This is a genomic window from Lyngbya sp. CCY1209, from assembly GCF_055795065.1.
In genome coordinates, this window is the sequence record NZ_JAYFER010000395.1 from 1 (window position 1) to 52,570 (window position 52,570).

The 52,570-nt window shown below is 58.3% G+C and carries 66 protein-coding genes and 1 CRISPR repeat array (1 of these 67 cut by a window edge); of the genes, 17 read left to right on the top strand and 49 right to left on the bottom strand.

The annotated features are described in order from the left end of the window. Positions 1-96: 96 nt before the first annotated feature. The gene (locus AC0QHF_RS11440) at positions 97-846 is read right to left on the bottom strand and encodes a C39 family peptidase (protein WP_324704339.1); all 750 of its coding nucleotides are present in this window, start codon (positions 844-846) and stop codon (positions 97-99) included. A 124-nt stretch (positions 847-970) separates the two neighbouring features. Here AC0QHF_RS11440 and AC0QHF_RS11445 point away from each other — a divergent pair, with 124 nt between their 5' ends. Further along, on the top strand, positions 971-1,186 hold the full coding sequence (locus tag AC0QHF_RS11445; RefSeq protein ID WP_324704340.1) for a hypothetical protein: 216 nt from the start codon (positions 971-973) through the stop codon (positions 1,184-1,186). 99 nt (positions 1,187-1,285) lie between these two features. Here the strand turns inward: AC0QHF_RS11445 and AC0QHF_RS11450 are convergent, their stop codons facing one another. Next, positions 1,286-1,639 (bottom strand): hypothetical protein, encoded by a 354-nt coding sequence (locus tag AC0QHF_RS11450; protein WP_324704341.1) that lies wholly within the window; start codon positions 1,637-1,639, stop codon positions 1,286-1,288. A gap of 68 nt (positions 1,640-1,707) precedes the next feature. Between AC0QHF_RS11450 and AC0QHF_RS11455 the strand changes: the two genes are divergently transcribed. Continuing rightward, the gene (locus tag AC0QHF_RS11455; protein ID WP_324704342.1) at positions 1,708-1,938 is read left to right on the top strand and encodes a hypothetical protein; all 231 of its coding nucleotides are present in this window, start codon (positions 1,708-1,710) and stop codon (positions 1,936-1,938) included. On the opposite strand, the gene AC0QHF_RS11460 is transcribed toward AC0QHF_RS11455, so the two are convergent. From AC0QHF_RS11460 to AC0QHF_RS11540, 17 genes are all read right to left on the bottom strand, one after another. Continuing rightward, a complete protein-coding gene (locus tag AC0QHF_RS11460) occupies positions 1,935-2,216 on the bottom strand; it encodes a hypothetical protein (RefSeq protein WP_324704343.1) in 282 nt (93 codons plus the stop codon). The genes AC0QHF_RS11455 and AC0QHF_RS11460 overlap by 4 nt on opposite strands. An 82-nt stretch (positions 2,217-2,298) precedes the next feature. Continuing rightward, entirely contained in the window at positions 2,299-2,697 is a 399-nt protein-coding gene (locus AC0QHF_RS11465; RefSeq protein WP_324704344.1) for an ASCH domain-containing protein, read from the bottom strand. Further along, a complete protein-coding gene (locus AC0QHF_RS11470) occupies positions 2,690-2,869 on the bottom strand; it encodes a hypothetical protein (protein WP_324704345.1) in 180 nt (59 codons plus the stop codon). Before AC0QHF_RS11470 ends, AC0QHF_RS11465 begins: the two co-directional genes overlap by 8 nt. Before the next feature lie 72 nt (positions 2,870-2,941). After that, entirely contained in the window at positions 2,942-3,160 is a 219-nt protein-coding gene (locus tag AC0QHF_RS11475; RefSeq protein ID WP_324704346.1) for a hypothetical protein, read from the bottom strand. Positions 3,161-3,235: 75 nt separating this feature from the next. Continuing rightward, on the bottom strand, positions 3,236-4,696 hold the full coding sequence (locus AC0QHF_RS11480; protein WP_324704347.1) for a siphovirus Gp157 family protein: 1,461 nt from the start codon (positions 4,694-4,696) through the stop codon (positions 3,236-3,238). An 86-nt stretch (positions 4,697-4,782) separates the two neighbouring features. After that, positions 4,783-5,481, bottom strand: coding sequence for a hypothetical protein (locus AC0QHF_RS11485; RefSeq protein WP_324704348.1), 699 nt, complete (start codon positions 5,479-5,481; stop codon positions 4,783-4,785). A 167-nt stretch (positions 5,482-5,648) separates the two neighbouring features. Beyond that, positions 5,649-6,299 (bottom strand): hypothetical protein, encoded by a 651-nt coding sequence (locus AC0QHF_RS11490; RefSeq protein WP_324704349.1) that lies wholly within the window; start codon positions 6,297-6,299, stop codon positions 5,649-5,651. Between the two features lie 115 nt (positions 6,300-6,414). Next, positions 6,415-7,227 (bottom strand): hypothetical protein, encoded by an 813-nt coding sequence (locus AC0QHF_RS11495; RefSeq protein ID WP_324704350.1) that lies wholly within the window; start codon positions 7,225-7,227, stop codon positions 6,415-6,417. Positions 7,228-7,348: 121 nt separating this feature from the next. Then, a complete protein-coding gene (locus tag AC0QHF_RS11500; protein WP_324704351.1) occupies positions 7,349-9,634 on the bottom strand; it encodes a hypothetical protein in 2,286 nt (761 codons plus the stop codon). A gap of 82 nt (positions 9,635-9,716) precedes the next feature. After that, on the bottom strand, positions 9,717-10,247 hold the full coding sequence (locus AC0QHF_RS11505) for a hypothetical protein (RefSeq protein WP_324704352.1): 531 nt from the start codon (positions 10,245-10,247) through the stop codon (positions 9,717-9,719). A gap of 114 nt (positions 10,248-10,361) precedes the next feature. Then, complete coding sequence (locus AC0QHF_RS11510; RefSeq protein WP_324704353.1) at positions 10,362-11,144, bottom strand: DUF4326 domain-containing protein; 783 nt, start codon at positions 11,142-11,144, stop codon at positions 10,362-10,364. A gap of 108 nt (positions 11,145-11,252) precedes the next feature. Further along, entirely contained in the window at positions 11,253-11,717 is a 465-nt protein-coding gene (locus tag AC0QHF_RS11515; protein ID WP_324704354.1) for a macro domain-containing protein, read from the bottom strand. Positions 11,718-12,031: 314 nt separating this feature from the next. After that, complete coding sequence (locus tag AC0QHF_RS11520; protein ID WP_324704355.1) at positions 12,032-12,478, bottom strand: hypothetical protein; 447 nt, start codon at positions 12,476-12,478, stop codon at positions 12,032-12,034. A gap of 153 nt (positions 12,479-12,631) precedes the next feature. After that, positions 12,632-12,988 carry a hypothetical protein gene (locus AC0QHF_RS11525; protein WP_324704356.1) on the bottom strand — a complete coding sequence of 119 codons (357 nt, stop codon included), beginning with the start codon at positions 12,986-12,988 and terminating at the stop codon, positions 12,632-12,634. Beyond that, entirely contained in the window at positions 12,960-13,166 is a 207-nt protein-coding gene (locus AC0QHF_RS11530) for a hypothetical protein (RefSeq protein WP_324704357.1), read from the bottom strand. Before AC0QHF_RS11530 ends, AC0QHF_RS11525 begins: the two co-directional genes overlap by 29 nt. 155 nt (positions 13,167-13,321) lie before the next feature. Next, the gene (locus AC0QHF_RS11535; protein WP_324704358.1) at positions 13,322-13,594 is read right to left on the bottom strand and encodes a hypothetical protein; all 273 of its coding nucleotides are present in this window, start codon (positions 13,592-13,594) and stop codon (positions 13,322-13,324) included. 83 nt (positions 13,595-13,677) lie between these two features. Continuing rightward, positions 13,678-13,920 carry a hypothetical protein gene (locus AC0QHF_RS11540; protein ID WP_324704359.1) on the bottom strand — a complete coding sequence of 81 codons (243 nt, stop codon included), beginning with the start codon at positions 13,918-13,920 and terminating at the stop codon, positions 13,678-13,680. Positions 13,921-14,035: 115 nt separating this feature from the next. Here AC0QHF_RS11540 and AC0QHF_RS11545 point away from each other — a divergent pair, with 115 nt between their 5' ends. After that, on the top strand, positions 14,036-14,185 hold the full coding sequence (locus tag AC0QHF_RS11545) for a hypothetical protein (RefSeq protein WP_324704360.1): 150 nt from the start codon (positions 14,036-14,038) through the stop codon (positions 14,183-14,185). Between the two features lie 234 nt (positions 14,186-14,419). On the opposite strand, the gene AC0QHF_RS11550 is transcribed toward AC0QHF_RS11545, so the two are convergent. The 4 genes from AC0QHF_RS11550 to AC0QHF_RS11565 all read right to left on the bottom strand — a co-directional run bounded on the left by AC0QHF_RS11550 (position 14,420) and on the right by AC0QHF_RS11565 (position 16,174). Continuing rightward, complete coding sequence (locus tag AC0QHF_RS11550) at positions 14,420-14,980, bottom strand: SLOG family protein (protein ID WP_324704361.1); 561 nt, start codon at positions 14,978-14,980, stop codon at positions 14,420-14,422. Between the two features lie 84 nt (positions 14,981-15,064). After that, on the bottom strand, positions 15,065-15,298 hold the full coding sequence (locus AC0QHF_RS11555; protein ID WP_324704362.1) for a hypothetical protein: 234 nt from the start codon (positions 15,296-15,298) through the stop codon (positions 15,065-15,067). Positions 15,299-15,414: 116 nt separating this feature from the next. After that, a complete protein-coding gene (locus AC0QHF_RS11560) occupies positions 15,415-15,678 on the bottom strand; it encodes a hypothetical protein (RefSeq protein ID WP_324704363.1) in 264 nt (87 codons plus the stop codon). Positions 15,679-15,763: 85 nt separating this feature from the next. Continuing rightward, complete coding sequence (locus tag AC0QHF_RS11565) at positions 15,764-16,174, bottom strand: hypothetical protein (protein WP_324704364.1); 411 nt, start codon at positions 16,172-16,174, stop codon at positions 15,764-15,766. A 183-nt stretch (positions 16,175-16,357) separates the two neighbouring features. On the opposite strand from AC0QHF_RS11565, the gene AC0QHF_RS11570 reads away from it, so the two are divergent. After that, entirely contained in the window at positions 16,358-17,452 is a 1,095-nt protein-coding gene (locus tag AC0QHF_RS11570) for a hypothetical protein (protein ID WP_324704365.1), read from the top strand. A gap of 27 nt (positions 17,453-17,479) precedes the next feature. On the opposite strand, the gene AC0QHF_RS11575 is transcribed toward AC0QHF_RS11570, so the two are convergent. Beyond that, positions 17,480-17,731: a hypothetical protein gene (locus AC0QHF_RS11575; RefSeq protein ID WP_324704366.1), complete on the bottom strand. Its 252-nt coding sequence runs from the start codon at positions 17,729-17,731 to the stop codon at positions 17,480-17,482. Positions 17,732-17,758: 27 nt separating this feature from the next. On the opposite strand from AC0QHF_RS11575, the gene AC0QHF_RS11580 reads away from it, so the two are divergent. The 3 genes from AC0QHF_RS11580 to AC0QHF_RS11590 all read left to right on the top strand — a co-directional run bounded on the left by AC0QHF_RS11580 (position 17,759) and on the right by AC0QHF_RS11590 (position 23,135). Continuing rightward, a complete protein-coding gene (locus AC0QHF_RS11580) occupies positions 17,759-18,412 on the top strand; it encodes a hypothetical protein (protein WP_324704367.1) in 654 nt (217 codons plus the stop codon). Between the two features lies 1 nt (position 18,413). Then, complete coding sequence (locus AC0QHF_RS11585; protein ID WP_324704368.1) at positions 18,414-19,625, top strand: hypothetical protein; 1,212 nt, start codon at positions 18,414-18,416, stop codon at positions 19,623-19,625. A 303-nt stretch (positions 19,626-19,928) separates the two neighbouring features. Next, positions 19,929-23,135, top strand: a complete 3,207-nt coding sequence (locus AC0QHF_RS11590) for an ADP-ribosylation factor GTPase-activating family protein (RefSeq protein ID WP_324704369.1) — start codon at positions 19,929-19,931, stop codon at positions 23,133-23,135. A gap of 3 nt (positions 23,136-23,138) precedes the next feature. On the opposite strand, the gene AC0QHF_RS11595 is transcribed toward AC0QHF_RS11590, so the two are convergent. Together AC0QHF_RS11595 and AC0QHF_RS11600 are read right to left on the bottom strand one after the other, a co-directional pair. Beyond that, a complete protein-coding gene (locus tag AC0QHF_RS11595) occupies positions 23,139-23,339 on the bottom strand; it encodes a hypothetical protein (protein WP_324704370.1) in 201 nt (66 codons plus the stop codon). Positions 23,340-23,437: 98 nt separating this feature from the next. Further along, positions 23,438-24,028, bottom strand: a complete 591-nt coding sequence (locus tag AC0QHF_RS11600; protein WP_324704371.1) for a hypothetical protein — start codon at positions 24,026-24,028, stop codon at positions 23,438-23,440. A 132-nt stretch (positions 24,029-24,160) separates the two neighbouring features. Here AC0QHF_RS11600 and AC0QHF_RS11605 point away from each other — a divergent pair, with 132 nt between their 5' ends. Next, the gene (locus tag AC0QHF_RS11605; RefSeq protein WP_324704372.1) at positions 24,161-24,481 is read left to right on the top strand and encodes a hypothetical protein; all 321 of its coding nucleotides are present in this window, start codon (positions 24,161-24,163) and stop codon (positions 24,479-24,481) included. 20 nt (positions 24,482-24,501) lie between these two features. On the opposite strand, the gene AC0QHF_RS11610 is transcribed toward AC0QHF_RS11605, so the two are convergent. Continuing rightward, entirely contained in the window at positions 24,502-24,861 is a 360-nt protein-coding gene (locus tag AC0QHF_RS11610; protein ID WP_324704373.1) for an HU family DNA-binding protein, read from the bottom strand. A 5-nt stretch (positions 24,862-24,866) separates the two neighbouring features. On the opposite strand from AC0QHF_RS11610, the gene AC0QHF_RS11615 reads away from it, so the two are divergent. From AC0QHF_RS11615 to AC0QHF_RS11630, 4 genes are all read left to right on the top strand, one after another. Then, complete coding sequence (locus AC0QHF_RS11615; protein ID WP_324704374.1) at positions 24,867-25,118, top strand: hypothetical protein; 252 nt, start codon at positions 24,867-24,869, stop codon at positions 25,116-25,118. Next, positions 25,115-25,636, top strand: a complete 522-nt coding sequence (locus tag AC0QHF_RS11620; protein WP_324704375.1) for a hypothetical protein — start codon at positions 25,115-25,117, stop codon at positions 25,634-25,636. The genes AC0QHF_RS11615 and AC0QHF_RS11620 overlap by 4 nt, the downstream gene beginning before the upstream one ends. A 156-nt stretch (positions 25,637-25,792) precedes the next feature. Next, positions 25,793-26,029, top strand: a complete 237-nt coding sequence (locus AC0QHF_RS11625) for a DnaJ-like cysteine-rich domain-containing protein (protein ID WP_324704376.1) — start codon at positions 25,793-25,795, stop codon at positions 26,027-26,029. A 37-nt stretch (positions 26,030-26,066) separates the two neighbouring features. Continuing rightward, positions 26,067-26,426 carry a DUF6009 family protein gene (locus AC0QHF_RS11630; protein ID WP_324704377.1) on the top strand — a complete coding sequence of 120 codons (360 nt, stop codon included), beginning with the start codon at positions 26,067-26,069 and terminating at the stop codon, positions 26,424-26,426. A 14-nt stretch (positions 26,427-26,440) separates the two neighbouring features. On the opposite strand, the gene AC0QHF_RS11635 is transcribed toward AC0QHF_RS11630, so the two are convergent. The 7 genes from AC0QHF_RS11635 to AC0QHF_RS11665 form a co-directional block, all read right to left on the bottom strand. Then, positions 26,441-26,761 (bottom strand): DUF6794 domain-containing protein, encoded by a 321-nt coding sequence (locus tag AC0QHF_RS11635; RefSeq protein ID WP_324704378.1) that lies wholly within the window; start codon positions 26,759-26,761, stop codon positions 26,441-26,443. A gap of 226 nt (positions 26,762-26,987) precedes the next feature. Next, positions 26,988-27,563 carry a hypothetical protein gene (locus AC0QHF_RS11640; RefSeq protein ID WP_324704379.1) on the bottom strand — a complete coding sequence of 192 codons (576 nt, stop codon included), beginning with the start codon at positions 27,561-27,563 and terminating at the stop codon, positions 26,988-26,990. A gap of 26 nt (positions 27,564-27,589) precedes the next feature. Further along, positions 27,590-28,015 (bottom strand): hypothetical protein, encoded by a 426-nt coding sequence (locus AC0QHF_RS11645; protein WP_324704380.1) that lies wholly within the window; start codon positions 28,013-28,015, stop codon positions 27,590-27,592. Positions 28,016-28,320: 305 nt separating this feature from the next. Continuing rightward, positions 28,321-28,542, bottom strand: coding sequence for a hypothetical protein (locus AC0QHF_RS11650; RefSeq protein ID WP_324704381.1), 222 nt, complete (start codon positions 28,540-28,542; stop codon positions 28,321-28,323). A 43-nt stretch (positions 28,543-28,585) separates the two neighbouring features. Further along, complete coding sequence (locus AC0QHF_RS11655) at positions 28,586-29,170, bottom strand: hypothetical protein (protein WP_324704382.1); 585 nt, start codon at positions 29,168-29,170, stop codon at positions 28,586-28,588. Further along, positions 29,163-29,684: a hypothetical protein gene (locus AC0QHF_RS11660; protein WP_324704383.1), complete on the bottom strand. Its 522-nt coding sequence runs from the start codon at positions 29,682-29,684 to the stop codon at positions 29,163-29,165. Before AC0QHF_RS11660 ends, AC0QHF_RS11655 begins: the two co-directional genes overlap by 8 nt. Before the next feature lie 86 nt (positions 29,685-29,770). After that, positions 29,771-30,730, bottom strand: a complete 960-nt coding sequence (locus AC0QHF_RS11665; protein ID WP_324704384.1) for an HNH endonuclease — start codon at positions 30,728-30,730, stop codon at positions 29,771-29,773. Between the two features lie 32 nt (positions 30,731-30,762). On the opposite strand from AC0QHF_RS11665, the gene AC0QHF_RS11670 reads away from it, so the two are divergent. Next, a complete protein-coding gene (locus tag AC0QHF_RS11670) occupies positions 30,763-31,002 on the top strand; it encodes a hypothetical protein (RefSeq protein WP_324704385.1) in 240 nt (79 codons plus the stop codon). A 50-nt stretch (positions 31,003-31,052) separates the two neighbouring features. On the opposite strand, the gene AC0QHF_RS11675 is transcribed toward AC0QHF_RS11670, so the two are convergent. The 9 genes from AC0QHF_RS11675 to AC0QHF_RS11715 all read right to left on the bottom strand — a co-directional run bounded on the left by AC0QHF_RS11675 (position 31,053) and on the right by AC0QHF_RS11715 (position 45,456). After that, entirely contained in the window at positions 31,053-33,869 is a 2,817-nt protein-coding gene (locus AC0QHF_RS11675; RefSeq protein WP_324704386.1) for a helicase-related protein, read from the bottom strand. A gap of 80 nt (positions 33,870-33,949) precedes the next feature. After that, positions 33,950-35,563: direct repeats of the CRISPR family, unit length 36 nt; unit sequence GTGTTCAACGCCTAATGGCGATCAAAGGATTCTTAC. A 271-nt stretch (positions 35,564-35,834) separates the two neighbouring features. Further along, positions 35,835-36,128, bottom strand: coding sequence for a CRISPR-associated endonuclease Cas2 (gene cas2, locus AC0QHF_RS11680; protein ID WP_324704387.1), 294 nt, complete (start codon positions 36,126-36,128; stop codon positions 35,835-35,837). Between the two features lie 12 nt (positions 36,129-36,140). Beyond that, positions 36,141-37,787: a type I-MYXAN CRISPR-associated endonuclease Cas4/Cas1 gene (locus tag AC0QHF_RS11685; protein WP_324704388.1), complete on the bottom strand. Its 1,647-nt coding sequence runs from the start codon at positions 37,785-37,787 to the stop codon at positions 36,141-36,143. Positions 37,788-37,895: 108 nt separating this feature from the next. Next, a complete protein-coding gene (gene cas5 / locus AC0QHF_RS11690; RefSeq protein ID WP_324704389.1) occupies positions 37,896-38,576 on the bottom strand; it encodes a CRISPR-associated protein Cas5 in 681 nt (226 codons plus the stop codon). Beyond that, positions 38,576-39,439 (bottom strand): type I-B CRISPR-associated protein Cas7/Cst2/DevR, encoded by an 864-nt coding sequence (cas7i, locus tag AC0QHF_RS11695; RefSeq protein WP_324704390.1) that lies wholly within the window; start codon positions 39,437-39,439, stop codon positions 38,576-38,578. The genes cas5 and cas7i overlap by 1 nt, the downstream gene beginning before the upstream one ends. A gap of 59 nt (positions 39,440-39,498) precedes the next feature. Then, complete coding sequence (gene cas8a1, locus AC0QHF_RS11700) at positions 39,499-41,001, bottom strand: type I-MYXAN CRISPR-associated Cas8a1/Cmx1 (RefSeq protein WP_324704391.1); 1,503 nt, start codon at positions 40,999-41,001, stop codon at positions 39,499-39,501. Between the two features lie 591 nt (positions 41,002-41,592). Next, positions 41,593-43,842 carry a CRISPR-associated helicase Cas3' gene (gene cas3 / locus AC0QHF_RS11705; RefSeq protein ID WP_324704392.1) on the bottom strand — a complete coding sequence of 750 codons (2,250 nt, stop codon included), beginning with the start codon at positions 43,840-43,842 and terminating at the stop codon, positions 41,593-41,595. A gap of 1 nt (position 43,843) precedes the next feature. Next, complete coding sequence (gene cas6 / locus AC0QHF_RS11710) at positions 43,844-44,470, bottom strand: type I-MYXAN CRISPR-associated protein Cas6/Cmx6 (protein ID WP_324704393.1); 627 nt, start codon at positions 44,468-44,470, stop codon at positions 43,844-43,846. Beyond that, positions 44,467-45,456, bottom strand: coding sequence for a helix-turn-helix transcriptional regulator (locus AC0QHF_RS11715; RefSeq protein ID WP_324704394.1), 990 nt, complete (start codon positions 45,454-45,456; stop codon positions 44,467-44,469). Before AC0QHF_RS11715 ends, cas6 begins: the two co-directional genes overlap by 4 nt. Positions 45,457-46,166: 710 nt before the next feature. Here AC0QHF_RS11715 and AC0QHF_RS11720 point away from each other — a divergent pair. Continuing rightward, positions 46,167-46,406 carry a hypothetical protein gene (locus AC0QHF_RS11720; protein ID WP_324704395.1) on the top strand — a complete coding sequence of 80 codons (240 nt, stop codon included), beginning with the start codon at positions 46,167-46,169 and terminating at the stop codon, positions 46,404-46,406. Between the two features lie 197 nt (positions 46,407-46,603). Here AC0QHF_RS11720 and AC0QHF_RS11725 read toward each other — a convergent pair whose 3' ends face one another. The 6 genes from AC0QHF_RS11725 to AC0QHF_RS11750 form a co-directional block, all read right to left on the bottom strand. Beyond that, positions 46,604-47,515 carry a hypothetical protein gene (locus tag AC0QHF_RS11725; RefSeq protein WP_324704396.1) on the bottom strand — a complete coding sequence of 304 codons (912 nt, stop codon included), beginning with the start codon at positions 47,513-47,515 and terminating at the stop codon, positions 46,604-46,606. 318 nt (positions 47,516-47,833) lie between these two features. Then, on the bottom strand, positions 47,834-48,397 hold the full coding sequence (locus tag AC0QHF_RS11730) for a hypothetical protein (protein WP_324704397.1): 564 nt from the start codon (positions 48,395-48,397) through the stop codon (positions 47,834-47,836). A 159-nt stretch (positions 48,398-48,556) separates the two neighbouring features. After that, on the bottom strand, positions 48,557-48,841 hold the full coding sequence (locus AC0QHF_RS11735; RefSeq protein WP_324704398.1) for a hypothetical protein: 285 nt from the start codon (positions 48,839-48,841) through the stop codon (positions 48,557-48,559). Then, positions 48,828-49,748 (bottom strand): 3'-5' exonuclease, encoded by a 921-nt coding sequence (locus tag AC0QHF_RS11740; protein WP_324704399.1) that lies wholly within the window; start codon positions 49,746-49,748, stop codon positions 48,828-48,830. Before AC0QHF_RS11740 ends, AC0QHF_RS11735 begins: the two co-directional genes overlap by 14 nt. Before the next feature lie 46 nt (positions 49,749-49,794). Next, the gene (locus tag AC0QHF_RS11745) at positions 49,795-50,019 is read right to left on the bottom strand and encodes a hypothetical protein (RefSeq protein ID WP_324704400.1); all 225 of its coding nucleotides are present in this window, start codon (positions 50,017-50,019) and stop codon (positions 49,795-49,797) included. A 139-nt stretch (positions 50,020-50,158) separates the two neighbouring features. After that, complete coding sequence (locus AC0QHF_RS11750; protein WP_324704401.1) at positions 50,159-50,563, bottom strand: helix-turn-helix transcriptional regulator; 405 nt, start codon at positions 50,561-50,563, stop codon at positions 50,159-50,161. Between the two features lie 320 nt (positions 50,564-50,883). Here AC0QHF_RS11750 and AC0QHF_RS11755 point away from each other — a divergent pair, with 320 nt between their 5' ends. The 3 genes in view from AC0QHF_RS11755 to AC0QHF_RS11765 are tightly spaced (at most 14 nt apart) and all read left to right on the top strand, a layout consistent with a single transcriptional unit that may run on beyond the window. Next, a complete protein-coding gene (locus AC0QHF_RS11755) occupies positions 50,884-52,056 on the top strand; it encodes a helix-turn-helix domain-containing protein (RefSeq protein WP_324704402.1) in 1,173 nt (390 codons plus the stop codon). Continuing rightward, positions 52,047-52,484, top strand: coding sequence for a hypothetical protein (locus tag AC0QHF_RS11760; protein WP_324704403.1), 438 nt, complete (start codon positions 52,047-52,049; stop codon positions 52,482-52,484). The genes AC0QHF_RS11755 and AC0QHF_RS11760 overlap by 10 nt, the downstream gene beginning before the upstream one ends. Before the next feature lie 14 nt (positions 52,485-52,498). Then, a protein-coding gene (locus AC0QHF_RS11765; protein ID WP_324704404.1) for a hypothetical protein crosses the window boundary here: on the top strand, positions 52,499-52,570 show its 5' end (the start). The gene runs 1,329 nt beyond the window's last position; 72 of the gene's 1,401 nt are visible here — the first part of the coding sequence; the start codon lies at positions 52,499-52,501; the stop codon falls past the right edge of the window.

A 52,570-nucleotide genomic window follows, 5' to 3' on the forward strand; every position in this document is an offset into this window, starting at 1 on the left:
GAGAGGAGAGAGGAGAGAGAAATTCTGGGGTTTCCTGATTTCTCCCCTGTGTAACTATGCCAGCGCACAGTGCTATATTATCGAGGTTGGCGGGGTTCAGCGGCTCAGGTAGTGGGTCCACAGGTTGCCGTCCGGCATACACAGGCGGCGGATCAGAGAATAGGAGTAATGGAGGAACGCGCCGGACAGGTCGGTGCGATAGCCGCTGGCAAACCACTCCCCATAGGGGTCGTGGACGATCAACCCGTATTCGTCGTACCCCACCACGACGATGATATGCCCGAAGTCGGTAAAGTACCCGTGGATGATATTCGGATTTCCGGCGGCGACCCACGCCCTGATGCGATCGATATTCCCCGCCTCGAAGAAGCGATCGCGCACCCCGTAATCCCGGGCAATCTGGGCTAGGTCGTAGGGCGAATGGCGGCTGTACCCGTTGGCGATCGCGTATTCGTACAGTTCATCCTCGAATTGACCGGCGCGGGTGCGGCGCTCGGCGCCCAGGTACTCCAGACACATGGCCAGGGACGTGACGTTGCAGGCACCGGTGGGGTTGAACCGATTGTCGAGCTGGGATTTGTAGGGGACGTCGAGGGTGACGGACGGCGGCAGCGACAGCTCCCCCTCGCCTTCTACCAATTCGCAGTGGGGCGGATAGACGTAGAGTTGTCGGTAATCAGCCACCGGCTCGACCAGGTGCAGGCGCCAGTGGGAGTGGGCGACTTCACAGGCGTAAATATCTTTGCAATCCCCCTGCGAAAAATTCCACTTCTCCCCCTCGGATAATTCGCCCGATTGGAGCGGCGACAGCTTCAATACCGTCGAATGCAGTGCGACCACTTTCATTTGCGTTTCTTCCCCCCCGGATTGTACAATCCGACCGTTATAACCCACCGCGACCCCGAGCCGCACCCCTAGAACAAATGGGTTAAACTGGATTGCTGAGGGCGACGGACGGAGGGGGGAACCGATGAAGTGGACGGTACTGATTTACGACCGGCGGACGGAGTGCTGGAGTCCGCACCTGCCACCGACGGAGGAGGAAAAGCACTGGTACTCTATGTTCGAGACGGCGCACCAGAGGGCGCAGCCCATGTCCTTGGCAGAAGCCGAGCGCATCGCCCTGGAACACGACCGATTCTGTTCTCACTACAAACCGCTGATTACGACCGTTTGGAAACGATGACGGACGAACTGACCCAACTGGTGGATGCTCGACGAGCGGCTCGATTACCGGGCGGGGGGGTCGATACCCCCCGCGTGACGGGCTGCGGAAACGGGAACTCTATTTCACCTCGGCGATCGACACGAATTCGACATTCAAATCCGAATTGCCGGTCAGTTGTTTTTCGAGCCGTTCGCTCAAATTTTCGTAGTAGTAATAGAAATCCGAATTGTACCGCTCGATATCGTGCCGCCCCTCCACGGTATCTTTCACCTTCAGGCGGACGGTCACGAACAGTTCGACCTCCATTGTCTCCAATCCAGGGTGCATGGTTTTGACCTCCAATTGTTGCAGTCTTTTCAAATTTTTATCGCACCGTTCGAGCATTTCGTCGCAGTTGGCGATGAGTTGCCCGATCGACGCCACATCGGCGGCGGTGTCCCGCTCGAAATCGAACGTTTGTTTTTCTGTCAAAGGGTGAACTCCCAACTCCGATATCCGCACCCGGTCACGGGTTCCGCATCGCTTCGATTTCGGATGAGATGATGCGCCACCGAGTACAATGGAAGGCGGACGAAAGAGACGAAAGAATGGGAGGCGATCGCGTGGAAAAAAGTCAGAAGAAGCGGTGGGTTTCTCCGCAGAAAATCGACCGGTGCCGGGGCTGTGGCGTGCGGCTCACCGACGCCAATTCCGACTCGCAGAACCGCTACTGCTACGACTGCCGGAGTCGGTATGCCCCGATGGAAAATCCCGCCACCGACGGGCTCTAACGGTTCCGCCCCGCGACGGACAGCAGCGCCGTTGCCAGCAGCCGGAGGACGCGATCGCGGCGGTAAGCCCGATAGATGCGATCGATTTCTTTCCGACAGCCCCGGCGGGTGGGGAAGCGGCGGGGGACGGCGACGCGGGGGATGCCGTCCCGGAAGTAGCCGATCTTGTAGTCGAAGGAGCCCGTCGGCACGGGTGTCAGCCGGATGCCGCCGTCCATCAGTTGCCGGACGGATTTTCGCCCCGCCCGCTTGGGCGATACGCTCGAACGTACCCTCATTCATCAACTCCCGTAAGCTGCGATCGATGGGGGAGCCGGTCGCCCGACTCCCCTCAATCCGCACCGCGTAGCCCCCGGAGGGTCAGGTCGGGTCGAACATCAACTCGGTTTCGGGCACGTCGAGCGTCCAGATTTTCAGGTGTCCCCGGCAGAAGATGGGCTGGCGTAAGAGGCGGGGACTTTCCAGCTTCCAGTGGTAGTGTCCCGCCATCGCCCAGGGGTCGTCCATAAAGCCCTCGAAGCGGCAATCGACCACCCGCACCGACCCGAGTATCTGCCCGAGTGGCAGTTGCATCGGCATCCGACGTTCGGCGCCGACGCGGCGGATGAACGCGAACCCGTCGCGGTCGATAGACCGTCCGGCGTGGACGAACAGTTCGCCCCGGTAGGACGTTTGCCAGCGCCGGTTTTCGACGGACTTGCCGCAGAAGATGGCGGACGCCCACGGTTGCTTCAGGGTGATGACGTTGATTTCAACCATTCTTCAGGTGCCCCATCGTCCGGTTTATTTCTCCCTCCGCCTCCGCCGTCAGTTCCGGGAATCGGTCGCGCAGGTTTCGCATCACCGCGTCGGTTTGTTGATTGAGAATCGACTGCCAGATGGCGGCTTTGATGGCGCTCCGTTGTGCGTCGGTCATCGTCTGTCGCGTCATGGTTTTTCTCCAGAATGATTGTACCGTTTTCGGGGGGAGAACCGTCCCCCCAATGGGAATCGAGGGATGCGATTACCCCTCCAAAATCTGTCGGTTAATCAACCCCTCGAACCGCTCGATAAATTCGTCGCCGACTTCCTGGGTCAGGTTATACTTCGTTCCATTTGCCATGAGAACAAAGGTCGCACTTCCCTTCTCCCCAATCAGCCGATCCACGGACGCAATGTAATTTACGTTCAGCCAGCGGTAGGAGCCGGGATGACATTGGCTTTCAACTCGGATAAAGTTCATGTTTTACCTCCATGAATACTCCTCGACCCGCACGGCGTAGCGGCGGACTCCCGTGGGGGAACCCGCCATTGCCGATTACCGCTTCACCTTCCAACCCGTGCGCGGGTGCAGGTTTTCTTTCAGTTCCGCCACGCCGTCGATGTCGTGGCCGTCCTTGATGAGTTGCTTGAGCGCCGACTTCTTCACCTTCAGCGTCACCACCTCCTCGACGGCATCCGGCGCGACCCGCCGCACGTCCTCGGGCTCGGCGAGTACCTCCACCGCCTCGGTCTTGTGGAATGACAGGACGCGATCGCGCCCCTCGTTGCGGATGCCGAGCTTGCCCTGCTCAAAAAGCCACAGGGCGTAGCGGTCGATGCGGTTGATGGCGGAACGGACGCGGACGAGCGGCGTCTCGAATTCCTTCACCAATGCGTCGAATTTCGCTTTCTGGCCCTTCTCCTCCGCCTTCAGGCGATCGCGGACGTAGCAGATGGCATCGAGTCGCTGCTGGAACAGGCGGACGATGTGGCTCTCGTAGGCTTCATCCTCCGGGTCGAGGGCGATGAGTTCGTCGATGATTTCGTGCATTTTCAGCCGCACGGTTTCATCATCCTCGGGTGCGTCGGGGTCATCCTCGGGCGGGCGGGAGCCATTGCTGCTGCCATTGCCATTGCGGCCGGATGCCATGCCCACCAACTTCGAGGTATCGAGGCTCAGGTTTGCAATTCCCTCGGGGGTGAGGTCGTCATCGTCGGCCGTCATCGGGGCGGGCGTCACCGGGGCATCGGGTGCCACCTCCAGCTTCGACGTCAGCACCGACACCTTCTTGCCGCCGTCGTCCCAGATGACCCGCACCTTCCCCGCCGGGGTCGCCGTCGATGCGGTCACACCGTACCGGGGTTCGGCGCCGGGATACTTGCGGTAGAGGATGGCGGTTCCCTCCGGCCAGTCCCATTGCTCGGGTTGCTCCGACTGTGCGGGTTGCTCGGGTTGCTCCGACGGTGCGGCTTGCTCGGGTTGGGCGGGCGCGTCCACCGCCGCGATTTGCCGCAGGTAGTTGCGCTCGTCTTCGGTCAAGTCCCGGTTCCAGAACTGCTTCGCCCGTGGGTCGCCGAACCGCCGGATGAACGATTCTTTGCACTCGGTCAACTGCTGGCGGTTGTTGCACAGCATGAACTTGTCCTTCCAGGCGTAGAGGTTGGGGACGGCATCGGGTGCGGCGATCGCCTCCTTCAGGTTGGGGCGCCACTCCTTCGGCACCGCCTTCCACACCGCCGCCCAGCCGTCATCGCCGTGGGCGGACGCGATTTCATCCATTACGTCGGCGGGTTCGGTGCTGCTGAGGAGTTTCTTGCTCCAGGCCACCGCGTCGAGGAGTTCGGGCGCTTGTTCGAGGGCCTTCAGCCGCGCCTTCACGTCTTCGGTCAGCAGCTCCCACGCTTCCTTCACCCGGCTTTCGGGGTGGGCGCTCAGGAGGGTCTGGTAGCCGTCGCGGGTCGTACACAGCCGCATCTTCTTGGCCAGTTCTCGGATGTTTGCGAGGGTAGAAGTCATGTGTTTTGTTTCACTCCAATTGATGGACTCCTACCCCCGCACGGCGTAGCCGCAGACCGCCCCCCGAAGCGATCGCCGAGTCAGACCTACGGCATCGGCACCACGTCCCCGGCTTCTGCGGACTTCATCCCCTCGGGCAGGGCGTTGGATGTCACTTCGGATGTCTTCGCCGCCATCAGCGTCGCCACCTCGTGGGGCGACAGATTATCGAGACACAGCATCCGCTGGGTGCCGTCCAGGTCGATCATGCGGGTGAGGTTGGATGAGTCCGCCAAGACCGCCGCCGCCTGTTCCAGCGGCGCCCAGTCTGTGCGCTCCACCCACGACCACTTGAGGGAGTAATACGACGTGGGTTTGAGCACGCCGGTTTCGTCCGGTTTCTGGCCCGTGTGGCGGACGAATTCGGGGACGAAAATGCCCGTGGCGGGCTCGACGCCCCGCGCCTGGACGGACGCCACCAGCCGGTTGAAATCACTCAGGGAACGGCTCTTGATGTACGTCACCATCACGACCCCCTGGGGCAGTTCGCCAGACTCGGCGACGAACCAGATTTGCCCCCACAGGGCGTTTTGGGTCTGCCCCAAATCTCCGAAGAATTTCGAGAACTTGAGGATGGTCATCGACACCTTGGAGCCGTATTCCTCATCGCCAATCATCCACTTGCCCGACTGGCAATTATTGCGGGCAGCCAGCGGCATCTCGGGGATGAGAATTTCGTTTTCATTCTTGCGCCCGAAGACGTTCAGTTCGACCGATTCGCCGTTCGCTTGCGCTTTTGTCGCCATGACTTTCACCTCTGATTTCGATTCATTTTTTCGTTGCGGGGGAGTCGATTTCCCCCTCCATTTGTACGGCGTAGCATCCTTTGCTTTTCTGTTGTGTTCTCCCAAAAAAATCCCCGCGATGGGGGAGGTGGGAAAGTGGAGGATGCTCACCGGCGATGCCGTCTCGGTCAGCGGTTTCGGTGCGCTTCGATAATCCGCCGCAGTTCGGCTTTCTTCATCTTGTACCAACCCTTGGGTCGCGGGGTCATGCCCTTGGCGATATGCCGCAGTTGGTCGAGGGTCAGGTCATCCAACTCAATCGCGGCACTGCCGACGCTCTGGAACCGGCGGGTGGGTTTGGGCGGTGCATCGGGGTCGTCGGAGTCGGGGTCGTCGTCGGGGTCTGCGGGGTCGTCGGCTTCTACGGCTTGCACCTCCACCTCGTCCGCATTCACGTCAACGCCCTCGTCTGTTTCACCGTCAGCCGCACCGTCTGTTTCACCACCGGGGAGGTCGGGTTCGTCCGGGTCGTCCGCCGCTGTTTCGTCCGCGTCCGCCTCGGGCAGGTGGGCGATGGTGTGCCCCTCGAACAGGCTGAGGACGACCGCCCGGTAGGCGTCGAGTTCCTCGGGACACACTTCGCGGACGGTGGCGATCGCCTGCTGCATCAACGCCGCGGCGCTCTCCATCTTCGACTCGCAGCTCCCGATCCGCTGCATGAAAGCTTGGATCTGCCGCTGTTGTTCTTGCAACTGTTCGATTTGCCCTTGAATGGCGTCGAACTGGCTCTGCTGTCGGGCCAACAAGTCGTTCAATAACATCGCAATTTTCTCCTGCATCAATCTCCGAAGTTCGCACGGCGTAGCCAGAAAAAAAGCGACCGCCCCCCGGAGGAAGCGAGTCGCGTCATTCACTGTACCTATGTTGGGGATTTTCCCCTCGACCCGAACGGCGTCAGCGGTTCCCCCGGTCCGTCTCGAACAGGGTCGCGATCGCCGACACGATATCCCGGAAGGCGCGGGTGGGGACGGTCAGCTTCAGGGTCGCCTCGGTGCCGTAGTAGTTGAAGTCGAGGTCGCACCGCCAGGGACAGTCGCGGGGGAATCGCCACGCCAGCTCCAGTTTGGGGACGCCGCAGTATTGGGTGTCCGACGTTTCCACCAGGTACAGCCCGTCCGCGTAACCCGCCCGCTCGACGGTCGCCTCGTTGCTGGCAATTTTCTGCTGCCGCGCCGCCTGGATTTTCACCGTCATCGCCCGCTTGTCTTCGATGCACCCGTCCACCATCCGCTGGATTTGCTTGGCGACGGACAGCGGGTCGCGACCGATGGCGTAGGTGGCGGTCTTCTGCGGCCCCTCGTCGTCGCGGCGGCGGTAGCTCCAGAAGCGGACGGTTTCGGTCGCCGGGGAGTAATGGTCGGTGAATTGGCTCACCACCTCGACGGTTCGCCCGCCCGACTGGATGTTGTCGTAACGGACGACGGGCAGGGTGATGAAACTGCCGTACCACTGGCAGACGACCCGCCGCTTCCGCCCGTCCACCTCGAACCGCAGTTCGCAGTCCGTGCCATCGATGTGGGCTTTCGCCACCAACCAGTGCGATCGCTCCGACAGTTCGGATGTCCAGGTGCAGCCGTACAGTTCCGCCAGGTGGGTCAGCACCGGCGATACCGCCGCCGTCAGCCGCTCGGTCCGCTGCCGTTCCTCCAACTCCATCCGCTCGGCGAAAGTCAGTTGGGATTGGGTTCGTTCCGTTTCTGCGCTCATCTTTGATGGCTCCGAATTCTTCTCGACCCGCACGGCGTAGCCCCTCACGGCATCCGGAAGCAGGGGAGGCTCCCACCCGCAGGCGGAAGCGTTCCCCTAGAACGTCGGTTCCCCTAGAACGTCAGTCCAACCGCCCGATGAGTTTCACCTCGACGGACGAGCCGGTGTTGCCGTAGTCGTAGAGTCGGCAGCGGTAATCGCCCGAGCCGAGTTTGTCGCCCTTGCACTGGTCGGGGAACTCACCGATGGGCGTCTCGCCCACGAACAGCTTCTGTCCCCGCACCGTCAGCGTCGCCACCTGCCCGGTCAGCGGATGCCCTGCGTACACGCTGCGGTTCTTCCCGGCGAACCAGACCGTCTCCACCGGACGCCGGATGCGATCGCCGATGATGTCCGGGAACAGGTTGAACACCAGGCTGGCTTTCTCCACGCGATCGCCCCACACGCCGCGATTGTCCCTGTCCGCTTCGTACCGCTTCGGGTTGTGCTGGAGCTGCCACAGGGCGGTGCAGGCCTCGAAGCGGTCGCCCTCCCCTTCGGGACACTTGCACCGCAGGGTTTCCACCAGGATGCCGATGGCTTCCGACAGCCGCCTCGGACTCTCGCCGTACTTCTCTTTGATGGCGCGGATCTTCGCGTGGTACTCGTCGAGCACCGCCAGCGCCCACCCGTCCCACCGCGGCGATCGCTCCGACGGAAACAGGTACCGCCAGTGCTTGTTGGGCGAAACGTAGGGCTGGCACTCGCTCCAGGCCTTCGATACCGCGTCGGCGAGGACGTGGTAGCCCGCTTGTTCTAGGGGAAAGCGCCCGGGTTCGGTGAGGAAGAGTTGGTCGTTGCGCTTCTGGTCGAACAGGGCGACGGGGTGGGCTTTCTGCCAGACGGCGCACTCTTTCTCCAGGGTCGGGTAGATGTCCGCGAAGCGGGTGGCGGACTTGGGCGAATCCACTTCAATCTGGAGGGCGTCGAACAATCGGTCGAGCAGCCGGTGCCGGTCGGGTCGCTTGCTGGCTTCCACCACCCCGATCCACGTCGCCACCAACCCGATGGAGTCCGACGCCTGGGCGTTGACGATCGCTTCGATGCTGCCGGTGTAGGGAACCTTTTCCCGCTTCACCACGGGCGGATGCTTCGGCTCCTCGCCGGCCCAGCGCACTTCCGCCGCGATGTGGGGGATATCCTCGGCGCGGGAGAATACCAGCGCGTCCCCGTCGAAATCGCATTGGTGGTTGGTCATGGCGATGTCCGGGTGGATGGCGCAGCAGCCGTTGAGGGTGTCGGGTCGGTGTACGTTCCGATACTTGCGGATGCCGTCCGAGTTGACGATGGGGTACCGCGTCACCACCAACACCTGACCCTCGGCGACGCCGTTGATGCTCACCTCGTCCGGCGCCAGGGTGCGGTCGGGTTGTGCCATCGCCGATTGGTGGCGGTGCGCCCCCCCGTAGGCCAGCCGCTTCCACTCCCGCCGCAGTTGCTTGAGCGCCCACTCCAGGCATTTGCGGTGGGTCGAGAGCCGTCCGTATTTGTCCCCCGCCAGCAGTTGTGCCATCCGATCCGGTGGCGTCCCGGCGATTTCCGCCCGTTTGATGCCGCGATCGCACATCTGGGCGATCAGGTTCCGCTGATCGGATTGCAGTGCCTTGAGGCGATCGCATTCGAGCAAAACGCCGGGGAGTAAGTCCGCCGCGATCGCCTCTTTGCTGAACCAAATGTTGAACTGCCAGGAGTTGGAACAATCACTGATGCGGCTGTTCATCTTGTTGCCGATTGCCACCCGGGGCAGGTGGTATTCGCCGCATTCGATGTCATTGCCCTTGATGCTGCTCCTGTCCAACACGATGTCCCAGGTCAAGCCGTCTATCGGCGCGAGAGTTCCTTTGGCCAGGAAACTCTTTCCCGGTCCGTTGAATGTCAGCAGGTTGGTGTCATCCGGCAGCCAATCCTGGAGCCACACCATGCGGAACTGGAAGGCGCGATCGCCCCGGCCGTCGATGGCTCCCAACAATCGCGGGTGGATGAACCCCCGGCAGTCGTCGGTTCCCCAGCCCCGATATTCGGACGCTGTGAAGTCCACCACCTTGATTCGCACGGACTCGTACAGGTGGGCGGCGAAGGTCTGGGAAGTCAACAGGGAGCCGTACCGGGCGCAGTCGGGTTTGTCGGCAAACAATGCTTGGACTTGTGGCAACCTGACGTCATTCACCTTCATGAAGTAGGCGGTGGTGCCGCTGCTGAATGCCAGTGCCCACCCTTTCATCCGCAGTTTCACCGACTCGTTGGGGATGAGTTTGATGCCCCGGAGGTCTTTGTGGATGCCGGGGAATATCGTGCTGAGAATGTTGCGGGGAAATTCTTCGTTCGTCCACTCGGAAATGGCGGACTCGAATACTCGAATTTTATCCATAATGAAGCGAGGGGGAGCCATGAGACTCCCCGACAATATGGGCAATTAATGTGGGTTGAATGGCGGTTTATTTACCCGGTGATTACCCGGCGAGAACGCCGAAGTCCAGGTCGAGGGTCGAGGCGACTTCGAGGATGATGGGTTCCTCCTCGCGCCGGATGTGGGGCGCGTCGATGCGGCACAGCCCGACCGCCTTCTCGCCGTTTTCGTACTGTTGAACGTCCCGACTTTCCCACGGGAAATAGATGATGCCTTTGTGTGACGCGGCGTTCACCCGCTGCAACTCGCGGTAGGTGTCGTTCGGGTCGGGGACGAACAGTTTGCAACTGCCGTGAATCCACATCGAAACCCGCTTGCACTGCTGGCGTGCCGCAATATTTCCGAGGGTGTGAATCGCCCACTCGGTCGCTTCGATATCATCCGCGTCTCGGGGGAATTCCTCCGCCGCCAGGATGAGCAGCCATTCGCGGTACGCTTTCATCCGGGTTTTCCCGTAGAACGGATTGCCCAGCGGATTCGGGCGGGAACAGTCGAACCGGTACACCGGCTGGGTGAGTTTCTGTCCTTTGAATCGCGGCAGTTGGCTTGCCAGTTTGATGTCGATGGGGTACATTGTTCCTACTTCTCCGAAAACGAAATGTGCGACGAAACAACCCCCACAGATGGCCGTCTGCGGGGGCGTTTGATTGGATGGAATGGTTGGGATTTCTCCTCAATTGGAACGGCGTCAGCCGTCTGTTTCTCGGTTGCAGGCGAGTTCCCGTTCGAGTCCGCCGTTTGCCAGCCACAGCAGCGCCGCCTTCACCACGTCGCCGTGGCATCGTGCGGGTTTGCAGTAGCAGCACAGTTCGACCGGCACGTTCTCCTTCGCCACCTCCAGGATCGTGCGGAGCATATAGAGGATCTGCCGATCGCCCGCCAGGATGCGCCCTTTCAGGTGGCGGTGGTATTTGGCGACCACCTCATCCCGGGAGCCGTCCTCGCCGATGCGGTACGGATTCTGCAGGGGGGACGCAGCCAGCCCCAGGCGTCGGTTCTCACGGCCGATGTAGATTTTCCCCTCGCCCGTCCAGCCGTCCACCTTGCCGTTGACGACGGTAATCTTCTCGTGCAGGGGGGCGAACTTCGCGTAGGCGCGATACAGGCAATTCACGAACGGCGATCGCAGCCCCTCCCCTTCCCAGCGTCCGGGTTCTCCGTTGCGGTGGCGGACGATGTGGGTACACCGCCGCAGCCACGCCAACCCACCCCGGTCGGCGATCGCATCTTTGAGCCTCGGGTGCTGGTGCAGTTTGGCGGTGAGAATCTCCACCATCAGTTGTTGGTCTTTATCGAAGTCGAGGCTTTTCAAATCCTGGTAGGCTTCCTCCGCGTCCGCGTACCAGTTCCCCCGCAGTTCGACGGGGTACTTGTGTTTGATGCTGCCCTTCTTCAAAGCCAGTCGGGTGGGGTTGGTGAGGGCGCCGCCGAGCCCTCGGGTGCCGGAATAAATGTTGATGGGTCTGTGCATTTTCAACTCCGTAATACTCCTCAATTCGTAGGGCGTTAGCCGCCGATAAAAATGGGGAGGGCGAAGCCTCCCCGACACCATCCCCCGCGCCAGCGGTGGCGGTTCAATTCAGTTGCGATCGGGCAATTTGCACCAGCGACCGTCCACGTCTCGGAAGATGCGACCGACAACTTCCCAGTCGCCGCCGCCCAAGCCGCAGCCCATGCCGTAGGGCAGGTGGATGGGTCCGAGTTCCCCCCGTTCCTGCCTCAGTTTCAGTTTGAGCGCGATCGCCCGCAGCGCTTCGTAGTCGGTGTTGACGTTGGTGCGGCTGTGGGAGATATTGAACTGGCCGAATAAGTTGAGCACCAGCAGTTTCCGGCTTTCGTCCGCCCACACGGGCTGCACGGTTCCCAACAGTAAGCCGGGGTACGGTCTGTGGCGATCGCAGTATTTGCTGTACTGCCGGTAAACCCTCGGATACTTCCGTTTGATTTGCAGGGCGATTCCGGCGCCCATGAAGCCGAGGCAGTTGGTCTGGTGTCCGATGATTCCTGCGGTGATGTCGAGTAGATTTTGGTCGATAATTTCCATTGCCGTGAGAGAATGAAAGTCCCTGATATATGTGATGGGATGTCGGCTGACACCCCATCTTTTCTATGCGTCCGAGGGGCGGTACGGTTTGCAGCCGGGGAGTTGCCCCGACCGGATCAGCGGTATTTGTCCTTCAGCGTCCACAGGTTGATGCTGTAGCGATCGCGATCCTTGCCGAGCGTCGCGTGGGGGTTCTTGGAGTCGATGCGGTAGATAATTTCGAGCATGATGGGTATCGTCAATTGAAGGGTGAAGGTGGGTCATTAAAAAAAGGGAAAGCCCCGCCGAGAGGCAGGGCTTAGGGGTCAAGTTTGTCAATCTTCGACCATGAACGATTCAAAAGCAAAGCCGAAATTCTTGCCGTACTTATATCGTTCGTTGATGTAGGATGGTTGCGTCTCACTAACTGTGATGGCAAATTTCTCACCGGCTTGCACCAATCGCTCGAACTGCTTGCCTGGTTTGCGGACTTTGTGACCTGTGAGAACCCCGGTCAACTTTTGCTCTTGGTTGCCAACCAGCACAAGTTTCAATCCGGCTTTGCAAGCGAGGGCTGCCATCTCGATCGCTCTCGCATCCTGCCTGATGTCAAACACGAGTGTCTTATCTTTGACAAACTTGACATAATCGGCGAAGTCTTCCCAATCTTCCGCTGACCAGTTGTCGGGGTTTACACAATCATCGATCTTGACGAGCAAGAAGTCCGTGTATTGATAGAACCTGATCCAACTATTTAACTGATATTGGCGGTAATATTCCATGAGTTATTTCCAGTTTAGTTGACTGTGAAAACGCTACGGTCTAGGTGAGAAATCCCCCAATCCCCTCTTCGCGCCAGCGTCGGTCAGTTGTCTTCGAGGGCGGGGGGAACTGCGTCGGTGCGATCGCGGATCGCACCTATCGCTTTCGGTCGGTCACGCTTCCACGGGGACGCGCACTCGGGCGTAATCCTGCTCGTAGGAAACGGCGAGGAAGATGCCGAGTTTGTAGCCGACCAACTTCTGGAACCGCACCAGGTCGGACGGCTCGGCGAAGAACACATCGACGCAATAGCCGGTATAGGAATGGGTCGATTTGCGGGGTGTCGATGCGATCGCGATGGCGTTGTGGTACTTGGACGCGCCGAGGATTTCTGAGTAGTTCATGGCGGATAACTCCGTTCGGATAGAGGACAGTGAATGGCGATCGACGGCGATCGATTGAGAGGAGAAAACCCCGGCGGACGGGCCGGGGCTGATGATGTTAGAACTCCAGGTCTTCGAGGTCGTCATCGTCGAGGCGGTGCAGCATCTCCAGTTCTTCCGGAGTGAGCGGGTTCTCGACGATGGTGGGCAGGAAATTCAATCCCAACATCTGCTGGAGGCGGCGTTCCAACTCGGCTTTCGCTTCCGGGTCGGTCTGCCAGGTCGCTTCCAGGTATTCAACGGGCATTTGCGAGTAATCTTTCATGGGGTATTCTCCAATTCAATTGATGGGAAAGGGGACGGCTCACCGGAGGGCAAACCATCCCAAACTCCCTCCTTCGCGCCAGCGTCGGCCGCTGACGGATGGAGGAGAGATGAATTTAAAAAAAAGAAACCCCGCCGGGGGGCGGGGCTGGGAAATCAATCGATGACGCAGCAGTAACCGAACCGTTCGATCGCCGAGATGAGGCAATTTAAAGAGGGCAAAAGGCTGTCACCGTTAAAGGAGCCGTAGAAAACGCGGCCGTCTTGCGAGGCTTCTTGGTCGAACTCACCATTTTCGATGAGCGTTTTCACTTGCTCAAGAGCTTCAAGGTGCGTCGCGTCGAGTTCGACGGGAGTTGCCGACTCTTGAGTGAGAGGGCGAACAATATATCGCCAAAGGAATTTATCTTGAATCACGGTTTCGTTCATGTTTCTCCAAAGTGAGTGAGCAAAAGAATAGGCAGTTTAACGTCATGCCTGGGACAAGCCTCTATGTAGGGCAATTGACCGAATTATTCGGGGTCGGAATACAGCGAATCCAAGAACGCTTCGGGGACGTGTCGTGCGATGTATTCGTCGCGTTGCGTCAGTTGTACGTTGGCGATGCGGCCGATGAAGGAATCGCGATCGCAACCTACGACGAATTGCTCCAATTGCTCGAAGCGCATCAATCCGAAGGCGAATTGCGCGATCGCTCCGACGGCGATCCGGGTACGGAAGAGAATGGACTCGGCGATCGATTCGATAACGAACATGATTGTTGTCTCCAATCAGAATGTGAAATGGGACTGCCCATCCGGTCGGACGGACAATCCCGAAACCTCTTCTTCGCGCCAGCGTCAGTGAGTGACGGATGGGGGACATTACCAGGTGAGGACGACGGCAATCGGTTCCCCCTCGATGAAGCCCAGCGCCTCGCGATCGCCCCGGTGGGCGGCGGCGAACTCCCAGGCGATCCGCGAAGCGCACCTATCGCCCAGGACTGAGCGGCGGCGGCGGACTCGAACCGCAGGTGGATGAGGACGATATCCCCCGCATGATTTTCGGTGGCGCGGCAGTCCCCGACTCCGGCGACGAAGGCGTCGCGGTCGAAATCTTCGAGCAACGGTTCGAGTAAATTTAAAATGCGTTCCGTCGTTCTTTTCTCCACCATTGACGGATGATTTGCGGATGAGAAATGGGTCGGAATGACGGTTAAAAAAAAAGGGACGGCCCGCCCGCAGGCGAACCATCCCAACTGTTTTCTGTCGCGGACTAACCGACCTCTTGATGGGGCAGAACTTGGTACATCCGCAGGTTTGCCGGGTCGCAATAGATCGTGTGGAGTCCCCGAGAGCTGCTGTACTGCAACTGCCGGTAGGTGCCGCCCTGCCGCCCGTGAGTGCCCAGGTACACGCCCAGGCACATCGACGCGCGATCGGCCATCCACTCGTTGCGGCGGGTCAGCTTCTCGATGGAGTAGCCGCCGTCGGATACCAGGCACACCTTGCAGCGATCGCTCCGCTTCATCCGCTTCACCAACGCCGCGTACTCGTCCTGCGTCGAGCGGGGCCACTTCTGCCAGTGAGTGGGGAACGGCACCGCGCCCACCAGGTACAGGTCGGCTCCCCCGTCGATTAGATCCATGACGTACTTCGCCGCCGTCAGATCGACGCCGCAGGCCATGCCGCTGACGAACACTTTGATGCCGCGCTCCGTGGCGTATTCCACCAACCATTCGACGCACTCCCGGACTTCCAGGTGGAGGCGCCCGATGTGCTGGGGTCGGTGCCCGGTGAAGTGGGCGGTGACGGCTTTATCTTTGGGAAAGGTCACGGTATTTCTCCTCGTGTGATGTGCGATTTATGGGTAAAAAAAAAGGAAAGCCCCGCCACAAAGGACGGGGCAATCGGTCGAAGTTTATGCGTAATAGTCGGGGTACTGCTCCCAGGCGAACAGCGTCCATTCGACGATCTCTTCATCCATATGGAAATAGGGACAGTCTTGGCACTGATTCAGCCCGAGTTTGCAGTGACCTTCGTGTTCGGTCGGGTCGAAGTCTTCCACGCAGAAGAGGCAATCGAGATCGAGCTTGCCTTCACCGATGGGCTTGCGTTTGAGCAAGTAGTCGTTCTTCTGTTGTTTGGTCAACATGAGCTTTACCTGAATGACAACAATGGAAAGGGACTGCCCACCCAAACGGCGGACAATCCCAAATCCCCCTCTTCGCGCCAGCGCCGACACTTTCGAGGGGGCGGGGATATCAACGATTAACGGCAGGACAGGATGCAGCGCAATTCACAACTGGCGAACCCCTCAATCCCGTTCGGTTTGTTGTCGGTGCGGATGCCGATCGGCTCGAAGTCGTTCACTTCACACCAGCGATCGCGATCGTCGGTAGTGTCGAAGTGCAGGTGGACTTCTGCGAGGGTACCGTCGGGCAGAATCGTCAATTCATAATGGGCGATGCCGCAGTCGATTCCTTCCAACAAACTGGCATCGGTGTGGTCGGTCAATTCGTCGATTAATGTCATGATTTGAGACTCCACATTTGTGATGGTGAATGCGTAAAAAAAGAACCCCCGACAGACGAGCCGGGGGCGCGATGATTTTTCAATTCTAGGAGGGAACGTTCATCTGAGAGGCAGTCCAACGAGCGGCACGAATCATCATTTCTGCAAATTCGCGATCGCCCGTATAGATGACCTTGATGGTATCGCCATTGAAATCGCGCAACGCCAACTCAGCAACTTCCGACAAGCCACGACCGGAAATCTTTTGCCAAATAAACATCACATTCTGACAGTCTTTATCCCACAAAAATCGCTGAAAGTGGTAACTATGCATAGACTTCCAGAGCTGTTCGCGGTACTCTTTCAGCGTTTGCCCCTCGACTAAGTAAACACTGCGACCGAGAATGCGGAATTCGGGGCAGTATCCCGGACCAATGTGATAAGTGTTCTTACTGATCTGCCAGCTCACTTTCTCGGTGTTGTACTGGTTGATATCGAACGGTTCGAGAATAATCATCTGCGTCTCCAAAAAACAACCGCAAACCCCCTCTTCGCGCCAGCGTCGATCCGTTTTAATGCTGACGCGGTGCGGTCGGCGGGGGAAAGGTGGGGTGCGATCGCGACAGTGCGTCCACCACGAAAAGAAACCTCGTGAATGCGGTGTATCGTCGAGGTAAACCGATATCGGAGAGATGATGACATGGAAAGGGAAAGTCATGGAGGGGCCAGGGACGCGATCGTATTCGTGCCGGGATTTGACGCGAAGGAGAAGGACTATTACATCGACCGCTACCTGGCATTGGGGTTGGCCAATCGACTCGAAGACCGGCGGGCGTACATGGAGCCGGAGCCGGTCAAGATCGCGGGGCTATCGGGCCGTCGGTTCACATTTGAATCCCAGGGCGGGGCGAAGAAGACGGTGGATATCTACGAAATTTATTGGCGGGATTTGGTCGAAGATTTGAACGAGGGAACCATCCGCTACCGCGTATTTCGGGGGATTTACCTGCTGCTCTACTGGCTGTCCGCGTCGTTCAAAATCGGCCGGATGTCGGGGATATTCCTCCTGCAAGTGACCGCCATCCTGGGATTGATCGCGGCTTGGGAGTACGGCACGGTCATCATGGCGATGACGGCGATCGGCACCGACCCGAATGCCCTCGGATTTCAACTGCCGAGTCAGTGGGCTGAGGCGTTGGGGCGGTGGGGGCAGGCGCTGGGCGGGTGGCAGCTTTGGTTGGTGACGAGCGCCCTCCTCAGTTTTCTGCCCATTTCCATCAACGTGCTGATCCACCTGCTCGATTTTATAGTTCGCTACGCCGAGGACGACACGGTGGGGGGGGTGGCGACGCTGCGCGATCGGCTGCGGCACCGGCTGACCGGCGCTCTGGCCGACGTATTCGACTCGGGGGACTACGGCCGGGTGACGGTCATGGCTCACAGTTTGGGGTCGGTGCTGGCGGTCGATTGTCTGGCGGACTACCGGTTCCGCCCCGGGGAGGCGGTGCGGTTCGTGACGCTGGGAACGCCGCTGAAGATGATGGCGGCGATCTCGACGTGGATCAGGGCGGAAGTCGAGAAATGCCTGCACCGCGACGCGATCGCGGAATGGGTCGATTTTTATTCGGATCGGGATTGGCTGTGTACCCGGGTTCCCCTACACCGGGGAGTCCGAAGCGACCGCTTCCGGGCTGAGGCGATTTCGCTGCGGGTATCCCTGGCGCAACAGTTGACGGCGGAATCCCACCGCGCCTACTTCTTCGATCGCGCCGTCCTCGAAACCCTGCTCGACTGATGGGATGGAGCCGCGTCCGGCTTCGTCCTAGTCCGGGCCGGGGTCGATGATCAGCACCTTGTCGATCTGCACGACCGCCCGGATGAAGGCGACCCGATCCGCCAGCGCACCCCCTTCGATGTCGGCGGGGAGTTTTTTGGACCGGTAATATTCGATAAATTGGGCGCGATCGAATCCGGCTTCGCGGATAATCGCCTCGATCTCCTGCTGCCGCTGCTGCGACCACCGTTTAAATTCCCGGAATGACCGTTCGACCTCGAATTCTTTTTCTAAGTCCATCGCCGTCTGCGCTCCTCTCTCCCACCCATGATAGATCGGCGCGATAGGTTTTGCGGATGGGCGGTGGCGATAATTTGTGGGGGAAAATGCCGGCCGTTTTCCCCCGGTTTTGCCGCCCGATTTCCCGCCGCGATCGCCGACATCCGGTCGGGTAAAATATTGCACAATGGAGGTGGCGTTGACCCGGTGCGGGGGGAGGAAAATTCGATGGAAATGCGGACGATGGACGAGGGAAACTGGCACCGAACCTTCAATCAACTCGGCGGCGCGATTGACCCCCAGGTGCAGTTGCGGGGGTTGTTCGAGAAGCCCAAAAGCCACGGCCACCTGCTGGAGATGCTGTCCTTTACCGATGCGAATGTATCGGGCTATTCCGCGTCCGGCAAAACCCAATGGGCGACGTTCAAACAACTGTCGCAACTGCTACCCTGCTTCCCGTTCGACGACAAGGGGAACGTGACTGCGACCGTCGAAAGCTACGATTATTTGACCGAGCATTACACCCTGATTCAATCCATGTTGTGGGCCTGCCCGAAGTGGAAGGTGTGGCCGTTTGAAGCGGACGCGCCCTACCCCCGGCGATACATCTGCACGGGGCAGTACCGGCAATTGATTCTCCGGGAAAATGACCGCCAAATTGTGACGGGCGGACACTGGGCGGTCATCGTCAAAGGGGCGTGATATGCAGTGGAACGGAGATCCAAAATTCAACGTGTCCCCCTTCTGCCGGGACTTGCTGGCGGGGAATGTGGCGGGCATCATCGGCATCCTCGCCAAGGCGCGGGAGGTGATGGCCGGACTGAGTGCCCAGCAGGAAGATGACCCCAACACGCCGGAGCTCGAAGATGAGTTGCTGGCATTGGAGCCGTTCGAGCGCTACGTCGCCACCCTGCCCGACGATGATGAGGAGAAGGTGAGGATTCAAGCCCACACCCGCCGCTTCCTGGAGACGAGCCACTCGGTGAACCGGTACATCAACTCGAAGAAGTACGAGGATGCCGCCGCCCTATCCGGCGCCTACCAGACCTTCGCCCAAATCCTGCGCCGCGTCACGCCGGGGGGGAAGCGGTTGCAGGCGGATATCGAACGGGTGGCAAAAAACCTGAAGGTATCGGATTACTCCACGTCCCTCGACGTCGGGCTGCCGGGGATGCTCGAAATCATCCTCCGCACCTTCACCCGCTGCCCGAGCGATGACCTCATCCCCGCATCCAATATGGCATCGGCGGTGCTGCTCAAAGCCGAACGGGCCGGCGGTGCCCGGGCGATGGCGATCAAAACGGCGGCGTTCTACCACGATCGCCCCATCGACCCAATGGATATGCGATCGCTCCCGACGTTCGAGGCGACCCAGACCGCCCCGGTGTTCACCATCCCCACCGCCCCGAAAATTCCCGGTGTCGTCTTCAATCCCGGCGTCGGCACCATCGTGCCGGCCCCCGGTGACACCCGACTGCCATCCGGCCGGGAGCGGGCATCGTCTCGGGGGTGGGGTTCCTCGTCCCTGGCTCCGTTCGCGATCGCGGCGGTGCTCATCTTCGGGGCGATCGCCCTGAAGCGCAAGTACGATGTGGATCTGAAACTGGCCAGCAAAGTTTACATCTACGGCCGCAACTCGACGGAACCCGGCGACTACAACTGCACCATCTCCCTCGTCGAAACCAGCAAGCGGGAACTGCCGGAGGACGTGCTGGCCCTATCCGCCGACCTGTCGGGCTACGCGGAACTGTACGGCATGGCATTCGACCTGGCGGAGACGCCGCACCTGTGCGTCGATATCAACAGCCGCGAGCAGTTGGAAGATGGACGGGCGACGCAACTGCTGGACGACCTGCGGCGGCAGATGGGCGCCGAACTCGTCGGTGGCATCTGGACGACGAAGCGTCCCCTCTGACGCGATGCGGACGGCGGGAAAAAGATGCCCGCCCGCGCTAATTTGCAGCAAAAAAAAAGGGGCATTTGCCCCCGCTTTGTACTCGCATCATTTCGGCTATTCACCCCAATGAGGAACGCAATTCGACCTCGGTCGATTCAGACTCGCTTTCCGAATTGACCTATCATACCGGCTCGGTGCGATACCGTCAACCCTCGGAAATCTTAAAATATTCGGAGGAGTGGAAGCGCAGAGTTTCGCCTACCTAAACCGCCACCGCTATCCTGGTTCTTATCCTTCCTTTTAGACGGGGGCGGACGACGGATGAAGCGCCTAGAACAAAAGTTTGAAAAAAAGCCGAAATACAAGACCGAGATGGCGGTGTACGACTTCGGCGGCCAGGAGTGGTTGGACTCTACCATCACCTACCACAACAACCTGATCCGCGCCATGCACCCGGAGTTACTCATGGTGGTGGGCGCGGTCGATCCCGGCATCAAACTGGACTCGCAGGTGGAGGCGCTGCTCATCGACCGCATGAGGAAGGGCATTCCCCTCGTCGCCGGCGCTCCCGTCGGCGATCGCAAGTCGCGGCTGTACCTGGACATCGCGGGGTCGGCGCGGACCCACGGCAACTTCATCTTCACGGACGGCAACGTGGGCGAGGTTTACTTCAAGGACAGCATGGGCCGCATCAATTACGGCAGCATACTCTTAACCGAATGCCGGGTCATCCACCATTTCTCGAACCTGCGGATTCTGTGGGTGGACGAGGAAGACCCGGAGGAGCGCCGCAAGATGAAGGGCGGCTCCGGCATCGAACACGACTACAAGGAGGCATTCCTCCCCGGCGACGCCCACGCCAAATGCACCCCCGATTTCGCCCAGGCCATCGGCGCGTCCGACACCCCCATGCAAATCCGGGTCGGCATACCCGGGCGTTACGTCTGGAAGGGAACCGTCACGGCCAACCCCGATCCGGGTGACGATGACCTCGGTACCTGGTGGCTCGAATACGACGGCGATCGCGGCATCGACCTGATTCTGCCCCACAGCGGCGCGAAGGGCCACAAGCCGCCGTCGGGTACGAAGACGGTGGAGGAAACCTACATCGGGGTGGTCAACTACGTCGAGGAGCCGCGGACGGCCAAGGGGAGTCAGATGCTCTGGGCTTGGTTCAGTTGGGAGAGCCTCGAATTGGATATCGTCCCGCCCACCGAGGCAGAGTGCGCGGAAATCGCCGCGGCTTACCATTCTCCGAAGCGGCTCTCGGCGGTGCTGCGGGCGGGCGTGGACGCGGACATCGACTTTTCCGGCAGCGTGGGCGAGGAAGAAGATTTCGAGGGCGACGACGAGGCGGACGATGACCTCTACACCGACCCGCTCCTCGACATCATGGACTCGGACAAGTGGGGCGAACTCCAACACCACCCCTGGATGGCGACCCGCATCCGAGAGCGGCTGGCGCGGCGGTGGCGGCGGCTGGCAATCAACGGCAAGCCCGCCTTCGTATCCGCCATCGGCCTGCCGGACGAGACGCTGATGGACGACACCTTCGCCACCCGCTCGGTGAGTCCGGGCCGCCACCTCATCTTTCGCAACCCCATCCGTCACTGGGGCGACATCAAAACCTGGGTGAATGCCCGCGGCACCAACCCCCATCTGGATATCAACCGGGGTTCCATCTGGTTCAATACCCGGACGGCGGCGCAGATCGGCGGTGACTTTGACGGCGATTGGTACCAGATTGTCGAGGGGAGTCGCTACCCCCGCATCATGGCGGAGGCGCGGCAGCTCGATACCCTCTACGGCACGCCGCCCACCGTCGAGAAGTTCGCCAAAGAGCCCATCACCGGCGACCTCGAACGGGTGGCATTGCGGGCGATGGACAATAAGACCGGCGTGATTTCCAACCTGATCATGCGATCGCAGGCGAACGGGACGCTGAAGTACGCGGTCAAGATTCCGAATATCGACGTGCGGACCGGGCAGAAAACGGGCGGGGAGGCGGAGATGACCGTCATCGCGTTCCTGAGCCAAGAGATGCAGACGGCCGTAGACCGGATGAAAAATAATTTGTACCACAACGAGGTCGGCATCGCCAGGGTGAAGGAAATCGTCGAGGGAGCCGGGGATGCGCCCTGGATCAAAAACAGCATCTACAAGCACCCCGACGCCTACAAGTCGTTCCCCATCCCTGCCGCCGACTCCCAGGGAAATGTGGGCGCCGATTCCGTCTCGAAGATGATCGACGTGGTGAACTCCTACTGGCGCCCCTACACCGACCTGGCTCGCGACCTCGCCCACTACCGGGGCTATTTTCCGACCATCGCCGTGTTCGACCGCCATTGCGAACCCTACACCCGCGATATGGTGAACTTCGCCGTCCGCGCCAACGTCTGGTACGGCCGGCAGATGTCCGAGGCGATGAATCACGGCAAGGGTCCGGGCGGGTCCGACCCCACCCCCTGGATTTACGTCGAGGAGCGCCGCCGCCGCATCCGCGAAGTGCGCGATCGCATCCTTGCCATCAAACAGCAGATGGCCGATCGCATCGGGCAAGCAAAGGACTTGGCGATCGCCATTCGAGCGGCAGCATCCCCGGTGTCGATACCCGACCTGATCGATGAGTGGAACGAGATGGGGGACGCGATCGAGGAGGCGTACCTGGAGCGGGTCAAACAGATCCTCCCGTCCGCCCTCCACCCGCTGCTCGACTTGTTGAACGACACCCCCAAAGCGCTGCGGGATGGACTCTACAGGCAGATTGCCGATGCCTACCGCACCTTTGCCGACACCTGGGGCATTCCGGACGGCACTCCCACCACCGCCTACGACCTGCCCGCCGAACACCGCCGCCGCCTCCAGTCCCTCGCCTTCACCGAACCCGTCGCCGTCATCCCCCACCCGAATGGAGAATTGCCGGGGTTCGAGCCGGGGCTGCGGTTGAAAATCCTGACGCTGCACGACTGGGCCGCGGCTTTCTGGAACGGCATCCACCGGGAGGGAGCGTCGGAGGGGTCCACGGCCGGCATCTGCTTCGTCATGTGGGGCGACGAAATCATCGATCGCTCCGAGGAGGAAACGCCTAACCTGCAGGTCTTCCAGGCGGTGGGTTGCCAGCACAACGACCTGGCTCAAATTATCTGGGGCGAGTACGCCGCGGTGCCGGACCCCAATTCCCAGCAGCATCCGCCCAAAGCCCTGCCGGTCGAAGGCTACCCCCGCAACGTCTACCCCCCCAGCGACGCCATCAAAATTCCCCTCGGCGCCAACTGCAACGTCGGGGTGATGGGCTTGATGGCGGACGGCATCGGCACGGGGACGGGCGTGTACGTCGCCTCGTCCATCGACCGACCCCTGAAGCGGCTCGGTTCGGTATCCCGGGATGCCGACGCCGGCCGACTGCCCGACCTCACCGACACCCTCGGCGGTCCCAACTGTACCTGTCGCCTGTGGACGCAGACGCTGCACCGCCAGGACGGGCAAGTGTACTCCAAAACCGTGGCGGTGGCCTGGGGGTACCGATGAGAGTCAGCGGGAATCGCCCCGGCCTTCTTCGATGAGGTCGGCGAGGCGATCGATGACCCGCATCAAGTTTTCCCGCTCCTCGTTGTCCCGGAGCCGGATTTCTTCAATCAGGTGTTGGTTCTGTTTGAGGACGCTCCAGATCAGGTAGATCGCCACGCCCTGAAGTCCGGCGTCCAGCAGCAGTTGAATCGTGATGTCGTCCACGCGATCGCCTCCGCGTCGGTTATAAAAAAATCCCCCGGTGCGGGGGAATCGGTAGAAGGTAGAAGGTAGGAGAAAGCTGGAAGAAAAGGGAGCGCGGATCAGGCGTAGTTTAGGACATCCGCGTAGGTCGGCAGCAGCGGACTCGACAGGTTCGTCTCTAGATTCGCCCGCAGCCGGTATTGTTTGCCCGAAACTTCGCCGCCGGAGATGCGGATCTTCTGGTCGTACTCATCCGCCGTCGCGCTGGTGTCAAAGGTATTCAGGATGATGGCGGCGTCGATGAGTACCTGGAGGGGACTGACGGTGAATGCGGTCTGGAAGAACGGCGAATCGGACAGCAGGGGATTGCCGCTCAGGTCGATGCCCGCCACGCCCAGGTAGCCGTTGGGTCCCGATTCGTCCGGCGCGGTGATGAGGCTCCGGGGGGCGAGGCTGGAGACAATTGCGGTGACGGTGACATCGCAGATCCGCTCGGACTCCCGGATGCTGATGGGGGACACGCGGGAGGTGCCGGCCGGATATTCGTGGGCATCGTTGAGGGCTTTGGCTGCCGATGCCAAACTTACCCAATCCTTGGCGAATTGTTGGTCGCCGCTCACGCCCAAACTGCCGAAGAATTCTGCCGATGGGAGTCCGCTGCCGGCCATCGCCGACGCCACCGCATCTCTCGTTGCTGCTGCAAGGGTCATATCTTACTCCTGAAGCTCGGAAAATTTAAAATCCGCAATCTCGATATTTAATGATTCCGTAAGTTGCGGATTACAGAAATAGGATACACCAAAAAAAGTGAAAATAGAGTAACCGATTTATTTTCCGTTGCCATGCTTCTCTCGCAAATTGTCATCGACACCGAAATTTTGTCCGTCATCTTGACGCTGGCGAGTTTCTTTATGACCGGGACAATTGGACTCGCCACCGTCGTCTTTCGCCTGTCCCAGCATTACAATAAAACCCTAGGTCGGCTGGAAACTCGGATCAAAAATAATAAGCGGGACATCGACGCCTGCTTTCATATGCAGCGCCGTAATCTGTCCATTTTGCAGGTGCAGATTTCACATCTCCAAGGATTCCTCGAAGAGCGGGACGGCTACTCGATTCAGTCCCTCGATTCCCTCTTTGATACCGACAGCGATCGCGGATGAGATAAGTTCCGCCGATTGTTTCACCGCCTGCGGGTCGCCCGCTTCTTCGCCGGGGCTGTCTTAGCCTCGGTTTTTTTGGCTCTGGATTTCTTTTTCGGAGGCGGTGCGGGATTGAGGGCTTCCCGCCACGGGATGGAGGCTTTGAAGTGGGGGTAATACTGCTCCCGGCTCATGCGAAGTTCCTGGGTATTGGCGACGGGAATCGGCCGGGACGGGCGCAGCCGCTTGGTGAAGGTGCCGAAGCCGACCAGCAGCACTTTCTGGTCTTTTTCCACCGTCTCTTTGACGCAGTTGAGGAAGGTATCCACCACCTCCTTCACGTCCCCTTTGTGCATCTGTAGCTTATCCGATACCACATCGATCAGCTCTGATTGGTTCATGGTCGTTGCAATCACTCGACTCCTTTCAGCATATCGCCACCGCCACCGCAATGGTCCGTTTCGACCGCGATCGCACCAGTCCGAACGCCGGAAATGTCGCATCAAAAATGCGCCGCGATCGCCATTTTGTTCTGGGGGAAAAGGTGTCGGCAAATGGAAAAGATGCGGGCGGGCGCGGGTTTATTTGCCGGGGAAAAGGACGGCTGACGCCATCCGCAAGTCGGAAAATTTATCTGGAGCAGAAGGAGGCAAAATGAAAGCGGACATCGACGCGATGTTTCGGTGGGTCGGGTTCGGCAACGGAAGCTGGTACGACTGGGACAGCCAATGCCGGGTCCGGGTGTGGCGGCGGGCGAAGGGAACCGTCGCGGTGATGAGCGACCTGGACGAGGAGGACACCGGCACCAGCGTCACCAACTCGGTGGAGAATGTCATGACCCTGGTGCGGCGGCAGTTCGAGTTGACCGACCCGATTCAATGGGTGGAACACTACCCGAGGCACAACCGCAGGGCGGAACTGGTGCGGCGGCACGGCTGGGAACGGGCGGAACGGATGATGCGGGGAAACTTCCTCTACCGCGAGGAGTTCGCCCTGGTGACGGCAACCTGGGACGGGCGGCGGTACCGTCACCCCGACTGGGAACACCTGTCCGCAGATGAACTGCTGCACCGCCTCGGCATCGCCATCGACCTCGACCTCGACATGGACGGGTGCGATGCCCTGCCCCTGACCGCCGCTCAGGTTAGGGTGGGCGATCGCGTGGTGGAACGCTGAGTTTCCCCTAGAACCAACGGACGGAATGCGGGGGAGGGCGGTGAACCTTTCCCCCAGAACAGATGGAGGACGAGTGCGCGAACTGACCCGCCCCGGTGACAAGCTGACGCGGTGCGGAACGAGGATAATTCCCCTAGAACAAAAGGAGGACCAGTCATGAAATGCCCAGACTGCGACGGACGGAAGTTGATTCACATTCCCGCAGAACCGGGAGTCCATCAGCGCTATGACATCATCTGCCCCACCTGCGACGGAACCGGGGAGCTACCCGACCCATCCGAGTTTCCCGACCACTGCCCCGCCTGCGGTGAACCCATCCGCGCCGGACAACGGTGGTGCGACGTTCACCGGGGCGCCGCCGATATCGAATCGGAACTCGACGGGTTGTTCTAGGGGAGATGAGTTTCAACAGGCGAAGGGAGGGAGCGGGATGATGGTGAGGGCGGACATCGAGCACGAGGTGGCGATTACCTGGCTCGAAGATGTGGAGGCGTATCCCTGGGTTCGGGTGTGGACGGCGACGCTTCCGAGGCGGCGGGGCATCGCGAAATCGCGGGTGGCGGAACTGAAGCGGGGCGGGAACATCCTGGTCGGGTACGCCGACCTCTCCGACGACGCCCCCGAACCGTCCGAAATCCCCAGGGGAGGCCGGCCTTATTTCTTGAGGCGGGTCTTTGTCGTGGAAAAGGGCGACCGCCTGCACGGCGAGTCGGGAACATTCCCAGCCGAAGCCGTCGCAACCCAGACCATCCGGCCCGGAGTCGAGGGGATTCACCCCAGCCAGCGGTGACGGCAATGGTCGGGTCACTCTTGAAGCGATCGCCAAAATTCTTTCAGAATCCGGTCGGACTTGCCGTCGGCATCGAACCCATCCAGCGATTGTGCCAGCGGGCTCTGGCGCCACAGTCCCCAGTTATTCCTGAGCCACAGTCCCAGATCGAAGTGGGCGGTCGCCGCGAATTCGTTCATCGGCATGGCTTTGATTTCGTCCAGGTACTCGGGGTGCAGCATCGCTTTCAGTTTCGCGATCGCTTCCTCCAAGTTCTCGGGGATGCGGATGTCCCCGGTGTCGGGGTCGATGGGGGGGTCGAGGTGGTATTTGTCGGGGTTCTCGGGTTCGCTCATGGTGATGCTCCCGGCTGCGGATTTTTGCCTCCAGCTTATCCCCGCCCGCCCGCGTCCGATGCCGTCGGTTTACAATTCTTATCCGCCCGTCCGGGGCCGACGCGGTTCTGGGAGAGGGGGGATGGAGGTGCGATCGCGCCGAATGCGGGTCGAGCGTGAATCGAACGGCGATCGCGTCCATCATCTCACCGTAAATTCCGCCGTGTAATCGTAGCCCACATCCGTTTCACTCGAATCTCTCCATTTCTCTCAACCGTGCCGCCTGAGCATTTCGGAAGCGCCGCGCCATTTCCGCCGAAGCCGCCTCCCGTTCCTCTTCGGTGAGCGTCTGTTGCCTCATAAGATATTCCACGGTTTCGTCCATCTGGATCTTGAGTGTCAGCCCGAACTTCATCCCCTTTGCCAGGGCGATACTCCCCAGGTTGTCGGGTTCCGGGGGGATGCCGTAGCCCTCCCGCCCTTTCTCGACACCCAGTAGAAACAGGTCTTGCAGCTCCTTCTTCGTCCAGTCGGTCTTCGTCTGCTGAGGAGCAGGCATCCGGTCAGGGTCGAACTCCTCTACAATCTCTCGGCGGTACGCTTCTGCCTCCTCGAAGTTCTCAAAGTAGTAGTCCTGCGGCTGAGACTTTGGCTTTTTCAGACACCACCGCCCGTCTTGGCTCCATCGGCCAATCACTACCTCGGAGCCATTTTCATCCTTGGCATAGGCGTACTTACGTTTGGTTTGAACGACAAACACTTCCTTAATGCTTAAATCCGGGCTCAAGACGAAAAGCGTCTCCCCCCCATTTAATGTTTTCATCTTCTGTTCTCCACAATACTTTGGCTTCATCCTTTCGTGTGGACGGCGATCAACTGCTTCAAATACTCGAAATTTTCCGGCGCCGTCCCCGGTTTGATGTACCGGACGATCAGCCGCGTCTCCAAAATACGGCGCTGCAATCCCCGACGCAATTGCCCGAACCGCAACCCCTTCAGCTCGGCAAGGTAGTCCAGACAGGTGAGGGGGTAGCCGTCGTCTAGGTAATGTGCGATCGCCCACAGCCGCTTTCGACCGTCCACGATTTTTAAGGGTTGCACCTCGCGGCTGTCGAGCCAGAAATCCTTGATGGGAAGCCGCACCAGGATCGATTCGATTAACAGGGAATTGGTGCAGGTGTCCCACGCCTCCGACCGCTCGATGTCGATCTTCGGAATCAGGTCGGCGATCGCGGGCGTCTGCTCGTCGATACGGATTTGAGTTGGATCGAACATTTAACCTCCGGATAATGCGACGCTCACCTTCACGATTCTTTGCAGTTGTTCCGATTCAAAGCTACGGAGCAATCCGATCGAACCGGGCAGGGCGTCGAAGTGTTCGGTTGCCTTTCTGTGGCGACCGCCGCGATCGCTTCGCCAAGGCGGGGGGGTGTCAATTTCCGCGCCTCCGAGGGGAATCTTTCATCTTGATAGTATAAATCTTCCCGTGCGAACGTTTGGGTGTTAAGAAATGATGGCGCATCGACTGAAAGGCGACTGAGGACACAGCCGCCCCCCTCCCCCCGCACGGAGTCATCCGCTCACGGTCGTTTGTCGGCGTCCGCCGCGATTTCCTTGAGGATCGCCAGGGTATCCTCCAGTTGCGCGGCGGTTTCCTTGATGAGATTCCATTGGGTGAAAGTCAGGGTATCAACCTCGCAGCCCAGTTCTTCGACCGACCCGGCGAGGAGTCCCGCCACATTCTGGATGGCGAGGATGGCTTCGGTTTGTTCCACGGTGGATTGTTGCTGGTTCGAGTTCATGGCTGATTGAATGAGGATTTGACAGGGTGCAGCCGCCCGACGGTCATCGGTTCGACCGCTTCGCAATCGAATTCACCCAGTCCCGTAGGAAGGCAAAGTGGGCTTCGTCGATCTTTTCTTCGGGTGAGTGCGGTGGCAGCTCCCGGATGGATTCGGTGATGACCGCCTCGATCGCATCGCAGACGTGGGAGGGCCAGTGGCCGTGCATCCCCCTGGCCGACGCGATTTTGAAATTTCGGAACAGCGCCTCGGGCGGAATGGATGCGACGGCGTAAACCGGAGTCCGGACGTATGCCCCCGTCTGCAGATTTTCGACGGACACGGGTATCTCGACGCAGAGGAATCCTCGCTCGGGGCTTCCGAAGACGGCGCGGCTGTCGTCGGTCTGTTCGACATCGCCCGGAACTGTCCCCGCCCGCATCCCGTAAAACTCCGCCCACTCGCCGACGCGACCGTGCAGGTGCAGTATCGCCCGGACGATCGCCTCCCAGTTCGGCTCCTTTTCCAGGTCGAGTATCGCCCGATCCCAACGCCACAGGATGATGCGGTACTCCCCGCCATCTGCGGGGAAATCGGGTCTGGGGTGGTGGACGTACAGCGGATATCGGTCTTCGGGATTTTCATTCATGTCGCCTTCCCTCCCGCGATCGCGAGTGAAACTTGGGATTCAACATCCCGTCCGCGAATCCGTATTTGAGCAGCGGGAAGTCGAACTTGTAATCGCTGTCCAGGATGGCGTACTGCCGCGCCGCTTCCACCCTTTCCCCCACGAACTTCCGCTCGAAGACGACTCCGAAGTAGGCGGTTCCGCCTCGATTCGTCCAGGTCGGGTCGATGACTTCGCCGCGATCGTTCACCAACCAGGCGTGAATCAACGCCAGCGGCAGGTTTTCGTGGGTGGCGAACCCCTCGCAGTAGTGCCAGTTGGAGTGCAGCAGCAGCCCCTCGTAGCAGTTTTTGTAGCAGGACTTGGGTTCGCCCGGAATCGGCGCCGGATCGACCCGCTTCTCGAACGGGATGCCGTAGGCGAGAATCAGGGATTCATTGCATTTGTATTGGGCATCAAATCTGCTGTTGGCGGTGGTGCAAAACTCCGCGTGTACTTTCAAGTACGACCGCAATTTTTCCATTTTTTCTGACATGATTTGAGGTTTAATTGTCCTTATTTTGTATCCTGTAAAGGATCGGATTTTTAATTGTAATTAATGTCGCTTTCTGAGTGCGACGCTCACGCCGTTTTGTCCGCGAATGCCCGTCGGTGCCAAGCCAGCGCATCCGCCCTCGGGCAATACCGTTCGTTGTTGGGGAGCCAGAGCCGTCGCCCCCGGAACTGTTTCATGGGCGGGGCGTCGGGCGAATCTTCGTGGAGGGTGTCGGCGACTTCGATGGTGTAGTCGTCGTTGATGGTGAACCAGAAGCTATCGAACGCCCAGTGGTGATTCTTGCAGAGGCACAGGCCGTTGTCAATCCGGTCGTCGCCGAATTGGGCGAACGGCATGATGTGCGCCCCATCGACGATATTTTCCGAGCCGTTCAATATCTGCAACCCGCAGAACGCGCAGCGGTAACCGTAGACGTTGATGACCAATCGGCGGAATGCCGCATCTCGGACGATTCCCCGCTGTTCGTCTTCCCCTTCGACTTCTTCGGGGCTGTACACTTTGCCGCCGGTGGCGCGGAGTTGTTCCTGCAAATTTTCAAAGGCATCGATCTCCAGGGAGTGTTCGACCCGTTGTGTCTGCTCTGCAAACCAGGTTTGGATCAGCGCGGATGTCAGTTGAGTTCTCTGTACGGGATCGAGCAGCATGGCGAACAGTTCCGCGTCCAGGTAGGCGTATGCCACCGCCTGCCTCAACGAGCCGACCGCCCTGACCTTGACCTTCGATTTTTTGGACTCGACGAATTCAAAGCCGGGATTGGCCCTGAAATGCCAAAAGCCCTCCGATCGCAGGTGAAAGAAGGGTAGACCAATTTGAGGGTCGCGCTGGATGTCGAGATCCGTCCACAGGTTCAGGAACGTCGCGATCAACTCCGGCGACAGTTCGATGCGGTTGCGTCGGATCTGCCCCCGGCGGATGAGTTCGATGACCGACAGCAGCAGGACGGGTTTGTTGGGAGCCACGCCCCTCGCCCTGTCTACTCTCAAGCGGGAGAACTTGTTGCTGTAGTAGGAAAGGTCTTTAATCATGAGAGGTCACGTCAATCAGGTCAGGTCAACCCGTGAAAGAATACAGATGCACCCGCAACGCCCTCTACACCCACGACTGTTTGGGCCACGACGATCCGATCGCCAGACAGGGGTACTACGTCAAAGCCCACACCGCCGAGGAAGCCTGGGAGAAAATGGCGATCCGCTTTCCCGAGGAGGTGGATGCGGGGTTCACTGTCCAGGAGTGGGAGGGCTTCGATGTGGAAATCGTCGAAGTCGAGCGGGATGATGAGGGCAACATCATCGAGTAGTGTCGGGTGCGGGAGTGCTGTACGAATCACTTCAGTGTACCCCTGCGCGTTCACTCTGGCTTCGAGAGCAGGGCGCTCAAATCGCCGTCGTCCCCTTCCGGTTTCAGGTACAGGGTGCAGATCCGCTCGACTTCATCGGATGGCACCCGGTTGTCATCACACCAGCGCTTGACGCAGCGATCGCCCATCGTTTCCACCCATTCGTAATCGACGTTGGCGGTGGGAGTCTCCGCTTCGCAGGCGATTTCGTTGAAGGTGGCGACAATCTCAGGTTCGGTGACGCGCCCGGTGTCGGGTTCGTAGAACAGTCCGCGATACTTGCCGTCGTGCAAAAGCAGCAGGTACAGCAACGGTTTTTTGCCGGGGTAAGTTTTGGCACTCACCAGGTCGTCCCGCAGCGATTTGGCATAATCCCGGTTGAGTTGCAACTGCGCCGTGTGCCGGTAGTAGGGGGAGATATCGAGGCTGGCCAGCGCGTCCAAATTCATCTTTGCGGATTCGACGGTGACGGATTCGGATGCCATTTCCGCCATGTCTACCAGCTGCGTGACTTCTGTCGTCAGAACGGGCAGGTCGGTGAGCTTCCGAGATTCCCGGTGGCGGGACATCAGATTGTCCCACCGCTTTTGTATTTCGATCAGGTCGTAGTTGAATGGGCTGTTCTTGTGGGTTTTGGGGAGCGTCGGCACGAAGGTGTAGATGTTGATGGTACGGGGGGAATGCCAAAACCGCAACACCCTCCCGGCCCTCTGAATTGGCCCGATGGGCGTCCAGTCGATATCGTAGTTGACCACCACGGATGCGTCCTGCATATTGACGCCGACTCCGTAGGCATCGGTCGAGATGAAGATGTCGTAGTTTGTTAAATCCGAATCCGGATAGTTCTGGACCCTCCCATTGGCGACGGGCGCAAAATCTCGGATGAGCTTTTCGACATCCCTGCTGTCTTTTGTCTCATATTTGCCCTCCTCGACTTTTTCGATGGTTGCGGCGATTTTTGATTTGGGCAACAAGACTTGAAATTGATTGTAGAGGTAATAGACCGTGGCTCTCCTCTCGCAAAAGATGATGATTTTTTCTCCCGCGTCAATTTTCGCTTTGACGATCCTGGATAATGTGACAACCTTGATATCTTCGCGATCGCCGCCAATTTTTTTCAACTCCTCGATGATGGGAGACAAACATTCCTCCCTGTCTCGCCGAGGAAATTTGAAGCTCATTTTTTTGAGGTCGTAGCTGTTCGCACCCCCCGGCGTATCGACGATACATTCTAAAACGCCCCGGAGTGCCAGGGCGGAACTCGCCCAGGCGACCTTCACCAACCGCTCGAAAAAATGCTTGTGGATGGGAGATTTGGTATTGACTTGGAAGTAGCCCGCCGATATCGCTTCGGTCAAATTGTCGGCGAGAACCAGCGGGAAATTGACCGTGTGGAGGATGACTTCGGGAACGTAGCCTTTATTGTCCCCGAACTCGATGTAGGTGCCGCACTCGTCCCGAATGCCGTAGTATTTGGCGACGTGGGGGGTCGTCAGTTGGCTGACGACGGACAGCTTGATGAAGTCGTCGGTATTTTTGACGGCCCAGGCATTCCGGGTTCGGGTTTCGCTATCGAATAAATGTTGAGATTCGGGGCATTTCTCCAGGAAGTAATAAACCCCATCAGAGCGGGTAGAAGCGGTGTGCGGGAGCAAGTGGAGTTGATTGTTGATGTCTTCTATTTCCTTGGCGTAGGGGGAGCCGGTGAGGAGCAGCACTCTCAGGTCGCCCGTTTCGACAAATTTTCGGAGCCTGACAAAAGCCAGTCGCTCCGGCGGGTTTTTCGTCCGGCTGAATAAATCTTGCTTGAAGCGGTTCCTCAATTCGTGGCTTTCGTCGATGACCAACAGCCAGCGCTGTTGCTTGGATTCTTCCAGAATGTCCTCAAAGTCATTGAGGTTGCTGTCCTTCTTCGCGTTCGTTGCGTCGAACATTTGACGGACGAAATAGGTGCAGGGCAGACTCGCCATCCGCATTTCTTTTTCCCAGTTGGGGCGCACAGCTTTGGGTCCGACGACGCACACATTATCGATCGCGTCCTCTTCTTTCAGGTGCAGGGCGACGTGGACGGCGACGACGGTCTTGCCCAGTCCGGTGGATGCCACCAACATCGACCCCCGAAATTCCCGCAGGTGCCGCAGGGTTTGGGCGATCATATTCACCTGGTAGGAGACGGGTTTCTTGGCATAGCGGGTCTGGGGGGGCTGCACGTCCTCGAAAGCCAGCATGGTTTTCAGGTAGATATCCCAGGGGGAGGCGAATTGCAGCCATTTGCGTAGGATATCGAGCAATTCCCGGGTCAAATCCTGGGCACCGGCGAAATACTCGTCAAACTCGCGGACGAGCGCCGCCACCTCGGCGAAATTCGTGATGACGTTGCCTCCCTCTACCTGCTGCATCAGACCTTTCCCGGTCAGGTTGGACGACGTTTGGATTGCCGCCCGTCCGTCGCAGATGTACAGCTTGTTGTGGTGGTCTGTTGCCCTGGCATCGACAATCTCGAACCGGTCGGACTCGATTTTTTGTACCAGGTCGATGACCGCCTGTCGCCTGTCCCGATCCAATCCCGTCCGCAAATCCCGCATGATTTCCTTGACGAGCGCTTCTCTGGCCCGCTTTTCTCCCGGCTCGTCCAATCCGACGAGGAGGTAAGTTTGTTTCTCTTTGGTATAACGACGGATCAGATTCCACCCCTTGATGGTGAAAAATCCCGTGGCGATGCGAATTTGAGATTTGGCTTTCTCCAGCCCCGAAGTGATATACTCCAGGGATTTGCCGGGCTCAAACCAACTGGAACGCCGTTTTCTGGATGTTTTGGGTTCGCTCATTTTTAAATTGGCTCCGTCGATTAAACTTTATCCGTTTGCTTTCAACTGTGATAGAAATCAGATGATTGTCCGAACTCTTTCCGTTCAACGCCTAATGGCGATCAAAGGATTCTTACTCCATCAGCGCCTGACCTCCTTGCGTTCGTATTTGTGTTCAACGCCTAATGGCGATCAAAGGATTCTTACGCCCATTCCCCATCTTTAAAGGTTTGGGGCAAAAAGTGTTCAACGCCTAATGGCGATCAAAGGATTCTTACCTGGAAGGTACTTTGCACCCTTCCGGTTTCCAAATTGTGTTCAACGCCTAATGGCGATCAAAGGATTCTTACGATATCCCCAGATACTCTCCGTCGCGTCATACTTCGTGTTCAACGCCTAATGGCGATCAAAGGATTCTTACGGCGCTGAATCCAGCACAGTCTCGTTTGCCCAAACGTGTTCAACGCCTAATGGCGATCAAAGGATTCTTACCTAATATATCTGGTGTATTCTCAATAGCAGATTCAAGTGTTCAACGCCTAATGGCGATCAAAGGATTCTTACTCGCGTGGAGTGGAAGCGATCGCCCCGAGAACTGTGTGTTCAACGCCTAATGGCGATCAAAGGATTCTTACCTAGGTCGATCCATTCTTGAGGAACTTTGATTGAGATGTGTTCAACGCCTAATGGCGATCAAAGGATTCTTACCAGGGGCGTGGCTACGACGTGAGCATTGAAAACGGATAGTGTTCAACGCCTAATGGCGATCAAAGGATTCTTACCCCTTTTTGATTTAGAACATTGCTCTTATTTTCATGTGTTCAACGCCTAATGGCGATCAAAGGATTCTTACTACTTCCCCCATAGTGTCATGCAGCAGGCGAGGACAGTGTTCAACGCCTAATGGCGATCAAAGGATTCTTACTCCTTTGAAGTTTGCAAAACTGTTCGACCGACCTGGTGTGTTCAACGCCTAATGGCGATCAAAGGATTCTTACCCTCTCCGAGGAGAAGAAAGCCCGCCGTATCTACACGTGTTCAACGCCTAATGGCGATCAAAGGATTCTTACTATTAGGATTTGTCGAGTCATTGACACTTTCAATTTGTGTTCAACGCCTAATGGCGATCAAAGGATTCTTACGTCCTTTACATCTACCAATATAGGGTATGTCATCTGTGTTCAACGCCTAATGGCGATCAAAGGATTCTTACAACCTCCCGGGCTAGGGGAGGTGTGTGGTCTATTCGTGTTCAACGCCTAATGGCGATCAAAGGATTCTTACACGTTTGAGGCAACATACATAGCGTGACATACTACAAGTGTTCAACGCCTAATGGCGATCAAAGGATTCTTACCTTTCAGAGAATTGGCAGATCCCCGATCACGGAACGTGTTCAACGCCTAATGGCGATCAAAGGATTCTTACCGGGCCATGCCGCCAGGGATCGACAACATCCACCTGGGGTGTTCAACGCCTAATGGCGATCAAAGGATTCTTACATTTGCCGGATTCGGCACCTACGACGGTTACGGCGGGTGTTCAACGCCTAATGGCGATCAAAGGATTCTTACTCGCCGCCCTTGACGCGGAAGACCCCCGGCAGACGGTGTTCAACGCCTAATGGCGATCAAAGGATTCTTACTCGCTCTGGGAAGGTAAAAATCGTAATCAAATTTGTGTTCAACGCCTAATGGCGATCAAAGGATTCTTACGCCGCGGTCTGAAGTGACCTCCAGCGACAGCTTCTCCATCAATTTTACAAGGTACTCGCCACCCAACGGCGATCGCGGAAAAAACTGTCGGTCGATGCGGGTCGGGCAATCTCCGAAAGCTTTGTAGCCGGAGGGTTTCGGGGTTTGACAGGCACTAATCCGCACTTTCGTCGGCCGAAAATGCCTGCCAGGTATGGCGTTCGGCGGTTTTCGGGGCATTTGAGGAGCCGACGTCGGGAGGATCGCGAAAGTCATGCGACAGTCCGACGCCCTACAAGAGTCGGTACGGCAATTCATCCAATGCCCACACTTCGGGGCGGTTGTATTGCGGCAGTTCTCGGACGCATTGGGCGGACAGGCGGATCAGTAGCAGATCGTCTTCCGATGCCAAAATCGATTCGAGCTGCCAGCGCATCTTTTCTCGTTCCCTCGGATTCAACCAGCAGCGGAACATCGAATATTGCAGGCGGGTTCCGTAACCCTGCAAAAGTTGGTAGGCTTTGCGCCAGCGTTTGGGGGAGCGGATGTCGTAGGCGACGATGTACCAGTGGTGCAATTCGGCCATTGTTGCCACCCCCTAGCGGATCGTCAGACGCGCAAAAACGTCGCTTTCGCCGGACCACTCCTTTTCCAGCAGGCGCACTTCCAATTCGAGGAGGCGGCGGTAGGTCAGGGAATATTGGAGGACGGGGTGCTTCCAGCTTTCCGCCTTGCGCCGCTCGTAAATTTCCACGAACTTGCGCCGCCCGCGATCGCTCAACCACACGCGGTTGTCGCAGAGGTCGAAGTCCGTCGTCGCGTCCCACTGGCCGCGGTTGACCGATGCCAGGACGGGCATATCCACCAGCAGGACACGAAAAATTTCCATCAAATCCAGAGCCAGGGGCGATGCCTGCGTCCGGGGCCGGTGGTAAAATCCCAGCGACGGTTCCAAACCGACGGACAGGATCGCCTGGGTCACATCTTTGAGCAGCAAGGCGTAGCCGAAACTCAGGAGGGCGTTGAACCGATCTTTGGGCGGACGGCGGTTGCGGTTCTCGAATTGCAGCAGCGGGGCGTCCGGCGACACCAACCGCGACAATCCCGAAAAATAGAGGGCGGCCAGATTGCCTTCCATTCCCAACAGCGTCTCCGGGGAAGAGGCGGAGCCGACGTTCGCCAACTGCACTTTCATCTGGCGCACGACCGATTCCAAGGGTTCCGACTTCACTTTCAAACCGCGCTTGCCCCGCATCAAAAATTGGCGCTGCCCCCGACCCCGGCAGGCGACCAACCGCTTCGCGAGTTCCAGGCACATGGCGCGATCGCCCAAAGCTTCGTACTGTCGCCGTCGTCGCTGGATGCTGCCGCGCCGAAAGTCCAGGCTTCCGACGTAGCGGCCGCCACCGGAAATCCAGTGAATGCCCACGTCCTGAGCCTGACAGAGGTGCAGCGCCTGGGTGGAAATTTGGGAAAAGCCGTGCAGAACGACCTGGCTCACCTGGCGGACGGCGACCAATTCGACGGAGCGATCGCGTTTCGTTACCTTCAACCGTTCGCCGGTGCGCCCGACCCGAGAGCCCGATTCGAGGACGTGCAGCACTTGGCGGTCATCGTCGGCGGGAAACAACCGTTGGGGCCGTCGGTCGGCATCGGCGACAAACCGCGTCTCCTCGGGCAGGCAAACGGGGGAGAGGGAACAGTTCTGGCAGAGCTTTTCGTTGTCCGCCACCGGGGGGCGCTCCGACGATTCCCGCAGCGATCGCGCCCGTTCGACAGCCCCCTCGACCGCTTTTCGGGCTTCGCCGTCGAAGGGAACTTTCACCAGGGTGTTGTCCCCGTGGTAGCGAATCCGACCTTCCCGGATCGGTCGCTCGGAGACGGTTTCCAACAGGCAGCAGTAGGCGAGAATCTGGAGGCGATCGCTCTCCCAGGCTCGGGGTTGCTTCCGCTCGTCCCGGCACGACCGGCCCTTTTTGTGTTCGTAGGGGATCAGTTCTCCGCTTCGCAGGCGCAGGGCATCGACGCGGCCGCGCAGCCCCAGAGTTTCGTCGGCGACGAACAGATCCTCCCATTCCCCATCTTCGAGCCGTTCGAGTTCGGCGTGGAGGCGCCGCCCTTCAAAGACGGAGCGGTTTTGGACGTAAAGTTCTTCGACTTCTTCGAGGTAAAATAATCGCGGACAGTAAGCCATCGCGTGGAGGGCGCAGACCCGGAGCGTGTCGGAATTGTCGAATCCGTGCATTTTGCTTTCCTCAATTGTTATCGCGGGCGACGGATACGAGCATAAAAAAACAACCCCGAAGCCAGAGTTCGGAGTTGAAAATTTAGAAAAAATGAATGGGGGATAAAATTATCGGTATTTCTTTCGCTGTTTTGATGATGCTTTCGTCGGGGCGACGGGGGCGACGATGGGAACCCAAGACTGTGGGACAAATTCGGCTCCCGATTCAGCCAGGGTAAAGCGCTGAAATATTCCCCGCGTCGTCTGGCGATCGATCCAAACTGGCAAACCGATCAAGCCCCGAGAGTCGCGCACCAACCAGCGCACCGAACCGTCCGCTTCTCGATAGTACCGCACTCCGTTGACCATCGCCCAAGACTCCCCCAAACTCAATCCGCCAAAGCGAGAAATATTCTCGGGATTTGCCAGGGCAATATCGACGCGATCGCCCAACGTCACCGGCGCACTTTCCTCCTCCGAATCAATGCGGATTGCCAGCCGCACGTCCGTCAATATTTCTTGAAAATTCGGCTTGGAAAACTTCGCCGTGCTGTAAACCCCCTGGTGCTGCTTGCTAAATTTATGATGGCGCTGTTTGCGAAGAATGCGCGAAATCGGCACGTCATCACCGATCATGCCGATCGCCAACTTGACGCCGAGATGAGCGTTCAGATCTTCCTCGCCCACCAGCGACAAGAGCAAGCCGTAAACCGTCGAAGGGGGCGGATAGCGATAGGTTTCCTTATAATCCCGCGCAAAACTGCGGGGGAAACTCGTGCAGGGACAGTCCAGATACAGCCAATTGTCCATCAAGCGAAAACCCCCACTTGACTCAGTTGCTCTTTTGCCTGGTCTTTCGCCTGTTTCACGCCCTCGAAAACTCGAACGCCAAGCCCTTTCAAATTTTGACCGTAAGGCGTTTTGGCAATTTTCCCACCGACAAACAACTCGTTTGCGGGAATATCTTCCGCCTGAATCAACCGCTCCAATTCGGGACAGCCGACTTCTTCACCCATGCGTTTGAAACAGCCCATAATCCAAGGACTCGGATCGGAAGTGACGCGGAGGATAATCGATTCGGGACGAAACTCGAATAGGAAACGGGAGTGGTTGCCCCCCACGTGGCGAATTCCAACCAGCGCGTCGAGCAACAACGAGGCGCGTTCCGGCTTTTTCAAATGTTCGGGAGTCAGGGCGATCGTGTATTGATAGGCGGTCAGGTGCATTTGAGTTTGGTGAATTGAAGTTTTACCTTTTTCACCCCCTTTCGACCCAAAAGCAACGTCACCCCAGTACGGATCGAGACTGACGGCGCGACACACTTCCAAACCGCCCCGCCGTTTGACGGTCGCGTTTTTATTGTCCTTATCTTTTTTGGCATCCATGTAGCCAAAAAGGTCGTCGTCGATGAATCGATCGGCGCTGCACGTCTCGTCTTTGAACTCGTACTTGTCGCGATCGGGGTCGAACGTGCGGTTGATTTCATCGGAATGGTGATGTTGGAAATATTCTCGCATCGCCCAACGAATTGCATCCGCGCTCACCGTCGTATATTGGTCGTTTCCCCGCGTAATCGTTTGCAGGGTGGCAAGGGTACTGCCATCACCTTCACCGCGATTGTTGGCGGCGACGGCCGTGGGGGTGACGATGGTTGCAAAAAGATGAATTGACATGGAAAACTCCTTGATTTTTTGCGAAATTAAAGCTTGAAAATTGATCGGGGCGGGGTTGGTTAATCTCCGAGGAGATTCATCTCAAATCCCTCCGAGTCGGACTCGGCTTCACCCGCAGTTTCTCCCGATTCCGATTCCTCCGAAGCGTCTGGAGACTTCTTCTTGTAGGTGGCGATCGCCAGCAATGCCAAATCCCGAGCTTGTCGCCAGTTGCCATCGCTGTGAATCCAACGGGCAATTTCAAGTCCTTGACCTTTGGCGGCGTTGCTCCGAAATCGAGATAGAAACTCGACGAGCGCGGCGGAAAACTGTTGTTTGGTGCTGGGACGCTGCAATCGATAAATTGCCTTATCCGTCACTTGTTCGTAATCCAACAGCCGTCCCTGAGCCTTGGCTCGTAAAATTTCCTCGCGCAGCAAAGTTCTAAATGCGCCTTGTACGGCTTCAAATAAAACTTTTTCATTTTCGGTCAAACTGTCTGTCATGGTAACTAATCCTTCGCGATCGGCTTTGTAGATGTTCTCGGACTTCTGGAACTCAAAAAATCCGCAGTACCAAGGCCGATCTGAAATCAAGTTTTCAGCCAGCCACGGCAAAACCTTTGACGTTGCCAACCAGGTTCGTTGGGTTTCGGTATCGGTAACTTGAACCCGGGGAGGAAATAAAGCCCGCGCCCTCTGGTAGAGTTTTAAGATGTCGGGCTGGGCGCGAATGCGATAAACGGCTTGTTTGAGGTAAGGTTGGTTTCCGTCCCAAACTTGCTTGCCCAGTTGATAGACTTCGCAATATTGGACGCCCATCTGCTGGGCATTGTCGCCAACTTTATCCTCTAGTAAAAACCGCAAACCCGCTTCTCCCGCACCTGTGGCTCGAAATTGTTCGTAAGGTTGTCCCGAGAGATTCCGTCGCCTCCTCACCCACTCGATGAGATGGGTCACTTCCGGAATGGCGAGTGCGGAACGCAATCCCGGCCCGGGTAGTTTGTAGTAGCCACAGGCGAGGGGCAAAAACAGTAAGGCGACGAAACCCGACGGAGATTCTTGATAGGGTCCGCTGATAAAGCATTCGACTAAGCCCGGGAGGTGATGACCTTTCAGGGAAATTGCCGATTTGAATTTCCCCTTGCTGGTAAATGCTTCTTTGAAATCGCGGGTGTAGTAACAGTCGAGGACGGGTCGAAACTCCAGAGTGATTTCCGGTTGTCCGTCTTCGACCAGAAATCGAAGTGGGCGGGTCGTTTTGTCGAGCGATCGCTGTTGGCTGTGTTGAAGTAGCGTTGAGGTAACGCCCTGGGTAAAGGTATAGCGACCTTGGGAATCGAGGTTGAGTGCGGGAACGTTTAGATAGCCGTTTTCGAGTTGGTAGGTACTGCCAAGCAACCAAGTGACGGCATCGCGATCGCTCCCTTCCCAAGACAACCGAACTTCATCTTCGGTCACTTGCCAACTCAACGGCGCGTCGTCGGGAGACAGTGCATCTAAGGCGAGGGCCAATCCGGCTATTCCGGCCCGATGCGGTAGCAGCGTGTTGGGGTCAAAGATTGAAAGAGTTAATTTGGGCATGAAGGGCTAGTCCTTATTGTTCAAAATACACTCTCCAATAGTCCCGTCGTTGGTGAGTGTAAGCGTACTCAACGGTGACCGTTCCACCCTCAAACCCGAGGATTTGATATGGTTTCCCTCGGCGTTTGTAGCTACTCAAGGTACTCGATGACACACTCAAGCGTTTGAGAACAGTGCTTGTATCTAAAGCAAGGGGTTTCCGCGAAGCTTTACTCCGCAACTCCGTGAGTTCGCTGGCGACGCTATCGAAAAGGGTTAACTGTTGAAGGCTCATCTTTGTTTCCTCGTGGTGTGGGAAATATTAATCGCTACCGTAACACGGCTGTCGAAAAAAACAAGCGTTAGGTTCCAATAGCCACATCATCAATTTTTGCCGCCGACATACAGTCGTCACCCACACCACAAGGCGCACCGACCATTGTAGCCAGTGCGCCTTGCAAACTAGCGCCTTTTGGCGATCTACGATCGACTCGGTTACTCCAAGGAGCCAAGAGCCAGTGTCCAACGCTTGCAAGAGCGCGTCGCGTCCAACGCTCTGAGTAGCGATCGAAGGATTGAGGGAACATGAAGGATGTCCCCTCACTTAGCATATTAAGATATTTCATCAGGCTTGTAGGCTCCTTTTGTCGAACAGTACCGCCATTCTGCCGAGGGGGCGATGGGATAGCCCTTGAACCGCGCCCATCGGCTCACTTGCTTGGTCGGTGTTACCAATGGGACGGTATAAAGATTGAGTCGGGTTCGATCCTGCTGGAACTGCTCTCGGTTTTGTTCGAGTAAAGCCGTCACGGTAACGCCTTCCTGTCGTAAGTTGCCGGGATAGGTTCGCCATTCTCCATCGAGCCAGACCGAATCGCACTCGGGTTTTAGGGGACTTTCCTGTTGTTCGAGCCAGTTAGCCAGATCGGCCTGACTGACATCGCCCGAAAATGCCCGCACCATTTCCCGACCCCGATCGCGTTGAAATTTGCCGTAGGGAAAACGTTTGGTATCCGGATAAAACAGGGCATCCAGCGGACGACCGCAATAGCGGCGGTTCAACCGCCCCAACCGCTGAATCAAACCCGCAGGGTCGGCAATTTGCGACAGGAGCAAGGTAGCGGACAAATCGAGCGACATCTCCGCGACCTGGGTGGCGACCGCCAAAATGGGTTCGGCGCGATCGGGCTTGAACGCATCCACCACGTCCCGATGATGCCGAACTCGGTCTTCGTAGCGAAAGCGGCTGTGATACAGCAGTGCCTTTAATCCGCGTCCTCGCGCCTCTTCATAGACTTTGACCGCCGTATCGACCTGGTTGCAAACCCACAGAACCTTACCCCCCGCCGTCAGTTCGGCTTCCACTCGCTCCCAGTTCGGTTCGTCCGCGTACTGAAATCGATATCGGGGTTGGGTTTCCAACTCTTTCGGCCCTTCGACAATTTTCAGCGGTTCTCCCACCGCCTGCCGGATCGCCTCTAACTGAGATGGTAAAAACGATGCGGACATCAGCAAGACCGGAGCTTTCACTGTTTCGAGAAACCGCAGCAGCGCCCCAAACAGCCTGTTGTCATAGCAGTGAACTTCGTCGAAGACAAAGGCGGCATTGGCGATCGCCGGAAAGGTGTACATCGGACGGCGATGGCATTGCATCAACCCCAAAACGGTATCGACCGTGCAAACTGTAGCCTGGGCGGCGTATTCTTTAAACGATCGCAACTTCATCGCCGCTTCGTTGATCGTTCCATCCCCGACTTCTTCTTCTTCTCCAGTCCTCGCCAGTTCTAAGTCCACATCGGCTCGGGAGTGACTTAAAACCGACTTCAACTCGTCCTGCACATAGTCGAGAAACCCTTCCGTGCTGGTCCCCGTGGTAGGGTAGCAGAAAAACAATTTGCGTCCGACGGCGTGGCGTTTCGCCCAGTAGTAAGCCCCGACGGTTTTTCCCGTACCGCATCCGGCCCGAGCCAATCCGACTCGTTCCGTGATGTTGCCGAGATCCCGCTGAAACTGCCGTGGTTTGCTGCCCTGCAAGCGCGACCGAATCACGCGGTTCAGGTCGCCTTCAGCCAGGGTGCAGTTGAGGGCATCTCTGACCCATCGATCGAGGTCGATATCGCCACCGGCACTCGCCGAACCGATCGAATCTCCCGCCACGAGCAAGGCTTTTAATAAGGCTGTCAATACGGGGGCAGGTTCCCACTTTAAAAAGCCATCCCGCAAAATTTCTGTCCGTTGATCCTTCAGACGAGAAAGCGACCATTCCAAAGCGGGCTTTCGAGACAGTTTGAGTTGGGCGGGACAGCCCATTTGACACACCCCAAATTTCAGCAAACTTTTGAAGTCGCAATGGTCGAAATAAAATCGAATGCGATCGTCGCCACAGCCCCAGCGAATTTCGCCGAGATCGTTGGTTTTCGCACCTCCTTTCCCCCCCAACTTGAGATGATGACCTCCCGCAACTGCCAGAGCTGTCATAAAATCGCCGTCGGCTTGCTGCAACCATTCTCGGAATTCCCAAACCAAGAACATTGAGAAAATTTCATGGCGTACCAGTTGGGGATTGACTTTGGGATTGCGTTTGGGTTTCGCTCCGGGCATATCCTTGCGGACAACCCCCTGAAAGTGGTTGTTGGCTTTTCCCCAGTCATGGAAATAAGCGGTCAATCGGGCGGTTTTCATAAATTCGTCGAGACTGCATTCGAGCTGGAATTGCTCGATGAGGCGATCGCCCAGAATGTCTGCCAGCAGCGTTACCGCATTGACCACATCAGCCGTATGGCCGACGAGGCCGTAAGAAGCCTTCCATTTTTGGTCGAAGGATTTCGCCAGCAGGCGATCGGGTTTCAGTTCGGATTTCATTTCAACACTCCTTTACCGGATAAAACCAGCCACAGCCGAAGTGTTTCCGACCTCCCAAGCCACAACATTGCAGTTTGATGGAGTCTTCGTCTTTCAATCCTTCAACGCAGACACCGAAGCCCAAAATATTCTGGTGGCGAACTTGCAGCGCCCGCAGTGCCAAATCCCCATCGGCGTTACTTTCGATGTGAACGGTCGCGTCAATTTCGAGAGATTTCAGCGCCCGTTGACAAGACTCTAAAAAATGTACCGGAGCTTCTTGGCTGTGCCATTCTTTGAGTTTAAAAGTCACGAGTCGCGATCGCAACAGGGGACTGGGTTGGACGAGCGACATTCGCGGTTGAACCAAGCGAACCAGATGACCGCGCACGTCGAGAACCGCGTTTTGCAAACTGCGATACCACTGTTGGACTTGTTCGGCCGGACAGCGCAACCGCAGGCGAGAAGAACGATTGAGGAAAATGGTGCCGTCGCGATCGCCGACTCCCGGAACGCTGCACAGCAACACCTCGGGGGGAAATGTTTTTCCCTCCAATACCGTTTGCTTCAGAGCCGAATAAATCGAATAGCCGTGGTCGGCCGGGAGCGTTTTACCCCTGAGTTGAAATTGAATTTCCAGATAATTCATCGTTCAAATTTTCCAGATTCATTTTGTCGGGACATCGCGTTTGTTTCCTCTCGAAGCATTGCCACCAATTCGGGCGGATGTCTGGCGATCGCCCCCTTGCCGTAGCCGAGTACCCAGCGCTTGATGTCGTTCAAGCCCGCAGCCGTGAAGCGGAGCGCGATCGACCCGTCGGGGCGTTCCTCGATCGTCTGCGTCCCGTGCCAGGTTCGCTCGGTGATGTACGGCGCCGTTTCCGCGTCGAAGTCGATGACGACATCCACCGGTTCGCCGCCCACCTCGTACTGAAAGCTGTCGCGCAGTTTTTCCTTTAAATTGAAGGTCGGGTCGCGCTCGAACGTCTCCTCCAAAACCTTCAGCTCCCGGATGCGATCGACCCGAAAGGAGCGGATTTCTTCCCGCAGGTGGCAGTAGCCCCACAGGTAGGGATTGCTGGCCCGGTAGATGTCCAGGGCGTAGGGATCGACGTACCGCTCCGTGGGGGTCTGCTTCTTGGGCGAAAAATATCGAATCCACACCCGCCGCGATCGCGCATTTGCGTCGAGCAAACGGGTCCAAACGTCCGGGTCGAGGCGAATTTCGCCACCCGCCCGAAAGTGGACGCGCTCCTCCGCCAACTGCTGCAAATCGACCTGAATCGACTCCGGCAGGCGTTCGGCGAGGCGGTCGATCGCCGACTGCAAGACGCCTTGGTAGACCGAACCCGAATAGGATTGCAGCATCCGCGCCCCCAACGTGAGGGCAAACAGTTCGCCCTGAGCCAGCGGCAGGCTGGGCAGACGCCAGGTGGCGTCGGTGTAACGCCAGCCCTCTTTTTTGGAATACCGGAGCGGCGCGTGAAAGCGATCTCGCAGAAAATCCAGGTCGGCCGAGAGGGTGCGCGTGCTGACTTCGCACCGTTGAGCGAGTGTATCAGTTGTTTGCCGTTCCACTCCTCGAATTAAGTTGTCGATGACGAGCAACCGTTCGAGTTGGCGAGATTTGGACATGGACCTTCGATGTAGGGTATGAAATCAGCTTAAAATCCCAACTCTGCAACCAGACTTCAGACTTCGGATTTAATTTGAATGCCCGTCCGCGAAATTCTTCCAAACGATCTCAGGGGAAGAATGCGACGACCGTCGGGCGGTCGGTGGCCCGTCGCATCGCCACCTCGTGAACTCGGCGTTGCCATCAGGGGCGTGGAGCTCCGTTGAGAATGGTTCTGTCGGGAATGCGATCGATATCGGGAGTTTTCGTAGAGGTGCGGACAGGGGCGATGAATTCGGCACTCAAACGGACAGTGCGCCATCGAACGCTCCTCTCGCCGTCCGTCGGAGGGGGGCTGACGGACCGGACAACCTCAAGCATACGCCAGCGTGGATATCGCCAGCCCGGATGTTTTACAATTCTTAATTGATCCGCAAATGCCGGGGCCATTACAATGGGTTTGCGAGTCCCCGCCCGCCACCGTCAAACAGTGGGAAAGGTGGGAAAAGTGGGTTGATTTATCTTTCAAAAATGCGGGAGATTCGGGAGTGCCGCCACCCGCGAAATGCGCCCGCCCGAGCGATCGCGCACTTGCTGCCCCCGCCACCACCATTGAAAAAAGCCCGTCAGCGCGACCCTTTGGAATTGTCGATTTCAATGCCGTCACCCCCGGCGACGCGAATCTTTGCGGGGTGGGGATAATGGAAGCATCCGTCCCAGGTACAGACTCATGTTCGCCGAACTACTCGCCGCCTTCCTCGTCGCCCAAAATCAACAATGCGACCCATCCTACCCGTCCGACATCTACGGGAACCCCATCTGCATCCCCATTAACGTCCGGGACTTGGACTGCGAGGATTTGGAGGAGGCGGGGATGACCCTGCCCATCGTCGTCAGACAACCCGACCCGCACCGGCTGGACGGGGACAAAGACGGCCTGGGCTGCGAGGGGGGGACGCGGTGGGAGTGATGCCGTCCGGCAAGTGGAGCGATCGCCCGCACCGAAACAATTGCCATCCGGCAACCCGAATGGTCGGAGGACGACCGCCAGGGGACTGCTTGTACCTCCCATCTCCATCGTTTCCCGCAGAACAACGGCGGGGGCAAACGTTCGTTCTAGGGGAGAGGGCGCGATCGCGTGCAACTCTGTCGGTCGGGAAATGTCGGTCACTGGCCGTTGCTCAAGCCGGTGATGTCGATGACCTCGTTCAGGTCTGGAATTGACTCGGCGTTCAGCTTGAAGGTCAGAGAATAGGTTTGGAGAGTTTTATTAATCTCACCAATTAAATTTTCGGGGTAGTCAGGTGGCAGTGGGGGATTATCTGTTGTTTGACGACTTGCTGGCAGACCTTTGAGAGCCAGCGCGGTGAACAGATATTCTTCGAGGTTGACATAGGTTTGGTATAGGGTCATGTGCGTCTCCGCATTTTCCTCCAGTTGGAAAACGGTGGTGAAGGACGCGGTAAATAGGGAGACTGTGACGCTGGTGATAAAAATCCCCTTCGTCACGTCACCGACCCCATCCCAACCTTTCCGAATCAAGGTGGAAGCTGCCACCCCCGCTATGACCGTAGCTATGCAGGTCATTGTCGTGAAGATGGTCAGCCAGTAGTACATATCCCGGGCGATTCGCAGGTTGGTGATGGCTCGATTTCTGATGGTATAAATTTGTGCTTTAATTCTTTCCTGATGAAGGGTGCTAAGAATCGCGCTGTCGAGATATTTACTCAGGTCAGGATAAGGAGTTCTCTTGTTGTAGTAAGTGCTGTTGATGGGATTGACGGGAGTTTGCTTGATCCAAAATATTCGCCAGAGTTCGATCCGGGAATAATATATCAAATTGTCTCCCCACCTGTTGCACAGATTTGAGGTGGTATGAGAAATGGTAATGCCGAGAAGGAAATAAAGTAAGGATGTTAGCAGCATCGATGTGGGGAACAATATCAGTCCTAAATTCTGTCTGACGAAAGCTCCAAGTTTAAGGCGATTTTTTACGAACAAGCTAATTCTTTGGAAATCGATGCGATTGAGTTTTTCCGGTGCCTGCGCCGCACCTCCGTCACCGTCGGAATCCGTCATTTTGGGAACCTCCCCATTTGCTGATTAGTCGTGAACTGCCAACTGCGGTCGTCCGCAAGTTCAACTGAGTCAACGGCTCTCAACCGTCGCTTCACTCGCGGTTTGTACCACAATTGGACGAGCGCCATTGCCCCGTCAATCCCGAAGATATCGACGGCGATCGCGCCCGAACGTTCGATTGCAAATCCGTTATAGCCTGCGAAAATCCGAGGCGCACCCATTTGGATACAATTCTTCATCAACTGAGAATGCGACCGTTTAAAGAATAGTTTAGTGATGGCCATTTCTCTGACGAAAATGCGGGTTTTCCCACCGCCGTCACCCGAACGGTTTGCCCCACCACTTCCAGCATTCTTTGTTGAAGGGCGATCGCCACTTGAGGATGAGTTCCCGCTCCAACTTTAGTCGGGCGGTTCGGTCGGTTGGAACGTCCCACCAAAAGCCCGTCCGCACGAATACCTGTAAGCCGCAGTCCCGGTGCAGTTGGATGTAATTGCCGATGTAGGTGCGGCAGTCGTGGACGCCCCCCCACCGTTCCTCCGGCGATCGCTTCGTTTCGCCGACGTAGAGCAGCAGCGGCGCGGGTTCAGCCGCATCGGTGACAAAGTAGAGGCAGGTCTGGCCGCCCGTCGCCCCGCCGTCGAAAAATTCCCAGGGGTGGGGCGCGAGGGAGAAGGGGTCGATGGCGTCCGCATCGTGGCGGTCGGGTGCGAAGTCGAACAGCGCCGGCTGCTCGGGTCCGATGCCGTCCCGGACTGATTGTTGGTGGCCGAATATCTGCCGCTTCCACCGCAGCAGGGCGTCCGCGTCCATCTTCAGCTTGGGCTTGCGCTTCGGGATGGGGGGCGGTTCGGGGAGGTCGAATAAATTGAGCTGATCCATTGCATCGGTACGCTGGCGGACATTCCAGGGTAGCACGGCGATAAGAATCGTTTCCCCCAGAACAAACCGCTGACGGCGACCGCACCCGCTGGGGCGGACGGGTCAACCTCGAAGAACGCCGTCCCACGGGCAATCGGGCGTTTCCCCCAGAACAAAATATTACTGTCCGTCCGCGTCCCTCGCCTCGACAAACTCCAACTCTCCGTCAACGTACCGCGTCCCCGGCGGCGCCCAATTCTCTTCGGGGTCGGGATGCCAGGGATTGTCGATGGGTTCGGCATCCTCCCCCAGCCCCAGGAAGTCTCGGTACCGCACCGCATCGGCGGTGGGGTCGGACTCGAAGTCCGGGCAGGCATCCCCATCGACGCCGCTCGGATGGACGGCGCAGACCAGGTAATGGCTCCAACTGTAATAGCGGCACCGGAAGCAATCATCGACGATCATCGGCGTCCCCCGCTGTCAAGAACGGCTTCCATTCTTCGGGCAGGCGATCGCGGAATTCGGGGTAGGGGCAGGCGAAGAACTCGGAGGCCCCCGCCATCTCCTTCAGCAGCTCCAGGGCGGCGAGGCAGTCATCCAGGGCCCGGTGTCCGCCGCCGAGGGGTTGCCACCGATAATTCCCGTGGTGGTCGTCCCACTCGCCGCAGTACCGGGCGTAGAGCTCCATCAGGCACAGGGAGCGATCGCGGGCGAGTCCCAACTTCGGCAAGCCGCAGATTTGGCGGGAATGTCGCAGCGCCCCCAGGTCGAAGGACAGATTGTAGGCCAGCACCAACCGGCCCGCGATCGCCCGACGGAGTTGTTCCCAGATTCGGGGCAGCGTCGGCGCGTCTTGCACCATCTCGTCGGTGATGCCGTGGACGGCGGCGGCTTCGGGTTCGATGCTCCCGGACGGTTTCACCGGGGTATCGAGGAGGGCGTTCCCGGCGCGGTCGATGACGGCGACTTCGACGATCTCCGGCGCGTCCAGGCCCGTCGTCTCGGTGTCCAGGATAACGAACTCTCGGTCGTCGAGGATGTCCCGGGCTTGAAGGATCGCCAGGGCGCGATCGTGGAGCCGCCAACCGTCGAATTCCATCCACGCATCGAACTGCCTCGAACGCTCCCGCCGCTCCCGCAGGTTCGCCAGGTGTTCGAGCTGCTTCGGAGAGCATCGGCGCTTCGGCTTGCAGGCGGCGGGGTCGTAGAGCTTGAGAATGTACTTCTTCGTCTCGATGTAACCGACGGGTTCGGCCGGTCTGAGTCCCATCTCCGCCAACTGCTTCTGAGTTTTGAGGTGCGGGGGCGGGGGGTTGCCGCCGCCCCACCAGGAATATTCGGGCAAAGGTTCGGTCATGGGTCGCACTGACATCGGCATCGCTCCCCCCATTTTCCCCCACTTCCCGACCCGCACGGCGTCACCCGCCGGGGTCGCCCCCCTGCACCCTTTCGGCCAGGGCGCTGAGGATGCGATCGACCTGGAGGTGCCTCGCATCTTCGATGAGGGCGAGGATCTGGGCCGTCGGGATGTCGCAGATCTCCTGCGTTTCCCGGCACAGCCTCACTTTTTCGTCGAACGGAAGGGCGACGACCAGCCGCTTGGCTTCCTCGTAATCCGTCGGAAAATACTGTCGCTTTCTCATTGGGACCCAAGTTATATCAATCCGATACATTCAAATGTATCAATATGCCGCCGCGACTCGAACCGCCGCGACCGGCCGTCATTAACCTCACGTTAACGTTTGAGGCAAAAAAAATGCCCCGGGGGGGCAAAAGCGGGGATTACCGCAGGGTGGCGTGGAGTTCGCGGCCGTTTTCGGAAGTATCGGGTTCGGACGGCTTGCGGTTCAACTCGTGAAAGCGATCGGCCATCACTTTCATCAGCTCGGCCAGCTCTTGCTGATCGAGGGTCATGACGGTTTCCTTGAGTATGGCGATGTCGTCGGCGCTGCGGGGGTCGATGTCCTTTCCGTCGTAAGCCATCGTCAGCCAGACTTTGCGGCGGGAGCCGGGGGCGAGTGTTTCCATCGCCGTCAAAATTTTGTCCAACATATCGTCGGACGGCGAAACCTGGCCCCTCCGAATCCGGCTCAGATATCCCGATGACGTACCCGCACCCGCGGCGATATCTTTGACTTGCAGTTGGAGCCGATTTTGTACCAGGCGCAGGGCTTCATAAATCTTCATCTAAAAACCCCGGAAAAATGTTCTAGGAAAGGAGATTATCCGCTAGAATTTACATCTAGGGTCGCTCAATTAAACTTTAACGTTTTAATTCCCGTTCGCTGACGGGGATAAAGAGGCGACCCGCTAATCCCAGCGTACCACACAGAGGAGGTGAGAATGCCCGTCGGCGAACATTCGCCAAATTAAAAGCCCCGGAACTATTGACGTAGCTCCGGGGCGCCTGAAAGCAAAGGGCTTTCAGATTGATCACTTAATACTGAACAAAATTATGACACACGACGCATCATTTCGTCACCCCTCCGCAAAAAATGGAGGTGGACATGACTTTTAATTCAACGATCCTCGGCGAAGTCAAGCACCCGACCAACCTCCTGAAAGAGTACCTCGCCGCCTTCAAGAACCGCTGCCAGGCCGCGATCGTGAGCTGGTTCGACGGCTGGGGCAAGTGGGCGTGGGCGACCGTCCGGGGGCTGGCAGAAGAACTGGGCTACCACAAGGACACCATCTGCACCCACCTGAACAAATTGGTGCGGGCGGGCATCCTCCGACGAAGGGAGGCGAAGCGGTGGCCCACCGATAAGGCCTACGAGTACCGCATCGACCCCGAAGCCCTGGTCGCCCTGGTCTGGGAAAAGGCGATCGCGTCCCTGATGTCCCTGCCGCCGAAGGCTTTGGCATCTGTCGGAAAATTCGGACATGGACGGGCGGATATTCCGACGCCGACGGGCGGAAATTCGGACAATAACGTAAATCTTTCCGGTAAAGAATCCGTAAGTTCACAAACGGCGTTCGTGGAAGAAAAAATTTTGGGGGGACGAGAAGAGGAAACCCGAGGTGCGGGTGATGCCCCCGACCTGGCGGACGCATTGGAAGCCGTCGCCCGGGCGAAGGCGGAGATAGTCGAAGCGACCGATACCCGCCCACCGGAGGCGATGAAAGGTGCCGCGCCACAACCGGAGGACAAACCCGAGTCCCCCGTCCGACCCAGACCGTCGGGTGGGGACGGATCTTCCCCGGCGGATGTAGCACCGAAGGATTACAACTGCGCGACACCCGAAGCCGATCCGAGGTACGGGGAGATGAACCCCTACGAGCAGGAGGCGGTGGATCTGGCGGCGGAGGGAGCCGAGGAGCTGATGGGGGGGCGGCTCACCCCCGGCGTGGTCTGGCTGCTGTTGAGCAAGCCCCCGGCGGTGATTCTGACGGCGGTGAAGGCGGCGCTCAAGTACGCCCGCGCCCAGCGGGGGAGCGGACGCCGCATCGACCGGCCCATCGGAGTCCTGACCAAGGCGATCGGAGACGAGTGGAAGCCGAACAAGCCGCCGCAGAAGGGACAGAATGGCGCGTGGCGCGAGTACGAAGCGCCGGTGCAGCCCCTCCACAAGCTGAAGAAAATGTACGGCGCGGGCTGGAGGGAAGCCGCCAAGCACTTCGGACACTCCGATACGGCTATCGCCGAGTTTGAAGCCGGGGGAGGTGCGCCATGCCGATGAACCGGAAGCTGTACCCCCGAGACTGGGACGACATCGCCCGCCGCGTGAAAGACCGGGTCGGGTGGCGCTGCGAAGAATGCGATCGCCCGTGCCGCCGGCCGGGTGAATCGTGGCCGGAATTGGTGGAGCGCCTGTACGCGATCGACTTCCGCTGGTACGCCCAGAGCTGCGAGGAAGTGACCGACCCCGAGACGGGCGGGTGGACGGCGGTGGAAAAGCCCGGCCGGTTCGTGCTGACGGCGGCTCACCTCGACCACGACCCCCAAAACTGCGACCCGTCCAACCTGCGGGCGCTCTGTCCGGCCTGCCACCTCCGCCACGACCTGGACCACCACATCCGAACCCGCAGGGCGAACCGCCACCGGCGCAGGGAAGCGTCGGGGCAACTGACCCTATTCGACACCGACCGACCCGACCCCCTTCGTTAAATCAGGAGTCCACCATGTCCACCCTGTTCGACCTCTCCGCCTACACCGCCGACCCCTCGGCCGTCGGCGACTACGACATCGATGCC

Excerpts from the sequence above, each read along its gene's own strand:
- AC0QHF_RS11590 (WP_324704369.1), top strand. The coding sequence starts at position 19,929 with ATGAAGCGCCTAGAACAAAAGTTTGAAAAAAAGCCGAAATACAAGACC.
- AC0QHF_RS11575 (WP_324704366.1), bottom strand. The coding sequence starts at position 17,731 with ATGGACTTAGAAAAAGAATTCGAGGTCGAACGGTCATTCCGGGAATTT.
- cas5 (WP_324704389.1), bottom strand. The coding sequence starts at position 38,576 with ATGGACAATTGGCTGTATCTGGACTGTCCCTGCACGAGTTTCCCCCGC.
- AC0QHF_RS11470 (WP_324704345.1), bottom strand. The coding sequence starts at position 2,869 with ATGACGCGACAGACGATGACCGACGCACAACGGAGCGCCATCAAAGCC.
- AC0QHF_RS11565 (WP_324704364.1), bottom strand. The coding sequence starts at position 16,174 with ATGATTATTCTCGAACCGTTCGATATCAACCAGTACAACACCGAGAAA.
- AC0QHF_RS11605 (WP_324704372.1), top strand. The coding sequence starts at position 24,161 with ATGCTTCTCTCGCAAATTGTCATCGACACCGAAATTTTGTCCGTCATC.
- AC0QHF_RS11645 (WP_324704380.1), bottom strand. The coding sequence starts at position 28,015 with ATGTTCGATCCAACTCAAATCCGTATCGACGAGCAGACGCCCGCGATC.
- AC0QHF_RS11455 (WP_324704342.1), top strand. The coding sequence starts at position 1,708 with ATGATGCGCCACCGAGTACAATGGAAGGCGGACGAAAGAGACGAAAGA.
- AC0QHF_RS11525 (WP_324704356.1), bottom strand. The coding sequence starts at position 12,988 with ATGACGACCTCGAAGACCTGGAGTTCTAACATCATCAGCCCCGGCCCG.
- AC0QHF_RS11610 (WP_324704373.1), bottom strand. The coding sequence starts at position 24,861 with ATGAACCAATCAGAGCTGATCGATGTGGTATCGGATAAGCTACAGATG.
- AC0QHF_RS11585 (WP_324704368.1), top strand. The coding sequence starts at position 18,414 with ATGCAGTGGAACGGAGATCCAAAATTCAACGTGTCCCCCTTCTGCCGG.
- AC0QHF_RS11445 (WP_324704340.1), top strand. The coding sequence starts at position 971 with ATGAAGTGGACGGTACTGATTTACGACCGGCGGACGGAGTGCTGGAGT.
- AC0QHF_RS11490 (WP_324704349.1), bottom strand. The coding sequence starts at position 6,299 with ATGCAGGAGAAAATTGCGATGTTATTGAACGACTTGTTGGCCCGACAG.
- AC0QHF_RS11460 (WP_324704343.1), bottom strand. The coding sequence starts at position 2,216 with ATGAGGGTACGTTCGAGCGTATCGCCCAAGCGGGCGGGGCGAAAATCC.
- AC0QHF_RS11440 (WP_324704339.1), bottom strand. The coding sequence starts at position 846 with ATGAAAGTGGTCGCACTGCATTCGACGGTATTGAAGCTGTCGCCGCTC.
- AC0QHF_RS11485 (WP_324704348.1), bottom strand. The coding sequence starts at position 5,481 with ATGGCGACAAAAGCGCAAGCGAACGGCGAATCGGTCGAACTGAACGTC.
- AC0QHF_RS11570 (WP_324704365.1), top strand. The coding sequence starts at position 16,358 with ATGGAAAGGGAAAGTCATGGAGGGGCCAGGGACGCGATCGTATTCGTG.
- AC0QHF_RS11535 (WP_324704358.1), bottom strand. The coding sequence starts at position 13,594 with ATGAACGAAACCGTGATTCAAGATAAATTCCTTTGGCGATATATTGTT.
- AC0QHF_RS11745 (WP_324704400.1), bottom strand. The coding sequence starts at position 50,019 with ATGAGAAAGCGACAGTATTTTCCGACGGATTACGAGGAAGCCAAGCGG.
- AC0QHF_RS11685 (WP_324704388.1), bottom strand. The coding sequence starts at position 37,787 with ATGCACGGATTCGACAATTCCGACACGCTCCGGGTCTGCGCCCTCCAC.
- AC0QHF_RS11720 (WP_324704395.1), top strand. The coding sequence starts at position 46,167 with ATGTTCGCCGAACTACTCGCCGCCTTCCTCGTCGCCCAAAATCAACAA.
- AC0QHF_RS11725 (WP_324704396.1), bottom strand. The coding sequence starts at position 47,515 with ATGACGGATTCCGACGGTGACGGAGGTGCGGCGCAGGCACCGGAAAAA.
- AC0QHF_RS11520 (WP_324704355.1), bottom strand. The coding sequence starts at position 12,478 with ATGGAATATTACCGCCAATATCAGTTAAATAGTTGGATCAGGTTCTAT.
- cas3 (WP_324704392.1), bottom strand. The coding sequence starts at position 43,842 with ATGAAATCCGAACTGAAACCCGATCGCCTGCTGGCGAAATCCTTCGAC.
- AC0QHF_RS11480 (WP_324704347.1), bottom strand. The coding sequence starts at position 4,696 with ATGACTTCTACCCTCGCAAACATCCGAGAACTGGCCAAGAAGATGCGG.
- AC0QHF_RS11495 (WP_324704350.1), bottom strand. The coding sequence starts at position 7,227 with ATGAGCGCAGAAACGGAACGAACCCAATCCCAACTGACTTTCGCCGAG.
- AC0QHF_RS11500 (WP_324704351.1), bottom strand. The coding sequence starts at position 9,634 with ATGGATAAAATTCGAGTATTCGAGTCCGCCATTTCCGAGTGGACGAAC.
- AC0QHF_RS11540 (WP_324704359.1), bottom strand. The coding sequence starts at position 13,920 with ATGTTCGTTATCGAATCGATCGCCGAGTCCATTCTCTTCCGTACCCGG.
- AC0QHF_RS11760 (WP_324704403.1), top strand. The coding sequence starts at position 52,047 with ATGCCGATGAACCGGAAGCTGTACCCCCGAGACTGGGACGACATCGCC.
- AC0QHF_RS11735 (WP_324704398.1), bottom strand. The coding sequence starts at position 48,841 with ATGATCGTCGATGATTGCTTCCGGTGCCGCTATTACAGTTGGAGCCAT.
- AC0QHF_RS11580 (WP_324704367.1), top strand. The coding sequence starts at position 17,759 with ATGATAGATCGGCGCGATAGGTTTTGCGGATGGGCGGTGGCGATAATT.
- AC0QHF_RS11465 (WP_324704344.1), bottom strand. The coding sequence starts at position 2,697 with ATGGTTGAAATCAACGTCATCACCCTGAAGCAACCGTGGGCGTCCGCC.
- AC0QHF_RS11515 (WP_324704354.1), bottom strand. The coding sequence starts at position 11,717 with ATGGAAATTATCGACCAAAATCTACTCGACATCACCGCAGGAATCATC.
- AC0QHF_RS11730 (WP_324704397.1), bottom strand. The coding sequence starts at position 48,397 with ATGGATCAGCTCAATTTATTCGACCTCCCCGAACCGCCCCCCATCCCG.
- AC0QHF_RS11530 (WP_324704357.1), bottom strand. The coding sequence starts at position 13,166 with ATGAAAGATTACTCGCAAATGCCCGTTGAATACCTGGAAGCGACCTGG.
- AC0QHF_RS11740 (WP_324704399.1), bottom strand. The coding sequence starts at position 49,748 with ATGTCAGTGCGACCCATGACCGAACCTTTGCCCGAATATTCCTGGTGG.
- AC0QHF_RS11655 (WP_324704382.1), bottom strand. The coding sequence starts at position 29,170 with ATGAATGAAAATCCCGAAGACCGATATCCGCTGTACGTCCACCACCCC.
- AC0QHF_RS11675 (WP_324704386.1), bottom strand. The coding sequence starts at position 33,869 with ATGAGCGAACCCAAAACATCCAGAAAACGGCGTTCCAGTTGGTTTGAG.
- AC0QHF_RS11625 (WP_324704376.1), top strand. The coding sequence starts at position 25,793 with ATGAAATGCCCAGACTGCGACGGACGGAAGTTGATTCACATTCCCGCA.
- AC0QHF_RS11560 (WP_324704363.1), bottom strand. The coding sequence starts at position 15,678 with ATGACATTAATCGACGAATTGACCGACCACACCGATGCCAGTTTGTTG.
- AC0QHF_RS11620 (WP_324704375.1), top strand. The coding sequence starts at position 25,115 with ATGAAAGCGGACATCGACGCGATGTTTCGGTGGGTCGGGTTCGGCAAC.
- cas8a1 (WP_324704391.1), bottom strand. The coding sequence starts at position 41,001 with ATGCCCAAATTAACTCTTTCAATCTTTGACCCCAACACGCTGCTACCG.
- AC0QHF_RS11505 (WP_324704352.1), bottom strand. The coding sequence starts at position 10,247 with ATGTACCCCATCGACATCAAACTGGCAAGCCAACTGCCGCGATTCAAA.
- AC0QHF_RS11635 (WP_324704378.1), bottom strand. The coding sequence starts at position 26,761 with ATGAGCGAACCCGAGAACCCCGACAAATACCACCTCGACCCCCCCATC.
- AC0QHF_RS11600 (WP_324704371.1), bottom strand. The coding sequence starts at position 24,028 with ATGACCCTTGCAGCAGCAACGAGAGATGCGGTGGCGTCGGCGATGGCC.
- AC0QHF_RS11555 (WP_324704362.1), bottom strand. The coding sequence starts at position 15,298 with ATGTTGACCAAACAACAGAAGAACGACTACTTGCTCAAACGCAAGCCC.
- AC0QHF_RS11665 (WP_324704384.1), bottom strand. The coding sequence starts at position 30,730 with ATGATTAAAGACCTTTCCTACTACAGCAACAAGTTCTCCCGCTTGAGA.
- cas6 (WP_324704393.1), bottom strand. The coding sequence starts at position 44,470 with ATGAATTATCTGGAAATTCAATTTCAACTCAGGGGTAAAACGCTCCCG.
- AC0QHF_RS11715 (WP_324704394.1), bottom strand. The coding sequence starts at position 45,456 with ATGTCCAAATCTCGCCAACTCGAACGGTTGCTCGTCATCGACAACTTA.
- cas7i (WP_324704390.1), bottom strand. The coding sequence starts at position 39,439 with ATGTCAATTCATCTTTTTGCAACCATCGTCACCCCCACGGCCGTCGCC.
- AC0QHF_RS11640 (WP_324704379.1), bottom strand. The coding sequence starts at position 27,563 with ATGAAAACATTAAATGGGGGGGAGACGCTTTTCGTCTTGAGCCCGGAT.
- AC0QHF_RS11475 (WP_324704346.1), bottom strand. The coding sequence starts at position 3,160 with ATGAACTTTATCCGAGTTGAAAGCCAATGTCATCCCGGCTCCTACCGC.
- AC0QHF_RS11630 (WP_324704377.1), top strand. The coding sequence starts at position 26,067 with ATGATGGTGAGGGCGGACATCGAGCACGAGGTGGCGATTACCTGGCTC.
- cas2 (WP_324704387.1), bottom strand. The coding sequence starts at position 36,128 with ATGGCCGAATTGCACCACTGGTACATCGTCGCCTACGACATCCGCTCC.
- AC0QHF_RS11750 (WP_324704401.1), bottom strand. The coding sequence starts at position 50,563 with ATGAAGATTTATGAAGCCCTGCGCCTGGTACAAAATCGGCTCCAACTG.
- AC0QHF_RS11660 (WP_324704383.1), bottom strand. The coding sequence starts at position 29,684 with ATGTCAGAAAAAATGGAAAAATTGCGGTCGTACTTGAAAGTACACGCG.
- AC0QHF_RS11650 (WP_324704381.1), bottom strand. The coding sequence starts at position 28,542 with ATGAACTCGAACCAGCAACAATCCACCGTGGAACAAACCGAAGCCATC.
- AC0QHF_RS11510 (WP_324704353.1), bottom strand. The coding sequence starts at position 11,144 with ATGCACAGACCCATCAACATTTATTCCGGCACCCGAGGGCTCGGCGGC.
- AC0QHF_RS11755 (WP_324704402.1), top strand. The coding sequence starts at position 50,884 with ATGACTTTTAATTCAACGATCCTCGGCGAAGTCAAGCACCCGACCAAC.